Annotated in this window: 63 protein-coding genes and 1 tRNA gene (1 of these 64 only partly in view); 34 read left to right on the forward strand and 30 right to left on the reverse strand. The window is 67.5% G+C overall.

Annotated features, from left to right (window positions below):
- Positions 1-457: 457 nt before the first annotated feature.
- From KBY97_RS10340 to KBY97_RS10355, 4 genes are all read right to left on the reverse strand, one after another.
- Entirely contained in the window at positions 458-1039 is a 582-nt protein-coding gene (locus KBY97_RS10340; protein ID WP_255146836.1) for a gamma-glutamylcyclotransferase, read from the reverse strand.
- Positions 1036-2007, reverse strand: coding sequence for an ion channel (locus tag KBY97_RS10345; protein ID WP_255146838.1), 972 nt, complete (start codon positions 2005-2007; stop codon positions 1036-1038). Before KBY97_RS10345 ends, KBY97_RS10340 begins: the two co-directional genes overlap by 4 nt.
- Positions 2008-2075: 68 nt before the next feature.
- Positions 2076-2585: a hypothetical protein gene (locus tag KBY97_RS10350; RefSeq protein ID WP_255146839.1), complete on the reverse strand. Its 510-nt coding sequence runs from the start codon at positions 2583-2585 to the stop codon at positions 2076-2078.
- 17 nt (positions 2586-2602) lie between these two features.
- On the reverse strand, positions 2603-2995 hold the full coding sequence (locus KBY97_RS10355; RefSeq protein WP_255146840.1) for a DCC1-like thiol-disulfide oxidoreductase family protein: 393 nt from the start codon (positions 2993-2995) through the stop codon (positions 2603-2605).
- Between the two features lie 131 nt (positions 2996-3126).
- On the opposite strand from KBY97_RS10355, the gene KBY97_RS10360 reads away from it, so the two are divergent.
- From KBY97_RS10360 to KBY97_RS10375, 4 genes are all read left to right on the forward strand, one after another.
- Positions 3127-3495, forward strand: a complete 369-nt coding sequence (locus KBY97_RS10360; RefSeq protein WP_255146841.1) for an AbrB family transcriptional regulator — start codon at positions 3127-3129, stop codon at positions 3493-3495.
- 320 nt (positions 3496-3815) lie between these two features.
- On the forward strand, positions 3816-4643 hold the full coding sequence (locus KBY97_RS10365; RefSeq protein ID WP_255146843.1) for a peptidoglycan recognition family protein: 828 nt from the start codon (positions 3816-3818) through the stop codon (positions 4641-4643).
- Between the two features lie 134 nt (positions 4644-4777).
- Positions 4778-4927, forward strand: coding sequence for a chlorophyll a/b-binding protein (locus tag KBY97_RS10370; RefSeq protein WP_255146845.1), 150 nt, complete (start codon positions 4778-4780; stop codon positions 4925-4927).
- A gap of 121 nt (positions 4928-5048) precedes the next feature.
- The gene (locus KBY97_RS10375; RefSeq protein ID WP_255146847.1) at positions 5049-5807 is read left to right on the forward strand and encodes a hypothetical protein; all 759 of its coding nucleotides are present in this window, start codon (positions 5049-5051) and stop codon (positions 5805-5807) included.
- A 204-nt stretch (positions 5808-6011) separates the two neighbouring features.
- Here KBY97_RS10375 and KBY97_RS10380 read toward each other — a convergent pair whose 3' ends face one another.
- The 4 genes from KBY97_RS10380 to KBY97_RS10395 are packed head-to-tail and all read right to left on the reverse strand — an operon-like array spanning position 6012 to position 8269.
- The gene (locus KBY97_RS10380) at positions 6012-6227 is read right to left on the reverse strand and encodes a hypothetical protein (protein WP_255146850.1); all 216 of its coding nucleotides are present in this window, start codon (positions 6225-6227) and stop codon (positions 6012-6014) included.
- A 59-nt stretch (positions 6228-6286) separates the two neighbouring features.
- The gene (locus KBY97_RS10385; protein ID WP_255146852.1) at positions 6287-6916 is read right to left on the reverse strand and encodes a hypothetical protein; all 630 of its coding nucleotides are present in this window, start codon (positions 6914-6916) and stop codon (positions 6287-6289) included.
- A complete protein-coding gene (locus KBY97_RS10390; RefSeq protein ID WP_255146854.1) occupies positions 6907-7455 on the reverse strand; it encodes a hypothetical protein in 549 nt (182 codons plus the stop codon). Before KBY97_RS10390 ends, KBY97_RS10385 begins: the two co-directional genes overlap by 10 nt.
- Complete coding sequence (locus KBY97_RS10395) at positions 7433-8269, reverse strand: MotA/TolQ/ExbB proton channel family protein (protein WP_255146855.1); 837 nt, start codon at positions 8267-8269, stop codon at positions 7433-7435. The genes KBY97_RS10390 and KBY97_RS10395 overlap by 23 nt, the downstream gene beginning before the upstream one ends.
- A 173-nt stretch (positions 8270-8442) precedes the next feature.
- Here KBY97_RS10395 and KBY97_RS10400 point away from each other — a divergent pair, with 173 nt between their 5' ends.
- Positions 8443-8841 carry a thiol-disulfide oxidoreductase DCC family protein gene (locus KBY97_RS10400; protein WP_255146856.1) on the forward strand — a complete coding sequence of 133 codons (399 nt, stop codon included), beginning with the start codon at positions 8443-8445 and terminating at the stop codon, positions 8839-8841.
- Positions 8842-8911: 70 nt separating this feature from the next.
- Positions 8912-9355 (forward strand): nuclear transport factor 2 family protein, encoded by a 444-nt coding sequence (locus KBY97_RS10405; RefSeq protein WP_255146857.1) that lies wholly within the window; start codon positions 8912-8914, stop codon positions 9353-9355.
- Positions 9356-10104: 749 nt separating this feature from the next.
- On the opposite strand, the gene KBY97_RS10410 is transcribed toward KBY97_RS10405, so the two are convergent.
- A complete protein-coding gene (locus KBY97_RS10410) occupies positions 10105-10680 on the reverse strand; it encodes a DUF924 family protein (RefSeq protein WP_255146858.1) in 576 nt (191 codons plus the stop codon).
- A gap of 237 nt (positions 10681-10917) precedes the next feature.
- Between KBY97_RS10410 and KBY97_RS10415 the strand changes: the two genes are divergently transcribed.
- A complete protein-coding gene (locus KBY97_RS10415) occupies positions 10918-11724 on the forward strand; it encodes a phosphatase PAP2 family protein (RefSeq protein ID WP_255146859.1) in 807 nt (268 codons plus the stop codon).
- 30 nt (positions 11725-11754) lie between these two features.
- Here the strand turns inward: KBY97_RS10415 and KBY97_RS10420 are convergent, their stop codons facing one another.
- On the reverse strand, positions 11755-11937 hold the full coding sequence (locus KBY97_RS10420; protein ID WP_255146860.1) for a metallothionein: 183 nt from the start codon (positions 11935-11937) through the stop codon (positions 11755-11757).
- 85 nt (positions 11938-12022) lie between these two features.
- Here KBY97_RS10420 and KBY97_RS10425 point away from each other — a divergent pair, with 85 nt between their 5' ends.
- From KBY97_RS10425 to KBY97_RS10435, 3 genes are all read left to right on the forward strand, one after another.
- Complete coding sequence (locus KBY97_RS10425) at positions 12023-12625, forward strand: MarC family protein (protein ID WP_255146861.1); 603 nt, start codon at positions 12023-12025, stop codon at positions 12623-12625.
- A 533-nt stretch (positions 12626-13158) separates the two neighbouring features.
- Positions 13159-13812: a cold-shock protein gene (locus tag KBY97_RS10430; RefSeq protein ID WP_255146862.1), complete on the forward strand. Its 654-nt coding sequence runs from the start codon at positions 13159-13161 to the stop codon at positions 13810-13812.
- A 54-nt stretch (positions 13813-13866) separates the two neighbouring features.
- Positions 13867-14391 (forward strand): hypothetical protein, encoded by a 525-nt coding sequence (locus KBY97_RS10435; RefSeq protein ID WP_255146863.1) that lies wholly within the window; start codon positions 13867-13869, stop codon positions 14389-14391.
- Positions 14392-14479: 88 nt separating this feature from the next.
- Here the strand turns inward: KBY97_RS10435 and KBY97_RS10440 are convergent.
- Positions 14480-14551, reverse strand: a tRNA-Val gene (locus KBY97_RS10440).
- Between the two features lie 61 nt (positions 14552-14612).
- On the opposite strand from KBY97_RS10440, the gene KBY97_RS10445 reads away from it, so the two are divergent.
- Together KBY97_RS10445 and mazG are read left to right on the forward strand one after the other, a co-directional pair.
- A complete protein-coding gene (locus tag KBY97_RS10445) occupies positions 14613-15146 on the forward strand; it encodes a metal-binding protein (protein WP_255146864.1) in 534 nt (177 codons plus the stop codon).
- 35 nt (positions 15147-15181) lie between these two features.
- The gene (gene mazG / locus KBY97_RS10450) at positions 15182-16042 is read left to right on the forward strand and encodes a nucleoside triphosphate pyrophosphohydrolase (RefSeq protein ID WP_255146865.1); all 861 of its coding nucleotides are present in this window, start codon (positions 15182-15184) and stop codon (positions 16040-16042) included.
- A 51-nt stretch (positions 16043-16093) separates the two neighbouring features.
- Here the strand turns inward: mazG and arfB are convergent, their stop codons facing one another.
- Positions 16094-16531, reverse strand: coding sequence for an alternative ribosome rescue aminoacyl-tRNA hydrolase ArfB (gene arfB, locus KBY97_RS10455; RefSeq protein ID WP_255146866.1), 438 nt, complete (start codon positions 16529-16531; stop codon positions 16094-16096).
- Positions 16532-16631: 100 nt separating this feature from the next.
- On the opposite strand from arfB, the gene speE reads away from it, so the two are divergent.
- Positions 16632-17525 (forward strand): polyamine aminopropyltransferase, encoded by an 894-nt coding sequence (gene speE, locus KBY97_RS10460; protein WP_255146867.1) that lies wholly within the window; start codon positions 16632-16634, stop codon positions 17523-17525.
- The gene (speB, locus tag KBY97_RS10465) at positions 17522-18481 is read left to right on the forward strand and encodes an agmatinase (RefSeq protein WP_255146868.1); all 960 of its coding nucleotides are present in this window, start codon (positions 17522-17524) and stop codon (positions 18479-18481) included. Before speE ends, speB begins: the two co-directional genes overlap by 4 nt.
- Here speB and KBY97_RS10470 read toward each other — a convergent pair.
- Positions 18475-18834: a Crp/Fnr family transcriptional regulator gene (locus KBY97_RS10470; protein WP_255146869.1), complete on the reverse strand. Its 360-nt coding sequence runs from the start codon at positions 18832-18834 to the stop codon at positions 18475-18477. The two genes, speB and KBY97_RS10470, sit on opposite strands and share 7 nt — an antisense overlap.
- 174 nt (positions 18835-19008) lie before the next feature.
- Positions 19009-19260, reverse strand: a complete 252-nt coding sequence (locus tag KBY97_RS10475) for a hypothetical protein (RefSeq protein WP_255146871.1) — start codon at positions 19258-19260, stop codon at positions 19009-19011.
- Positions 19261-19402: 142 nt separating this feature from the next.
- Between KBY97_RS10475 and gcvT the strand changes: the two genes are divergently transcribed.
- Positions 19403-20557: a glycine cleavage system aminomethyltransferase GcvT gene (gene gcvT, locus KBY97_RS10480; RefSeq protein WP_255146872.1), complete on the forward strand. Its 1155-nt coding sequence runs from the start codon at positions 19403-19405 to the stop codon at positions 20555-20557.
- Between the two features lie 39 nt (positions 20558-20596).
- Positions 20597-22420, forward strand: coding sequence for an aspartate--tRNA ligase (gene aspS, locus KBY97_RS10485; RefSeq protein ID WP_255146874.1), 1824 nt, complete (start codon positions 20597-20599; stop codon positions 22418-22420).
- A gap of 22 nt (positions 22421-22442) precedes the next feature.
- Here the strand turns inward: aspS and KBY97_RS10490 are convergent, their stop codons facing one another.
- From KBY97_RS10490 to KBY97_RS10520, 7 genes are all read right to left on the reverse strand, one after another.
- Complete coding sequence (locus KBY97_RS10490) at positions 22443-23111, reverse strand: glycosyltransferase family A protein (RefSeq protein ID WP_255146876.1); 669 nt, start codon at positions 23109-23111, stop codon at positions 22443-22445.
- A gap of 44 nt (positions 23112-23155) precedes the next feature.
- Positions 23156-24259: a hypothetical protein gene (locus tag KBY97_RS10495; RefSeq protein ID WP_255146878.1), complete on the reverse strand. Its 1104-nt coding sequence runs from the start codon at positions 24257-24259 to the stop codon at positions 23156-23158.
- The gene (locus KBY97_RS10500; protein ID WP_255146880.1) at positions 24256-25650 is read right to left on the reverse strand and encodes a glycosyltransferase; all 1395 of its coding nucleotides are present in this window, start codon (positions 25648-25650) and stop codon (positions 24256-24258) included. The genes KBY97_RS10495 and KBY97_RS10500 overlap by 4 nt, the downstream gene beginning before the upstream one ends.
- Positions 25647-26687: a hypothetical protein gene (locus KBY97_RS10505; protein ID WP_255146881.1), complete on the reverse strand. Its 1041-nt coding sequence runs from the start codon at positions 26685-26687 to the stop codon at positions 25647-25649. The genes KBY97_RS10500 and KBY97_RS10505 overlap by 4 nt, the downstream gene beginning before the upstream one ends.
- 31 nt (positions 26688-26718) lie before the next feature.
- Entirely contained in the window at positions 26719-27714 is a 996-nt protein-coding gene (locus KBY97_RS10510; protein ID WP_255146882.1) for a hypothetical protein, read from the reverse strand.
- A complete protein-coding gene (locus tag KBY97_RS10515) occupies positions 27707-28141 on the reverse strand; it encodes a PqqD family protein (RefSeq protein WP_255146883.1) in 435 nt (144 codons plus the stop codon). Before KBY97_RS10515 ends, KBY97_RS10510 begins: the two co-directional genes overlap by 8 nt.
- A 112-nt stretch (positions 28142-28253) precedes the next feature.
- Positions 28254-29255 (reverse strand): nucleotidyltransferase family protein, encoded by a 1002-nt coding sequence (locus KBY97_RS10520; protein WP_255146884.1) that lies wholly within the window; start codon positions 29253-29255, stop codon positions 28254-28256.
- A 52-nt stretch (positions 29256-29307) separates the two neighbouring features.
- Between KBY97_RS10520 and KBY97_RS10525 the strand changes: the two genes are divergently transcribed.
- The 9 genes from KBY97_RS10525 (at position 29308) to KBY97_RS10565 (ending at position 39664) form a co-directional block, all read left to right on the forward strand.
- A complete protein-coding gene (locus KBY97_RS10525; RefSeq protein WP_255146885.1) occupies positions 29308-30507 on the forward strand; it encodes a nucleotidyltransferase family protein in 1200 nt (399 codons plus the stop codon).
- 90 nt (positions 30508-30597) lie between these two features.
- The gene (locus tag KBY97_RS10530) at positions 30598-31083 is read left to right on the forward strand and encodes a Dps family protein (protein ID WP_255146886.1); all 486 of its coding nucleotides are present in this window, start codon (positions 30598-30600) and stop codon (positions 31081-31083) included.
- A gap of 237 nt (positions 31084-31320) precedes the next feature.
- The gene (locus KBY97_RS10535; protein WP_255146887.1) at positions 31321-33024 is read left to right on the forward strand and encodes a CTP synthase; all 1704 of its coding nucleotides are present in this window, start codon (positions 31321-31323) and stop codon (positions 33022-33024) included.
- Between the two features lie 42 nt (positions 33025-33066).
- The gene (locus KBY97_RS10540; protein WP_255146991.1) at positions 33067-33723 is read left to right on the forward strand and encodes a 7-carboxy-7-deazaguanine synthase QueE; all 657 of its coding nucleotides are present in this window, start codon (positions 33067-33069) and stop codon (positions 33721-33723) included.
- Positions 33724-33763: 40 nt separating this feature from the next.
- Entirely contained in the window at positions 33764-35029 is a 1266-nt protein-coding gene (gene hisS / locus KBY97_RS10545; protein WP_255146992.1) for a histidine--tRNA ligase, read from the forward strand.
- A gap of 194 nt (positions 35030-35223) precedes the next feature.
- Positions 35224-36627: a nucleotide sugar dehydrogenase gene (locus KBY97_RS10550; RefSeq protein ID WP_399217681.1), complete on the forward strand. Its 1404-nt coding sequence runs from the start codon at positions 35224-35226 to the stop codon at positions 36625-36627.
- Between the two features lie 12 nt (positions 36628-36639).
- Positions 36640-37584, forward strand: coding sequence for a UDP-glucuronic acid decarboxylase family protein (locus tag KBY97_RS10555; protein WP_255146888.1), 945 nt, complete (start codon positions 36640-36642; stop codon positions 37582-37584).
- Positions 37581-38624 (forward strand): UDP-glucose 4-epimerase GalE, encoded by a 1044-nt coding sequence (galE, locus tag KBY97_RS10560; RefSeq protein WP_255146889.1) that lies wholly within the window; start codon positions 37581-37583, stop codon positions 38622-38624. Before KBY97_RS10555 ends, galE begins: the two co-directional genes overlap by 4 nt.
- A gap of 2 nt (positions 38625-38626) precedes the next feature.
- Positions 38627-39664, forward strand: a complete 1038-nt coding sequence (locus KBY97_RS10565; RefSeq protein WP_255146890.1) for an NAD-dependent epimerase — start codon at positions 38627-38629, stop codon at positions 39662-39664.
- Positions 39665-39758: 94 nt separating this feature from the next.
- On the opposite strand, the gene KBY97_RS10570 is transcribed toward KBY97_RS10565, so the two are convergent.
- From KBY97_RS10570 to KBY97_RS10595, 6 genes are all read right to left on the reverse strand, one after another.
- The gene (locus KBY97_RS10570; RefSeq protein ID WP_094514462.1) at positions 39759-39959 is read right to left on the reverse strand and encodes a photosystem II reaction center protein J; all 201 of its coding nucleotides are present in this window, start codon (positions 39957-39959) and stop codon (positions 39759-39761) included.
- 15 nt (positions 39960-39974) lie between these two features.
- Positions 39975-40094: a photosystem II reaction center protein L gene (locus tag KBY97_RS10575; protein WP_006173008.1), complete on the reverse strand. Its 120-nt coding sequence runs from the start codon at positions 40092-40094 to the stop codon at positions 39975-39977.
- An 8-nt stretch (positions 40095-40102) separates the two neighbouring features.
- The gene (gene psbF, locus KBY97_RS10580) at positions 40103-40240 is read right to left on the reverse strand and encodes a cytochrome b559 subunit beta (RefSeq protein ID WP_094514464.1); all 138 of its coding nucleotides are present in this window, start codon (positions 40238-40240) and stop codon (positions 40103-40105) included.
- Between the two features lie 4 nt (positions 40241-40244).
- On the reverse strand, positions 40245-40493 hold the full coding sequence (psbE, locus tag KBY97_RS10585) for a cytochrome b559 subunit alpha (protein ID WP_094514466.1): 249 nt from the start codon (positions 40491-40493) through the stop codon (positions 40245-40247).
- Between the two features lie 122 nt (positions 40494-40615).
- Entirely contained in the window at positions 40616-41611 is a 996-nt protein-coding gene (locus KBY97_RS10590) for a photosynthesis system II assembly factor Ycf48 (protein ID WP_255146995.1), read from the reverse strand.
- Positions 41612-41616: 5 nt separating this feature from the next.
- Positions 41617-42138: a rubredoxin gene (locus tag KBY97_RS10595; RefSeq protein ID WP_255146891.1), complete on the reverse strand. Its 522-nt coding sequence runs from the start codon at positions 42136-42138 to the stop codon at positions 41617-41619.
- Between the two features lie 134 nt (positions 42139-42272).
- Between KBY97_RS10595 and KBY97_RS10600 the strand changes: the two genes are divergently transcribed.
- The 3 genes from KBY97_RS10600 to KBY97_RS10610 are packed head-to-tail and all read left to right on the forward strand — an operon-like array spanning position 42273 to position 43988.
- Positions 42273-42635: an NAD(P)H-quinone oxidoreductase subunit 3 gene (locus KBY97_RS10600; RefSeq protein ID WP_255146892.1), complete on the forward strand. Its 363-nt coding sequence runs from the start codon at positions 42273-42275 to the stop codon at positions 42633-42635.
- A 14-nt stretch (positions 42636-42649) separates the two neighbouring features.
- Positions 42650-43423, forward strand: a complete 774-nt coding sequence (nuoB, locus tag KBY97_RS10605; protein WP_255146894.1) for an NADH-quinone oxidoreductase subunit NuoB — start codon at positions 42650-42652, stop codon at positions 43421-43423.
- Positions 43416-43988 carry an NAD(P)H-quinone oxidoreductase subunit J gene (locus KBY97_RS10610; RefSeq protein ID WP_255146896.1) on the forward strand — a complete coding sequence of 191 codons (573 nt, stop codon included), beginning with the start codon at positions 43416-43418 and terminating at the stop codon, positions 43986-43988. The genes nuoB and KBY97_RS10610 overlap by 8 nt, the downstream gene beginning before the upstream one ends.
- 143 nt (positions 43989-44131) lie before the next feature.
- On the opposite strand, the gene yvcK is transcribed toward KBY97_RS10610, so the two are convergent.
- Positions 44132-45469, reverse strand: coding sequence for a gluconeogenesis factor YvcK family protein (gene yvcK / locus KBY97_RS10615; RefSeq protein WP_255146898.1), 1338 nt, complete (start codon positions 45467-45469; stop codon positions 44132-44134).
- Between the two features lie 297 nt (positions 45470-45766).
- Between yvcK and KBY97_RS10620 the strand changes: the two genes are divergently transcribed.
- Positions 45767-46510: an ABC transporter ATP-binding protein gene (locus KBY97_RS10620; protein WP_255146996.1), complete on the forward strand. Its 744-nt coding sequence runs from the start codon at positions 45767-45769 to the stop codon at positions 46508-46510.
- Positions 46511-46516: 6 nt separating this feature from the next.
- A complete protein-coding gene (locus KBY97_RS10625) occupies positions 46517-47578 on the forward strand; it encodes an MlaD family protein (RefSeq protein ID WP_255146899.1) in 1062 nt (353 codons plus the stop codon).
- A gap of 62 nt (positions 47579-47640) precedes the next feature.
- Here the strand turns inward: KBY97_RS10625 and bchD are convergent, their stop codons facing one another.
- Entirely contained in the window at positions 47641-49758 is a 2118-nt protein-coding gene (gene bchD / locus KBY97_RS10630; protein ID WP_255146900.1) for a magnesium chelatase ATPase subunit D, read from the reverse strand.
- A gap of 178 nt (positions 49759-49936) precedes the next feature.
- Here bchD and KBY97_RS10635 point away from each other — a divergent pair, with 178 nt between their 5' ends.
- Genes KBY97_RS10635 through KBY97_RS10650 form a run of 4 tightly spaced genes read left to right on the forward strand, consistent with a single transcriptional unit; the run spans position 49937 to position 53167 of the window.
- Positions 49937-50374 carry a hypothetical protein gene (locus KBY97_RS10635; protein WP_255146901.1) on the forward strand — a complete coding sequence of 146 codons (438 nt, stop codon included), beginning with the start codon at positions 49937-49939 and terminating at the stop codon, positions 50372-50374.
- 8 nt (positions 50375-50382) lie between these two features.
- Positions 50383-51009: a 2-amino-4-hydroxy-6-hydroxymethyldihydropteridine diphosphokinase gene (gene folK, locus KBY97_RS10640; RefSeq protein ID WP_255146902.1), complete on the forward strand. Its 627-nt coding sequence runs from the start codon at positions 50383-50385 to the stop codon at positions 51007-51009.
- A 55-nt stretch (positions 51010-51064) separates the two neighbouring features.
- Positions 51065-51625, forward strand: a complete 561-nt coding sequence (locus tag KBY97_RS10645; protein WP_255146903.1) for an NUDIX domain-containing protein — start codon at positions 51065-51067, stop codon at positions 51623-51625.
- Between the two features lie 21 nt (positions 51626-51646).
- Complete coding sequence (locus KBY97_RS10650) at positions 51647-53167, forward strand: FAD-binding domain-containing protein (protein WP_255146904.1); 1521 nt, start codon at positions 51647-51649, stop codon at positions 53165-53167.
- Positions 53168-53186: 19 nt separating this feature from the next.
- On the opposite strand, the gene KBY97_RS10655 is transcribed toward KBY97_RS10650, so the two are convergent.
- Positions 53187-53301, reverse strand: the end of a protein-coding gene (locus KBY97_RS10655) for a DegT/DnrJ/EryC1/StrS aminotransferase family protein (RefSeq protein WP_255146905.1). It continues 1130 nt past the right edge of the window; the window shows 115 of its 1245 coding nt (coding positions 1131-1245); the start codon falls outside the window, past its right edge — the gene reads right to left on this strand; it ends in the stop codon at positions 53187-53189.

Genomic DNA, 53301 nt, shown 5'->3' on the forward strand with positions numbered 1-53301 from the left:
GAGGCCCAGCCAACCGCCATGGCAAGCCGAAGTGACCTGGTCGCATCGGCGACGCAATGGCTGCCCTTGAAGAGGGACTGGGCTATAGTTGGCTGTTGGAATCTGCCGCGTAGCGGCTTAGTTCAACAGTAATTGGACGGTTCCTTTAACCACCCTGATGGCAACAGTCTTGACCGGATAAGCACCCCGACCATCTGTGCCTGTAACGCCAAAAACCCTGTCACAGCAAGAGGCTTCCGAAATGCCAGTGGGGCGCGTTACATCTTATGCGGATCCGCTAACCACGTGTTCGTTTCGCTGCTCACTGGCTATCACTCAATCTTTTCCCGCGCCCTATACGCAATGGCGATAGGCGCATTGAGATTTACTCCCAAGCCCTGCCCAGGCTACAACCGCGGGTCTCAACTCCGCCCCAGCCTGAACGCGAGAACCGCGCATAAATCTTGATTCCCCACCCTCAATCCCTCACCCCACCCACCACCGAAAACCTCTCCCCAAACACCCCCGTCACCACCACCAACTCCTCCCCAACCCCCTCCAACTCCTCCGGCCCCAGGTGCTCCACCACCCCCCACTGCCCGTCATCGCGCTGAGCGAGCACCGCCGCGGGGCTGGCGCCATCGCCTTCACGCGCAAAGAACACCGGTGTGGTGCCCCAATCGCCGAAGGGCACCGGGGGTAACTGGGCGGCCTGCTCGGGTCCGCCGGCGTACACCCACACCTGTTGGCCGTTCACCAGCGGGCGGCGCAGCCGTTGGTATTCGTTTGGCACGTCCTCTAATAGATCGAGGCGCGCCAGGCCGGAGGCGTCCACGCGGTAGAGCTCGCCGTGCAGCAGGGGCGGCAGACCGTTGCCGGCGTCGGTTGCAGGCGCGGGCAACGGCACGGCCATCGGGTAAGGGCCCACGTTGTGCATCGCCAGGCCCTGCAGGCGGGTGCGGCCCAGGGCTTCGGCGCCCACCAGCCAGTGGTGGTTGGCCTGGCCACGCTTGAGCGTGCCGTACACGAACACCAGATGGGTGGGGCCGGCGGCGCTCATGGGGCTGGAGCGGGATCGATCGGTGGTGCGGTGGGTGGCGCGGCGGGCCGGCGCTGGCGGGTGAGGTTGAAGCGGTTGAAGTCGAGAAAGCGGTCGCCGTCGCCCTGGTCGAGCACGATGTCTTCGAAGGTTTCATCGGGCCGCAGCTGCGACGCCGGATACGACATGCGTGCGAACACCGGGCTGCGCACCGTTTCGTCGATGCCGTGGAACGACACCAGGATTTCGCCGTGGCGGGCCTTCAGCTCCTCGACCTCCAGCCCCGCCAGTGGGCTGTGCTCATCGATCAGGTGCATCACCGTCCACATCAGCCGGAAGTGAAAGGCATGGTTGCGCACCAGCTTGAGCGTGTGCACGCGGCGCAGGCGCTGCCCCTCCGTGCTGAGCTCGTCCATGCCCAGGAACACGTTCAGGTGCCCCTCCACCAGGCTGTTGTGGTGCACGTTCGCCATGCGGAAGGTGAGGCACGGCACCCCGTTCCACGGCTGCACCGTGGCGATCTCGCTGAACAGGATCTCCGCCTTGCTGCGTGAAAAGCGGGCGAACACCAGCCCGGTGGTCACCGCCGTGAAGATCAGGCTCACCAGCGCCTGCAAGGTCACCAGCAGATTCACCGTGAGCGATCGGGGGTGCAGCACCCCATAACCGATCGATCCGAGCGTCTGCACGCTGAAGAAAAAGGCCTCGCTGAAGCCCGCTTCCCTGCCCTCCGCCACCCCGCCGATGCCAGCTGGATCCAGCAGATACAGGCTGGCGAACAGCAGATTGATCGCCAGATACCCCGCGGCGATCAACAGCAGGAAGCCCCACCACGGGCACGACAGCATCAGCCGGTAGGGCTCGCGCCAGAGCGAGAAGATCTGATCGATCTCGTCGGTGCGGTACACCCCCTCTTCCCGCTGCAGGTGGATCGGCTGCAGCCGGCGGGGCCTGGCGCGGGGGCGTGAGCGTGGGCGGGAGCGGGCCATGGTGCGGAGCAGTGCCGTTGTGGCAGAAAGGCGCAAGCTGTAGCCCGCCAGCGGGCAACTTGTCGGTTTCAGCTGTGGGGTTCAACTGCGGGTTCGATTCCCCAGGCTTGCCGTATCACTGGATGACTGACTTCCCAGGCGTGCTCCATCGGTTCGATCGGTGCCGTGCGGTTGCTGGGTTCCAGATCACGCGCCTGCATCACCTCGCGCAGCGCCTGGCGAAACGCGTCGGTTTCCTGCAGCAGCAGATCCACCGCTGTGCAGCCGCCCAACGCCTGGCGCATGGGTTCAAGCCCCAGCGACAGCCGCAGGCTGGAGAGATGTTCGTCGATCCAGGCCCACTCATACAGCAGCATGGCGTCGCTGCAAGCGTTCAGATGCTGGCGATAGCTGACGATGTGTTGCTCGACGGCCCCATTCAGCGCCGGCACCTTGCCGCCTGCGGAACCAGCCGCCAGGGGCTCAGCCGCTGCCGCCTGGCTGCGGCGATCGGCCTCGGCCCGTTCCTTGAGCCGCAACATGATCTCGCGCAGATAGCTCAAGAGCGTTCCGGCCACTTGCTTTGCAGCGTAAGCCATCTGCGGCTTCCGGCCCTTCAGCCTGGATCCACCGGCAGCCCCTTGGCGGCTAATGCCAGGCGGCGAGCCAGCAGCAGCACGGGATAGAGCAGACGGGTGCGATCCGGGTTGCCGAAGATCAACTGCAGCAGCTTCAACAAGCCATCACTGGGCTCCAGTTCACCGCACAGTTTTGCCACCGCGTCAGCGCCGTGCCAGATCCGCTCTCCCTCGATCAACACGGCACCGGAAGCCAGGTTGAATCCCTGTTGCTGGAGTGCATGCCGCAGGTCCGCATCGGCCCGGCCATCAATGATCCTGAGCCGGGGAACTCCTCCGCGCAGCTCACTTGTGCTGGCGAAATGGCGGCAGAAGGGGCAGCCGCCGTCATACACCAACTGCAGCGCCGGAGTGTGGGGATCGCTGCTCACTGGACGAATACCAACAGTCCAGATTTTAGGGAGCGAGGGAGAGAACCTGCCCTGAGCCCAGGCTGAAAGCAACCCACTGGCGCGCGATTGCGCCATGTGGCTATATTGAGCTCGTCTTTCACAACAACCCCATGCTCACCGGATCTGATCTCCTGGCGAAAGTCAAGGAGCTTGGTGATGTCGGTAAATCCGAGCTTGTTCGTGCCGCTGGGTACGTCAGCACCAAAAAGGACGGCAGCGAGCGTCTGAACTTCACGGCCTTCTACGAGGCCCTGCTGGAAGCCAAGGGCGTCAGCCTCGGCTCCTCCAGCAGCAATGGCGTCGGCCAAGGCGGCCGCAAGCTCAGCTACGTCACCAAGGTCCAGTTCAATGGCAACCTGCTGATCGGTAAGGCCTACACCGCCATCCTCGGTCTGCAGCCCGGCGACGAGTTCGAAATCAAGCTTGGCAAGAAGCAGATTCGCCTCGTCCCCGTCGGTGGCGAAGAAAGCGACGATTGAGCACAAAGGGGGTGGCACAACGGCCTTGATTCCGTCGCCGCCCCTCCCACGCCTTGCCGATCTGTTTCACGCACGGCTTCACGCGCCACTTCGCACACTTCTGCGCACAACGCTCACGCGTTGTTGCTGGCTCTGTGCATCGCCAGGGGTCTAGTCCTGCTGCGGTTTGCTGCTCCGCCAGCCGTCCGAACCATTCTGGCGTTATCGCCTGAAATGCTTTGGGCGGCATTTCGTGTGATCAGGAGGCGTTTCAACTTTTGCGGCTGCGGCTGCGGCGCGTCGCTGTGAGTTGAGTCCCGCGAGCTCAGAGGATGGCCGCCATGGAATATCCACGCCTTCGGTTCTGGCACACCCGCCCTGGACGGGTGCTGGTGGCGCTGGCCTCAGCGGGCCTGATCAGCGCCTGCCAGGGACAACCGCCCGAGCCGCCCCGATCCGATGGCCCCCGCCCCAGCTGGCAGGTGCAGACCCTCGCCGATCCGGGCCTGCCGCAACGCACCGAGCCCGAGCTGGCCCGCTGCGCCGCCGCCCTTGGCCTGGCGCCGGAGCGCAACGCGCTCGCCGATCCCACCAACTTCGGCGAACGCCAGAGCGCCGACGTCTTCGGCCGCGCCGTGCCCGCCTGGCCGGCCCTGATCGTGTTGCACGAAACCGTGATCGACGAAGCGCAGACCCTGGCCCTGTTCCGCACCCCGCACCCCAACGACAACGACCAGGTCAGCTACCACCTGGTGATCAACCCCGCCGGCGACCGGCTGCGCATCGTTCCTGATGCCAACCGCGCCTATGGCGCCGGCATGTCGGCCTTCGGCGATTTCACGGTGCGGATCCGGCCCGCCTCGGTGGGCTCGGTGAACAACGTGGCGCTGCATCTCGGCCTGGTGTCGCCCGCCGACGGTCGTGGCGATACCCCCGGCCACTCCGGCTACACCGACGCCCAGTACCGCGCCGCCGCCGCCCAGGTGCTGCTGTGGCAGGCGCGCTTCGGCATCCCGCTCAGCCGCCTCACCACCCACGCTGCCGTCGATCGCAGCCACTCCCGCTACGACCCGCGCAGCTTCCGCTGGGACCAGTTCATGGCCCACTACCGCCTGGCCGCCAAGGCCTGCGGCTTCACCGCCTACGACACCGAGCGGGCCACCTATTGATGGGGCCGCAGCGCCGGCGGCAGGCAGCCCTGGCTTCGCCGGCCTCGGGACATCCGCCCACCAACCTTGCTGGGCTTCGTAACGAAGTCCAAAGATTTCTGTTACGCTTTGCGAAGCACCTTGCTACCCACCCCATGACCAACGCCACCACCCCTTCCCGTTTCGGTTTCGTTGCCTTCGCTGAAACCTGGAACGGCCGTCTGGCGATGCTCGGCTTCGTGATCGGCCTCGGCACCGAGCTGCTCACCGGCCAAGGCATCCTCTCCCAGATCGGCCTCGGCTGAACCCAGCCCCATCCACTGCCCACGGCAGGTCGATCGCCTCGGGCGGTCCACCTGCCGTGGGCTTTGCTATTGGGAGCTGAGCCCTGCCCGATCCGGTCGCCCACGCCCCCCTCCCTCCGCCATGGCCCACGCCCTCTGCTTCGTTCTTCACTGCAACCCCAACGATCTCTCGAAGGGGCCGCCCCAGTGGTCGGATCTGCTGGCCCAGCAGCACGAGGCGATCAGCGCGGCCCAGGCCCTCAAGATTTTTCGCTGCCCCCCTGGCTGGGATGGTTCCCTCGATGAGCTGGTGAGTGCCGGCCAGGCCAACGCCGCCGGTGACGACCCCTTCCAGGATCTCCCGGATGGTCAGGTCGAGGCGTTGCCCGACGCCCCTGCGGATGGCTCCCGGGCCTGGCGGTTGCTCTGCAACGCCACCATTCCCCGCTTCGCGGCCGATCGTCTCTGGCTGAGCGTCTACGACCTGGAAAGCGACGAGGCTTCGCCGCAGGCGGAGCCCCGCCGGTTGCGGCTGCTCGACAGCCTTCCGCTCGCCGCTGCCGCCAACGAAACCTGCTGGTTCTTCCCCACCGACGACGGCAGCTACCTCTCCTGCGCCACCAACGAACAGGTGCGTTGCCTGCCCGGATTCACCCCCGAGCAACGCTTCAGCGACACCCCCTTCGCCTACGACCGCGCCGGCATCAAGGTGCTGTGGTCGCTGATGGCCGATGAGGAGAGCCTGCGCTGCGTTGGCCTCACCTACCAACGGCACCGGGTGGATTTCCCCCTGATCGAACGCCATCGCTCCGTGGCCACCACCTGGATCGCCTTTCAGGTGGAGAGCGAAGCCGCCGAACCCCTGCAGGTGACCTCCACGATCACCACCTATCAGGGTTGAACATCAGCCGGCTTGACCATCTGCAGAGTTGAGCGCACGCAAGCATTGCTTTGGACTGCCGGGCTGAGCTGGGCGCTGTTGGGGTCTGCTGCCCAGGGGCTTTCTGCGCTTCACGGCAAGGCGTGGTCAGCCGCCATAAAAAAACCGGCCGTGGCCGGTTGATGGTTTCAGTTTCAATGGTCTCGATGGCGCCGTTCGGCTTGCTCAGCCGGCTTGGTTGTAGAGGCTTTCGAGCCGTTCGCGGCTGAGGTCCACATACATCACCGAATCGCCCGGTGCCGGCGCTTCCGGATGGGGGCGAGGCGCAGAGGGGGCGGCGCGCCAATCGGTCTGGCGAAGGTTTTGGCGCATCAGGGCAAAGGCGCCGCCGGCGATGGCAGCGAAGCAGGCGAAATAGAAGAAGGCGAACAGCGCGTCCATGGTTACTTGCTTTTTCCCACTGTAGTGTGACGTTCTGTTAAGCGTGGCTCCTGCTGGCCTCATTGCACGTTTCGCCCGTCGCGGCCGCCCTCGCCCACCCGCAGCGGCCCCCCCTGGTGCTCCAGCCAGCCGGAGCGGAATCCCGCCGCCAGCGCCGCCTCCCGCACCTCCCGGTAGCGCGCGGCCCCATCCGCGCTCACCACCGACACGATGTGATGGCGGTCGGTGCTGTAGGTGCGGATCCAATCGCGGAACGCACCGGCGCTCATCACCGACGCGGGCCGTGGTTCCAGCACCAGCTGGCCCTGGAGCGCCGTCACGGAGAAGTAGCGCTGCAGCAGGCCCTCATCACCCAACCCCAGGGGGCGCAGCCCATCGGCGCTCACGAACACGAACAGGGGCTCGGTGCCCACCTCCCGCACCTGCGGCAGCCGCAGCTGCACCGGCGAGCGGCGGGGCGCTTGGCTCACCGGCGGTTGTGGTTGTGGTTGTGGTTGTGGCGTGGGCGGCGGCGGTGCGGCCTGGGCCGGCTCCCGTGTCTCCGGCGCCGGCGATGGCCCGCCCCGCACCGACAACGCCATCACCACGGCCGTGAGCATCAGCACCCCCACCACATTCATGAACACGTCGATCAGGCTGTCGAACGACAGCTCGGTGTGCCCCTGACGGCCGCTGCGCCTCACCGCCATGGCGTCCGTGCCCCCTCGCCGATCGGCTCGTAGCCCAGCTGCGCTCCGGTGCTGCGCAACGCGGCCACCAGCGGCTGCACCGCTGTGAAACAGCTGCCGGCGACCGCCAGATAGATGGTGTCGCTGCGCACCGCCTCAGCGATCAGCTCTGGTGGCACCAGGTTCAGATCCCAGCGGGCGGTGATGGCGCCGCTGATCGGATCGTGGCGTTCCACCTGGCCGCTGCGGCACAGCAGAAAGGTGGTGGAGCCGGTGACCGGCACCCCATCGGCCCTGTTGAGTGCCACCAGGGGGGTGGCTGCCGAGCTGGGCTGCTGCATCCAGGGATCCGCGATCGGTTTTGCCGGCCCTGGCGCCGGCGCCGGTTTGGGGGCGGGCTTGGTGCGGGCTTCGACCCGGGCCGTGCGGCCGCGGTCCACCCCGAGCGAGAGCGCCAGCACGGAGATCACCAGCAGCACGATCACCATCACGGCGCTGAGGATGTCGAGGAAGCCGATCAGATCGATCGACGTGCGCTTACGGCGCCGGGACGGTCTCATCGCGGCACAGGCGGGGGAAGAAGCCGTCGTTGAGGGCTGTTTCGATTTCGCCAGCCAACTGGTATTCACACCGTTCGCTGATGCTCATCAGCACCATGCACAGCACGGCCGTGATGATCCCCAGCAAGGTGGTGTCAAAAGCGGTGGACAGCCCGCCGGTCACCTCCGTGAGGCTCGCTTTCACCTTGTCGAGATCCTCCACATTGGCCAGCAGACCGGAAAAACCGCCGATCGAGATCGAGATGCCCAGCACCGTGCCGAGAAAGCCCAGCATGGGCAGCACCCAGATCATCGTGCGGGTCACGCCATAGCCGTCTTCGATGTCGGCCTGGGTCAGGGCGATGTCGTCTTGATGCAGCTCGCGGGTGGCTCCGCGGGAGCGCGAATCCTGGAAGCAGCGCAGCAGCCGGCAGAGGCGGTTGGCCATCAAGGTGCGGCGCTGACCCAGCAGGATCAACATGGTGCGCACATCGGAATCGGTCGGGCGCAGATCCACCAACCCACGGGGAATCCAGTCACGGCCCACCTGGCGCCGCTCCTTGCGGCACCCGATCAGGCGCCGCAGGCAGTAATCCACCACCGTGATCGCGATCGCCAGCGTGATCGGCTGGGTCACCCCCCGCTCCAGCAGAAAGGCCCCCACCGCGCTGCTGCGGTAGGGCGTGGCGGCGAACACCAGCGCCAGGGTGAGGATCACCCCCACCACGATCGAGAGCAGGGCGGGGCTGCGGATCCAGCGCCGCGGCGGCAGATCCAGCAGGGCGGGCGCCAGGTCTTCTAATTCCCTGGGGGCCGGCCGGGATGGGTCGATCATCGGCAGGCCATGGGATTCCGAGGCGGCGGCAAACGGCTGTAGGCGCTGGCGTTGACGTTAGGGGCGGACCTCCCTCATGGCTGACAGACGTGGGCTCCTGCGCTCTGGCCCATGCCCCCCGGCACAAGCGCCTCAGGCCTCGCCACCCGGCCCGGTGTTCTTAGCCTCGGCCCATGACAGCTGCCGCTCTCACCCTTTTGTACGACGGAGCCTGCCCGCTCTGCCTGCGCGAAGTGGCGCTGCTGCGTCGCCGCGATGCCGGCCGGGGCCGGCTGGCGTTCGTGGATATCGATGCTCCCGGCTACGACCCCGCTGCCTATGCCGGCATCAGCTACCGCGACGCGATGGGGCGCATCCACGGCCTCAGCGCCGACGGCACGGTGCTGCGCGATGTGGCGGTGTTCCGCGAGGCCTACCGGCAGGTGGGTCTGGGCTGGATCTATGCCCCCACCACCTGGCCACTGCTGGGCTCAGCCGCCGATGCCGCCTATGGGCTCTGGGCCGGTTGGCGGCTGCGCCTCACGGGCCGCCCCGACCTCGACACCCTCTGCGCGCGCCGGGCCGCCCGCTGACCCCGCTCCCTCACCCAGCCCACTGACCCCTTCACCTGTTTCTGACACCTCTTGTCCCATGTCTGAGCCCATGTCTGAGCCCGCCGCTCCGCTGCTCACCCCCGCCTCGTTGCAGGCCCTGTTCACCAAGCCCTATGGGCAGCCGGCCCCTTCGCAGGAGCAGTGGCGGGCCGTTTATGCCGAGAACGTGCATTTCAGTGATCCCACCCAGGAGGCCAGCGGCATCGACGCCTACCTCGCCGCCCAGGAAGGGCTGATGAAACGCTGCGACGACGTGATGCTGCGCTCCGAAGCGGTGGCGATCAGCGACCGCACCGCCTTCGTGGAGTGGGTGATGGGCCTGCGGATCAAGGGCGTGGAATTCGTCTATCCCGGCACCACCCGCCTGCTGCTGGATGAAGCGGGCAAGATCATTGACCACCGCGACTACTTCGACTTCGTGGGCCCAACCTTCGCCCCAGTGCCCGTGATCGGCCCCTTCGTGCGCTGGATGTACCGCCGCTTCGTGAGCTGAACCTGCAGCTCCGGTTGAGGCCCCAGCTGGCGGCCATGGCGCGAGCTGGGCAAGTGATGAGTCGAGAGTGAACGTTGCAGTCGTAAAAATACGGGGACAAGTAGCCGCCTGATCGGCAAGGTGAGAATGAAGCGGAGGTCATGAGCGAAAAATTAGAAGCCACTGAGAATGGTGTGATTATTTCTGGGCTTGACGCTTGCCCTTCGCCGGTTGATACTCACGTTCAGGCAATGGGGCTGTGATTTCAGCGTCGTTCGCCCCCTGCAGGGCCGTAAATTGGCTCCTGTTCCATTCACTTTTTCACCCTCTTCTTTTCTCCTCCCTTGTTTTGGCCATCGCCGCTCCCAGTGCTGGGCCTGTTGCGCAGGCCGTTCTTGGCCGCTGTCCCTGCCGGCCCCATTGCCGCGCCTGAAGTGACGACCTTCCCTGCGATGGAACCCGACCCCGCCCCCTCCTCCGGCAAGGACCAAAGAGCAAGTGGGGCTGAACCTGAAGCACAGCTGCCTTACGTTCCAGCCCATCGCGACCCGGGTTACGAGGCACTTGTTTATCGCTGCAAGCTCGAACTCCTGGCCGAGCGTAAGCAGGCTGATCAAGTTAATCCGCCCGCAGGCCCACCGGCCAGCCCACCAGTAAGTCCGCCAGCGGGCGATATCAACCCTGCCTGAATCGATCGGTCTGGTGAATTTATTGCCTTGTTGATTCGCCTGCAGCGAGGCTGCTGAAAGCGGACACCTCGTGCCGGTGGTTCAGAAGCTTGAACCGGGGGTGTTCAGGAAGGCCAGTTCCTCGCTGCTCGAAAGCCGTGCGAGCGCGTCGTTGCGGTGTGGAAAGCGGCCGAAGCGGGCGATCACCTCCAGGTGGCGGCGGGCGAAGGCGGCGGTGCGCGCATCAGTGAACTGCTCAAACAAGGGGCCGGCCGCCTGTTGAACGGCGAGGTCTTCGGCGTGCATCAGCGGCATCAGCCAGAACTGCCGGCGGGCCTGGTCGCTTTCGGCCGCCACCCAGCCGCTCGCGACCGCGCTCTGGCTGAGAGCGAGGGCCGCCCCATCGCCGCTGAACGCCATCGCGGAGCCCCGCCAGATCTGGCGGGGGAACTGATCGAGCAGCAGCACCAGCGCCAGGCCGGTGTCCGGCTGCTGGCCCCAGGCCGCCAGTTCTCCTGCCACCGCCTGGCGGGTCAGGCCGATGAACCGCTCCCGCAGCTGGTGGTCGAAGGCCGGATCCTTGATGAACCATTGGCTGGGCGTTGACGCTTCAAACCAGAAATTCAGCACCTCGCTCCCCAGCTCCTCCGCCCCCAGCTCCACGGCAGCAGCAGCCATTGGCCCCACGCAGTTGTCTGCATCCTGATGGGCCGAAGGCTGGTCGAACAGGCGCGACAACAACGTGCAACGGCCCCCAAACCAACCACCGGAGCGTCCGTCGACAGCGCCTCAGTGGACGCCGAATCCCCGCAGACATCCAGGTTGGCGTGGCACTCCTGCCGCTTTCGGAGCTAATCCGTGCCTGGATGTTGTTCCCCACTCCCTAATCTCTGCGCTTGTGCAGGGCTGAAGATCATGCGGCTTGGACTCTGTCTTTATGGCCTGGTGATCCCCTCCTGCCTGGTGCTGCATGGCGGGCAGGCCTTGGCACAGCCTGCTTTACAACCCGCTTTACAGCCCACAGCCCTCCCGAGTGCCCTCCTGCCTGCTGCTGCTCCGCCCTACGACGACCCGGCAGCGGGTCTGCAGCTCGATCCAGACTCCTTTCGCGCCGTGATCGGCAAGCCACCGGCGCCCGCCAGCCCGGAGGAGCGCGACGATCTGGCGATCCTGCGCTGGAACCAGCGCACCCGCACGCCCGATGGGGTGCTGCACAGCTGGCGCTTCCTGAACCGCAACCTCAGCCTGTTTGATGCCGCCCTCGGCGCCAACCTGCGGGACACCGCACCGGCGCTGTACAGGGGGTTGCCAGCCTTTCTCAGCCGTGCCGACACCCTCAAGAATCAGCTCAAGAAGGCCATTGCCCGGCCGCGTCCCTTTCTGAGCCATCGCGACCTGCAGCCTTGCCTGCCGCTGGAAAGCGGTTGGTCGTATCCCAGCGGCCATGCCACCTGGTTCGCCACAGCGTCCCTGCTGCTGGCCGATCTGGTGCCAGAGCGGCGGGAACGGCTGCTGCTGGTGGGCCGTCAAGGGGGCTACGTCCGCGCTTACTGCGGCGTGCACTATCCCAGTGATGTGCTGGCCAGCCAGCGCCTGGCCGAAGCCATCAGTAAGGAGGTGATTGCCTCTCCCCAGTGGCAGACGTTCAAGCAGCAGGTTGCGGCGGATCGCCAGCGGCTGCTGGTGGCCCCGGCCGCTGGCCTTTCCCTGCTCACCAACTGATCCCAGGCCGCTTCAGTCGAACGTGCGGCTTCAGCCGTGGCATTCGCAGCCACAGCCTGCGTGGCAGGGCTCACCGTTGGGGTGGCCGCTGGCGCAGGCGTCGCTGCAGAACAGCAAGGCGCCATTGCGGAACGGTGTGTCGGTCTTCACGGTGCAATTGCAGCCTGTGCAGGCGCACTGGGTGGTGGTGGGTTTCTCCAGGGTGGCGTTCATGGCCTCTCCGTGGTGATGGGTGTGCGTCCACTCTGCTGCCGCTGGCGCCGAGCTGCTTCATCCTGAAACCGGATCGAGCAGTGCCATGACCCTGATCAACACCGCCGTCGGGCTGCTGGCGATCAGTTCGCCGATCGGCGTGCTGCCGGTGGTGGCCAGGGCCGCCGGCGGCGATCCCAGCCGGGTGCGGCAGATCAGCCGCCTGGCGGTGCTCACGTTTCTGTTCACCCTGCTGGCCGCCTGCTGGTGGGGGCAGGGGCTGCTGGATCTGTTCGCCATCACCCTCGATACCTTCCGGGTGGCTGGTGGCCTGATCCTGCTGCCGATCGGCCTGCGCCTGATTGAGGGGATGGAGGTGAGCCACCCCGACGTCGAGACCGATGCCGGCAGCCTCGGGGTGGTGCCGATCGGGCTGCCCTTGCTGGCCGGACCGGCGGCGATCTCCCTGGTGGTGGCGGATGCACCGGCCAGCTGGCAGGGCCGCCTGGCCCTCAGCGGTGTGATCACCCTGCTGGCGCTGGCGATTTACCTGATCCTGCGTGTGTCGATGCCCCTTCGCCGCGCCCTGGGGGAGCTGCAGGAAAAGGTGATCAGCCGGCTGATGGGCCTGCTGCTCAGTGCCATCGGCGTGCAGATGCTGGTGGTGGGCCTGAAGGGCTGCTTTCCGGTGTTGGCTGCGGCAGGGTGAAGCATCAGGCAACACAACTTCATGGACGAGTGTGTCTGTGCGTCTCCGCACCTGCCATCCCCTCGCTCGATACAGGACGTCAGCATGACTAGACCGAAGCACCAGGATGTTCAGGCCGTGCTGCATACCATTCCGCTCCTGGCCGCTACCTGTCTGGCGGGTTTCGCGATGTTGCAACTGTTGTTCAGCGCCGGTACCTGGTAGTGGGTGCGTGTGAACCAGTGTGTTGCTGGTGGCTCCTGATCGCTGGCTGTGGCCCGTTCGCAACTGCATCAAGGCGTACACCAGCCGGGATGGGTTTCGGCTGACGTCTTGTGTTCGCTGCTGGCTTTCTGACTATGAGAATCAGTTGGGCAAGATGGGTAGCCAATGCTTCAGGTCGGCGTCCCTCTTCAAGGCTTTGGGTGATCGCTTCGACTGTTGTTCGTGCTTGCGCCGAGTGACAGCTATTGGGTTAAATTGTGAACCTCATGCGTATGGATCATCCCTGCTGGCGATGGGGATCGGCTGCTGGTGGCTTGCGAAGTGTGATCATGCAGGTGTCCAATCTGGCTGGCCTGGATGTTGCTAAGCTGCTTCTTGGCAGGGCGCCATCGTTCATGCAGCAGGTTTGGAACACCGGAAAGCTTGTGAAATGGAATGACGAACGCGGGTTCGGTTTCGTTCTTCCTGAAGGTGCTGATTCAGGCAGCGAAGTGTTTGTTCCTATCCGTGCCGTTCCCCCCTGCGGCAGGCGCCCCAGAATTGGCGACCAGCTTCGGTTCACCACCAACGAGGCCACCGATGGGCGTGTTCGCGTGGGGCAGGCTCAGCTTGTTAGTGTGAGCATGGGTGTGGGTAAGGTGGCGCGGCCACATGCTCATCACGCCTCCAGGCACCCGCGCCGATCGGCAAGGTCCGCCTCTGCCTCGTGGCGGCAGCGGGTTGGATTGGTTGTGCTCGCCGGCGCACTGCTGGCTCTTGGCACGCGCTTCTGCTCGAGCACGCGCCCAGGAATTGTTGAATCCATCACACAGCCGGATTGTCTGGTGAAGGGAAATGTCTCGATGAACTCAGGCATGAAGCTCTATCACGTGCCTGGCATGGAGGATTATGTCAACACCAGGATTGATCCCGAAAAAGGGGAGCGGTGGTTCTGCACCGAGCAGGAGGCCCTCTCCGCTGGATGGGTCAGAGCGCCCCGCTGAGCGCCTCACTGTGAGCGCCCCTCTGAGATCTCTGCTGAGATTTCCACTGAATGAATGCAACCGATTCTCCTCAACCCATGCACCCCGATGAAAGTGATCCTGCTGGGAAATTCAGGCGCGGGCAAAACCACCCTCGCAAAACGGCTCACTGCGCATCACCCTGCTGCCCTGCTCTCGTTGGATGCGGTGGCGTTTGACGGCACCGCCCAGCGGCGGCCCCTGGAGGCGAGTCTGGAAGATGTCCAGGGATTCGTCTCCAGCCACCCCAGCTGGATCATCGAAGGCTGCTACGCCGACCTCATCGGGCCGATCCTGCCCCTGTGCGAGGAACTGATCTTCCTCAACCCCGGTGTGGAAACCTGCCTGGCCCATTGCCGTGCGCGGCCCTGGGAACCAGAGAAGTTCAGCTCCCGGCAGCAGCAGGACGCCCATCTGCACAACCTGCTCGAGTGGGTGCGGTCTTACCCGCACCGAACCGATGCCTATGGGTATGCCCAACACCGGCAACTCTTTGATTCCTTTCCTGGTCCAAAGCGCGAACTCACGCACATCGAAAAAGAGACACCTGCCAGGCTTTGATGTGGCCTGCCGCGCGGAACGCGACTGCCTGCCTCCGGGCGAAACAGGTTGCCTGCCTCACCCGTGCAGGCGGCCAGGGTTGTGGCAATGGGCGATGCCGGTTTCGAACCAGCGACATCCTGCTTGTAAGGCAGGCGCTCTACCGCTGAGCTAATCGCCCCACGCCCCCATTCTGGCCGTGTCACCCCCCATGCTGGCAACCATCCGGCGCCCGTACCTCGATGGCCAGTGGCCGCAGCCACGACCGCGCCATCTGTTGGCTGTGTGTGCCCTTCGGGCTGCTGTGGTGGCCGTGGCTGGGATTGGCTGGGGTGGTGAGCGGCTGCGGCGGCTTTCTGGTGGGGGGCTTGTGGCTGTCCCCCGACCTCGACACCGTCTCGCGGCCGCTGCGCCGCTGGGGGCCGCTGGCGGTGATCTGGCAGCCCTATCGCCGCTGCATGCGGCACCGCTCGATCGCCTCCCACGGTCCGCTGCTGGGCACCGGCCTGCGCCTGGCCTACCTGGCGGTGTGGCTGCTGACGTTCAGCCTGCTGCTGCAGCCCTTCGGTGTGCCATCGCCCCGGGCGCTCGCCGTAGGCCTGCAGACGCTGTGGAGCGCCAACAGCGGGCTGCTGCTGGCAGCTCTGGCCGGGCTGGAAGCCAGCAGCTGGCTGCATCTGCTGCAGGATGGCGACCCCGATGCGCGCCTGCCGCGCCGCTGGCGCCGTTGCCGCCGCCGCTCCAGCGGCGACCGCGCCCGGTCCGTGAGACGGTGAGGAGCAAGGGCGCTGCGCCCCCCTCATGCCTCGCCATGCCAGCTGCATCCGATCCCAGCGCATCGCGTGAAGTCGCGGCTCTGATCGCCGTGGTGGAGCGCCTGCGCGATCCCGTGCATGGCTGTCCCTGGGACCTGGAGCAGACCCACAGCTCCTTGATCCCCTACGTGCTGGAGGAGGCCCACGAGGTGGCCGACGCCATCCGCCACGGCGACGACGCCCACCTGCAGGAGGAACTGGGCGACCTGTTGCTGCAGGTGCTGCTGCATGCGCAGATCGCCAGCGAGGCCGGGCGCTTCGATCTGGCCGCGGTCGCCCGCGGCCTGCGCCACAAACTGGTGCGCCGCCACCCCCATGTGTTCGCCGCCGCCGCTGAGGCCAACCGGGGCCTGGCCGGCGACAGTGCCGCCGTGCGCCGCAGCTGGGAGGCGATCAAGGCCGAGGAGCAGGAGCTGGAGCGCCACCGGCAACAGGAGCCCAGCCCGGCGCCGCTCAGTGCCCGCCTGGCCCGCAAGCTGCGTGGTCAGCCGGCCATGGCCGGCGCCATGAACCTCTCGCGCAAGGCCGCCGCCGCCGGCTTCGAGTGGGAAAACATGGCGGGCGTGTGGGCGAAGGTGGAAGAAGAGCTGGCCGAACTGCGCGAGGCGGTGGCCAGCGGCGATCGTGCCCACGCCGAGTCGGAGCTGGGCGATGTGATCTTCACGCTGGTGAATGTGGCCCGCTGGTGCGGGCTGGATCCCGATGAGGGCCTGGCGGGCACCAACCGCCGCTTCCTCGATCGCTTCTCCCGCGTGGAAGCGGCCCTGGGCGGTGACCTCAGCGGCCAGAGCATCGAACGGCTCGAAGGGCTGTGGCAGCAGGCCAAGGCACAGATCCGTGCCGCAAAGGAAAGCTGAAGCCGCCGCTGGCCCCACCGCCGCCTGCGGTCCCAAGCCGCCGCTGTTGTCTCAGTCGTCGCTGAGCCCCTGGCGGGATCGGCGCTGGCCTTTGATGGCGCTGCGCAGCCGCTTGGCCGTGAGCCGCCGCTCCACGGCCCCGCGGCCCGGCCGGGTGGGGCGACGGGGCGGTGGTGGTGGGGCGATCGCCTCCGCCAGCAGCTTCACGAGCCGGCGTTCTGCGGCCTGGCGATTCAGCCACTGCGATCGGTGTTCGGAGGCGGCGATCACCAGCACCCCATCCACCAGGCGACCCTCCAGCCGGCGCAGGGCCCGCTGGCGCAGCACGGGCGTCAGCGCGCTCGACGCGGCCAGGGCGAACACCAGCTCCACGCGGGAATCGGTGGTGTTGACGCTCTGCCCCCCCGGGCCGCCCGAGCGCGAGAAGCGCCAGCTCAGTTCGGCGGCCGGAATCCGCACCGAGGGCGTCACGGTCAGATCAGAAGCCATGGCCCCAGGCTGCCAGACCCCGGCGGGGGGCGCCTGGCGGGCAGGTGCGCCGCGACACCGCCACGGAACGCTTAGCTGGGAAGCAATGCTCCGCAGTGCGATGCCCGATCCCGTCGTCTTCGATCCCGCGCCCGGCTCCGCCGCGGCCGCCGGCGCCGGCTGGGTGGATGAGATCCACCAAGGCGTTCGCTACGGCCTGGAGGCCGAGGTGCTGGTGGAGCGCACCAGCGCCTTGCAGCGCATCACCGTGATCGACAGCCGCACCTACGGCAAGGCCCTGCTGCTCGACGGCTGCTGGATGACGGCTGAGCGGCAGGAACGGCACTACCACGAGCCGCTTGTCCACCCTGCGCTCTGCGCCGCCGAGCGGATCGAGCGGGTGCTGGTGATCGGTGGCGGTGATGGCGGCACGGCCCGCGAATGCCTGCGCCATCCGGGCGTGGTGCAGCTCGACATGGTCGAGATCGACGGGGAGGTGGTGGAGCTTTGCCGGCAGCATCTGCCCTCGCTGGGGGGCGCCGCCTGGAGCGACCCCCGCTTCCGGCTCACCATCGGCGACGGCATCGCCTGGGTGGCCGCCGCCGCCGCTGCCAGCTACGACGTGGTGATCGTGGATGGTTCCGACCCGGCCGGCCCCGCCGAAGGCCTGTTCAACCGCGCCTTCTTCGAGCACTGCCGCCGCCTGCTGCGGCCCGGTGGTGTGTTCGCCACCCAGAGCGAATCCCCCGAGGCCTTCCGCGCCGTGCACGTGGCCACGGTGCGGCTGTTGCGGGAGGTGTTCGGCTATGCCGATCCCCTCTATGGCTGGGTGCCCATGTACCCCAGCGGCTGGTGGAGCTGGACCTTCGCTGCCACCGATGGGCCCCGCTACCGCCGGGCCCTGCCGGAGCGCGCCGCGGCCGTGGCCGACGGCTGCGCGATCTGGAGCCCCCGCTGGCAGGCCGGTGCCTTCGAGGCGGTGCCGGCCGCGATCGAACGGGAGCTGCAGGCATGAGCAACGCTTCCCCCACCGAGCTGTCCGGCGCCGATCCTTCCCCCACCGAGCTCTTCGTCACCGAGGGGGCGATCTTCATGGCGGCCCGGCGGGATCCGGCCGGCTGCGGCGTTGGGCTGTTCGGTGTGCCCTACGACGGCACCACCTCCTTCCGCCCCGGCACCCGCTTCGGGCCGGCGGCGATCCGGGAGGTGAGCAGCGGGCTGGAAACCTACGACCCGCAGCTGGATCTGGATCTGGAGGATCTGGCCTTCGCCGATCTCGGCGCCGTGGACATTCCTTTCGGGGCGCCCGAGCCGGTGGTGGCGGCCGTGCGGCAGGCCACTGAGGCGGTGCTGGCGAGCGGGTTGCGGCCCCTGATGCTGGGCGGTGAGCATTCGATCAGCAGCGGTGCGGTGGCGGCGGTGGCCAGCCGCCATCCGGAGTTGGTGATGGTGCAGCTCGATGCCCACGCCGATCTGCGCGACAGCTGGCTGGGCACGCGCCACAGCCATGCCTGCGCCATGCGCCGTTGCCTGGAGGTGCTCCCCAGCGGTGTGCTGCGCCAGATCGCCATCCGCAGCGGCACACGCGAGGAGTTCAGCGAGCTGCGCCGCACTGGCCGCCTGGTGGGCCACGCCGGTGGTGGTGGCGGCCTGACGCCGGAGCTGCTGCAAGCTGATCTGGCCGCGGCGCTGCAACCGCTGCTCGGCCTGCCGCTCTATCTCACCGTCGATCTCGATTGGTTCGATCCGGCGGTGATGGCCGGCACCGGCACGCCCGAGCCGGGCGGTTTTCTCTGGGGCCACTTCGCCGCCCTGGTGGAAGAGCTGCGCCACCACAATCTGGTGGCCGCCGATGTGGTGGAACTGGCGCCCATGCTCGACCCCAGCGGCTGCAGTTCCGTGCTGGCCGCCAAGGTGACCCGCAGCCTGCTGCTGCTGCTGGGGCGCGAAGGCCCCTGTGGGCGTCAGTAGCAGTAGGAGCCGCTGGTGCGTTGCTCGCGTAATCGCTCGTGCTGCTGCCCGATCAGCACCACCGCCAGCGTGGGGTGGTTGTGCAGCAGGTTCAGGAAGTGCAGGCGACCCAACCGCACCAGTTCCACCGGGGTGCGGGCCAGGGCCTCGTTGCGGAAGCAGCCACCCCGCCAGACGATGTCCTGGTAACTGAACAGTTCGCCGGGGCGGTAGCAGAGCCGTTCACCGCTGGGATCGATCAACTCAACGATCCCTTTGCGGACGGCATAAATGGCATTGGCGGTTTCACCGCGCTTGAAAATCGAAGATCCGGTGGGGAGCGTGAGAATGTCTCCGTCCACCTGTCGGGCCATCAGGTCAACCGGGGTCGTGCTGGCAAGAGTGAGCAATCATCTACCTCCTGAAATCAAGGGAATTGGGCCACCTGCCTCAGCAGCGGTGTAGGCCGTTGATGGCAGTGGTGGCAGCCCAAGAGCGTAACGCCAACTCAGGCCCAATCAAGGGTGAAACTGTAGGAATGTGCTCAGTTACACCGTTGTCGGTAGTAGGTCGGTGAGGGCCAGTTGGCGGATCACCGGTGCACCCCCCATGTGGGGGTGGCTGTAGGAAAGAATTTCGGATGCCGGCAACCTCGGACTGCGGGCCGTCCAGTGGTGGCACCAGAGATCGGAGGCCAGCTCCTGATGAATGTCCAGGCGGCGCAGATGGCACCAGCCCATGGACTCACCGCTGGGGGGGCTGCAGTGCCGGCAACTGCGGCAGGAGGAACGCTGGCCCATCGCTGGCCGATTTTTGGTTCCTCAACGTAATGACCGAGGCAGCCCTTAGCAGAGAAAGAACCGAACCAGCGGGAAGTCTTCGGATTTGCAGACGCGTCTCCATAGGATCGCGCCACTTCTTCCCCTGGCGAGGCGACAGCCCATGGCCGATCCCTCCGCGCCTGCCGTTCCCCTCAGGCACACGCCCCTGGCCGCCGCGTGCCGCGGAGCCGGTGGGCGCATGGTGCCATTCGCCGGCTGGGAGATGGCGGTGCAGTTCAGCGGGCTGGTGGCGGAACACCAGGCCGTGCGCCAGCGCTGCGGTGTGTTCGACATCTCCCACATGGGGGTGCTCACCCTGCGGGGCGATGGGGTGAAGGACGCGTTGCAGGCCCTGGTGCCCAGCGATCTGCACCGCACCGGCCCCGGCGAGGCCTGCTACACGGTGCTGCTCAACGCGGCGGGCGGCATCCGCGACGACCTGATCGTCTACGACTGTGGGCGCCAGACCGGGCCGGAGGGCGACGCTTACGCGCTGGTGCTGGTGATCAACGCCGCCTGCGCCGAAGCCGACACCGCCTGGCTGCGTGCCCAGCTGGAACCGCACGGGATCGTCGTGGCCGACCGCAAGGGGGATGGGGTGCTGCTGGCCCTGCAGGGCCCGGAAGCCGAAGCCCGGTTGGCTGCCCTCTGCGGCGCCGATCTCGCCGGCCTGCCCCGCTTCGGCCACCGCTCATTGCCACTGGCGGGCAGCGCGGCAGGGGAAGCACGCGGCGCCATGGCGTTCGTGGGCCGCACCGGCTACACCGGCGAAGACGGTTTCGAGCTGCTGCTGGCGGCCGGCCCCGGCCAGGCCCTGTGGCAGCAGCTGGTGGCCGAAGGGGTGACCCCCTGCGGGCTCGGTGCCCGCGACACCCTGCGCCTGGAGGCGGCCATGCACCTCTACGGCAACGACATGGACGCCACCACTTCCCCCCTGGAGGCTTCACTGGGCTGGCTGGTGCACCTGGAGATGCCGGCGGCGTTCATCGGCCGTGATGTGCTCGAACGCCAGACGGCTGAAGGGGTGAGCCGCCGCCTGGTGGGCCTGAAGCTGCAGGGGCGGGCGATCGCCCGCCATGGCTACCCGGTGCTGCGCGACGGCCAGGTGGTAGGCGAGGTCACCAGCGGCACCTGGTCGCCCACGCTCGCCGAGGCGATCGCCCTGGCCTACGTGCCCGCTGATGCGGCGAAGCCCGGCACCGAGCTGGCTGTGGAGATCCGCGGCCGCCAGGAGCCGGCGGTGGTGGTGCGGCGCCCGTTCTACCGGCGCCCCTGAGGCCCTGTGGGAAACTCGCCCTTCCCCTCGATTTCCCCCATGCGCAGCCACGGATGCGGCGACCTGCGCAGCGATGCCACGGGCCAGGCCGTGTCGCTGTGCGGCTGGGTGGACCGGCGGCGCGATCACGGCGGTGTGATCTTCATCGACCTGCGTGACCGCAGCGGCACCGTGCAGATCACGGTCGACCCCGATCTGTCCCCCGACGCCTTCGCCGTGGCCGAGCGGCTGCGCAATGAAACCGTGCTGAAGGTGTCGGGTGCGGTGCGTGATCGCCCCGCCGAATCCCGCAACGAGCGGCTCGCCACCGGCGCCGTCGAGGTGCTGGCCGCCGCGATCGAGGTGCTCAATGAGGTGCGGGGCAATCTGCCCTTCCCGGTGTCGGTGCACGACGACACGCCCGTGCGGGAGGAACTGCGCCTGCGCCACCGCTATCTGGATCTGCGCCGCGAGCGCATGAACGGCAACCTGCGCCTGCGCGCCCAGACCATCCAGGCGGCCCGCCGCTTCCTCGAGGCCGAGGGCTTCATCGAGGTGGAAACCCCCGTGCTGACCCGCTCCACCCCCGAAGGCGCCCGCGACTACCTGGTGCCGAGCCGGGTGTGCGGTGGGGAGTGGTTCGCCCTGCCCCAGTCGCCCCAGCTGTTCAAGCAGCTGCTGATGGTGGGTGGCATCGAGCGCTACTACCAGGTGGCCCGCTGCTTCCGCGACGAAGACCTGCGCGCCGACCGCCAGCCGGAGTTCACCCAGCTCGATCTGGAGATGAGCTTCATGGAGCAGGAGCAGATCCTGCAGCTCAACGAACGGTTGATCACCACGATCTGGCGCGCTGTGAAGGGCATCGAGCTGCCCAGCCCCTTCCCGCGCCTCACCTGGCAGGAGGCGATGGACCGCTACGGCACCGACCGGCCCGACACCCGCTACGGCCTGGAGCTCACCGACGTGAGCGACATCGTGGCCACCAGCGGCTTCAAGGTGTTCTCCGGCGCCGTGGCCGCCGGCGGCGCGGTGAAGTGCATCGCGATCCCCGGCGGCAACGAGGCGATCAGCAACGTGCGCATCAAGCCCGGCGGCGATGTGTTCGGCGAAGCCACCACCGCCGGCGCCGGGGGCCTGGCCTTCATCCGCGTGCGGGAGGGTGGCGAGATCGACAGCATCGGCGCCATCAAGGACAACCTCAGCGTCGAGGGCAAGGCCGAGTTGCTGCGCCGCACCGGCGCGGAGCCCGGCACCCTCCTGCTGTTCGGCGCCGGCGACACCGCCACGGTGAACAAGGCGCTCGACCGGGTGCGCCAGTTCCTGGCCCGCGAGCTGGGTCTGGTGCCCTCTGCCGGTGCCGGCGGCGCCTGGAACTTCCTCTGGGTGGTGGATTTCCCGATGTTCGAGTTCAACGCCGAGGAGAACCGCCTGGAGGCCTTGCACCATCCGTTCTGTGCGCCGAACGCCGCCGATCTCGGCGCCGATTCGGCCGGCTGGCCCACGGCCCTGCCCACCGCCCGCGCCCAGGCCTATGACCTGGTGCTCAACGGCCTGGAACTGGGGGGTGGTTCGCTGCGCATCCACGATGCCGCCCTGCAGAAGCAGGTGCTGCAGACGATCGGCCTACCGCTGGAAGAAGCGGAGCGGCAGTTCGGCTTCCTGATCGAAGCGCTCGACATGGGCGCCCCGCCCCACGGCGGCATCGCCTTCGGCCTCGATCGAATGGTGATGCTGCTGGCGGGCGAGGAGTCGATCCGTGACACGATCGCCTTTCCCAAGACGCAGCAGGCCCGCTGCCTGCTGACCCAGGCACCGGCCGATGTGTCGCCCCGGCAGCTGGACGAGCTGCATGTGGCCAGCACCTGGGTGGCCGAGGAAGGCTGAGCGCGCTGTGCCTGGATGCCGTTCAGCCAGCGTTGCGGCGTCTTTGGATGTGGCGCCGAGCCACCTGGAGCAGGTCACGCCGATACGTGTCCACCTGAGTGGAGAGACTGCCGGTCCGTGCTCCCTTGATCAAGGTGATGGCTTCCAGGCAGAGGATCGGTCCGGCGAGATCGTGCAGCCGGGCCAGCCAGTCGCTGTCCGAGCCGATGCTCAGTCCCTCGTCGAAGCTGCCGAGCCGTTCCACCAGATCGGTGTGCACGAGCAGGGCACCGGGGGTGAATCCAGGCCTCGCCTGGCCGAGCCGCTCCTCCTGCAGCCTGGTGGGCTCCACGCCTGGTAAGGCCTCCAGCACGACCTGCCCCACCACAGCGCTCGGCAGCGGAGGACTGCCGAGCGCATCCAGGCGCAGCTTCAGGGCTCCGGGGCTCCAGGCGTCGTCAGCGTCACAGAAGGCAAGCCAGGGCTGGCTGGCCATTGCCATCCCTTCGTTCCGTGCCCCAGCTAGCCCCACACCTCTCTGGCGCAGAATGCTCAGCTGAGGCCAGCGCAGTGCCCAGGCCTCTACCAGGGCATCACTGCCATCGGTGGAGTTCCCATCGATCACCAGCACCTGCGCTGGGGGGCGCGGCTGTTGCTCCAGCACACTGGAGAGGGCGCGGTGCAGATGCGTCAAGCCATTCCTCACGGGCATCACCACGGACACCGGCGCGCAAGAAGTGGTGGCTCCGGAAGTTGTCATGCCGGCGCGGGCCCTGAGCGGATGGTGGCCACCGGCGTCAGTGCCTCCAGCAGCGCCTCCAGGTGGGGGGAGACCACCCCGCAGGCACGCAGATGCTCCAGCAGGGCCAGTGATTGAGCAGGCCGCCGGAACGGCTCCAGATGCTGCTGAAACCTTGATGCCGGTGCGTTGCCGACACCTGGCAGCGTGAACCGGGCCAGCTTCAGTGCTGCCTGCGGATCCACACAGCGGGAGAGCAACTGGGCCAGCAGGGCCAGGTGATCGAACTGGGCATCCAGTTCTTCAGGCCCGTCCGCCGCGCTGTCCTCAGTGGCGAACTGGGGTGGGGCGGCTCCCACGGGAAGAGCGGCATTGAAATCCGCGGTGTGGGTCATGCGGCTGGCCTCCGCGCCGATACCTGTGTTTCGCACGAGGTTGGTGGGGGCAACAAGGGCGTGCCGGCCACTGAGCAAGTGGCGAAGGATGTGGGTGACGTCCCAGGCGCATGGCGTGCCGGCGCGGATGGCGGCAAGCACCGGGGCGTAGAAGCTCACCAGCAGGGGGTCGGGAACGGCCGCCGCAAGGTCGGCTGGCGCGGCGTCGGGGTCGCCAGCCAGGTCCACCTTCCTGGTGGCGTGCCAGGCGGATGACCGCGCCGCCCACCCCCAGAGATTGCCGCGTCGGCAGCGCAGGTGGCTGGCGCCCGGCCTTCCCCAGCGCACCAGTGCATTGCGCCCGCAGATCATGCCAACGCCGGGATCGTTACCCCAGCGACGAAGCATGGCTTCGGCCCAGGGGAACAGGGAAGGATCGGGGTGGGTGTCGTCCTCCAGGACGATCGCTTCTTCCACCAGCCCAAACGCCCAGTCCAGGCCGCTGGTCAGGCGCAGGTCACAGCCGAGGTTGCGGGCAGACACGTTTTCCGTGATCGCGCAGGGCCAGTCGATGCGCAACAGGCTGTCAAGGCTCAACTGGCAACGGGCACAATCCTCGGGATGATCCTGCCTTGGTCCATCGGCAATCACCAGAATCCGCGGTGGACGATGAACCCGCAGGCCTTCGATCAATCCCGCCGCTTGTTGCGGCCGGTTGAACAGGCAAAGAATCAACGGGGTCGTCATCGGTGGCTGGGGGCTGGCCGTGTTCCACCGCCTGCCGGGGAGGTGGGCCCATGCTCAGCATCGTCCTCGTCCTGTGGGGTGAAGGAGCACCATTGGGCCCAGCGCTGAAGCTGGCCGTCCCGTGGATAGGTCTTGGCGTAGTGGTGGAGGCCCCCCTCTCCATGGGCCAGCACCGCCGTGGCGGTGGTGATGAAGGCCCTGGCTTCAGACAGCCGGTGGGGACCGTGTCTCGCTGCCCCCTCCAGGCAGATGCGAAACTCCGTCGCCTGATCCCCGAGGCTGCGGATGAAGCGCTGCGCGGCGGGGTCTTCAAGCCCCGGCAACGGGATGTGCTGGCGTCGAGGCAGCGCCGCCACCGCCTGAAACAGGGCGTGATGGCGCGCCCCATTGCGGTCGGGATCGAAGCGGTGGCGGGCTTCTGTGGCGGCGGCCCGGCCAAGCCGCAGACGCAGCGCCGGATCCGCTGCCAGGGCAGTGATCGCGGCGGCGTAGTCGTGTTCCTCGGCGCAGACCACGCCGGTGTGCCCGTCCTGCACCCATTCCGCTGCTGCGGTTCCTGCCAGCACCACCGGCGGCAGGCCTGCCCACATCGCCTCCTGCAAGGGTTTTTCACTGGTGGCATAGGCATTTGGTGCCAGGGGGTAGCCGAAAATGTCGATCTCGGCGAAGGCTGCGCGTAGATCCTCAACATGGCCGTGGAGGCTGAACCGCCCACTGCCGCCCAGGGCCTCAAAGCGTTGGCTCAACCAACTGCCGCCGTCCCCATCGCCATAAATCTCGAAATGGAGGGAATCCCCCTGGGCGGCGCAGCAATGCTCCGCAAAACGCGGGTGCAGCTTCACAGGGCTCACCATCCCGAGATATCCCACCCGGGTCCCGGTGTGGGGGCGGGGTTGAAATCCTTCAAGCCGGGTCATGTCCGCCAGGGACGGAAGGCAGTGCAGGGGTTTGCCCAGGGTCGCCAGCCGGCGCGCCGCCGGGGTCCGGGTGCTGCTGGGCAAGGTGAGCAGCAGCGCGTCGGCCAGTTCTCCCAGTTCAGCGAACAAAACCTGCGGGGCCTTGAATCCTGCGACCTTCGCCCAGATCAGCAGCCGGCAGGCAGGCAGAGGGCGCTGCAGGCACTCCAGCAACAGGGGATGATTCCAGAAATGCACCACCACCAGATCCGCCTGCGCGATCGCCGCGTCGAGAACATCCCTGGTGGGTTTGGCCGTCATCTTCAAGCCGAGGCGCCGGGCGCGCAGCAGCAGGGGGAGAGAGAGAGGGCCATCGAGCACGGCCACCTCCTGCTCGGCCTTCAGCGCAAGCCGGCTCCAGCTCTCGGTCATGGCCAGCAGGGCCCGTTCCGGTCCACCGCCGAGGAAGCGAGGAATGAGATGGAGAATTCTCACGGGATGTTGGATGCGGCAGCAAAGGCGCTCAGCTCCAGGCGGAGGTGAGCGATCGGTTCGCTGAAATCCGCCCAGGGTCTCAGAACCTCCAGGGCGGCCATGGTTTCGCTGTGAAGCTGGAAGGGGAGCAGATGGTGGCAGAGCAGCGGATCGCGCAGCAGCGCTGGGCGCAGGGCCAGGCGTCTGGCCATGGCGGGGTCCAGGTGGGTGCTGAGCAGATCCAGCAACAGTGACCAGCGATCCAGCCGTGCATTGAGCGGAGGGTGCCGGGAGGCCTGGAGTGGCGGAGCCTGGCCTGTGGACACTGTCGCCCGGAGATCCATTGGATTGCGGTTGTGGGTGGCTAGGGCATCAAACCCCCTGTCCTGAATCAGGTTTCTCGGTGGAATAGCCACCAGCCCTCTGAGGTAAGTGCGCTGCAGTTGCCAGAGCGTGTCCCAGCCGATGCTCCCTCCGCCGAGGTGGTGGTGGAGCAACGTGAGATGCCGGACCACCAGGGGATCCGCCGGGCCCCAATCGGCAGCGGCGGGGAAGGATGCGGGCGGAACGGCGGACCGGGCGCGCTGCCAGGCGTCCCGCCAGGTGGCGGCTCCCAGGTGGCTGCCCAGCAGCACCAGGTGGTGGTCATCGCCCTCGCAGGGCCAGCTCCCCAATGGGTTGCGGCCACTGATCTGCAGCACCTGTCCGTCACCCCGGTACCGCTGCAGCATCGCCTCGCACCAACGGAAGAAGGAGGGATCAGGCACCAGATCGTCCTCCAGCATGATGGCTTCGCTCACCTGCTCAAAGACCCAGTCGATCGCTTCGTCCAGACGTGCCGAGCCTCGATGGATGTCTGCGCAGTGATGCACCACCTCGCAGGACCAACCGGGCGCCGCCAGCAGTCGGTGCACCTGTTCGCAGCGGTGTCGCTGCTGGGCTGACGCCTGAGGGGCCGGAGCATCGCGGACCGCCAGCAGCAGGGGCGGGCGCACGAGCTTCAAGACGCTCAACAGCCGTTTGAGGTGGTCCGGCCGATCGAAGGCGAACACCGCCACGGGTGTCCGGCAGTGGTTCTGCTTCAGCCCTTCAGCGCCCATCAAGAATCGACCGCAGGCGATCGGCCACAGCAGGCAGATCCCAGCTCAACTCCAGGGAAAACACCGGCACCTCCCTCAGCAGAGCGGCCATCGTTCGTAACCATTGGCTGGGCGTGACCGACCCATTGGCCACGGGCAGGGCGGTGGAGGCCAGTCCGGACAGGGCTTCCATCGCTGACAGCGGCAGGACTGGGGCCTGCTGAGCGCGCCCGCTGGGGGCACCGGGCCTCACCAGCACGATGGCGGCCAGTGCCGCGGAAGGCGCAACGCTGAGGTGGTCCGGCAGGGTCACAGCCCACTTGCCGCGAGGGGTGACGCCGAGCCGTGGCCAGTTCTCCGCTGAAAGGCGCTCCTGGCTGTCGGCGCAGAGCTTGGCCGTGCCATAGATCGCATGCACCCGGGCAGGTTCACCCATGGCTGGGTCGGCTGGTTCGACGACGCAGAGATCGTCGCCGAGAAAGCCAAAACCAGCCTGGGCGCAGGCCAGCGCGGTGGTGCTTTTCCCCGATCCACCCCTGCCTACCAGCAGCAGGGCGCGCCCATCCACCTCCACGGCGCCTGCATGCACCATGAGCGCCCCGCGTTGCGCCAACCAGGCCGCCAGGGCGTGGTGGGCGGGTTGTGCCCGGTGTTCGCCACTGTTCAGTGCCGCTTCGCTGAGCTGGAATTCCATGGCTGCATCGGCCGCAGGCTGGTGCAGCTCCACGGCAAAGGGATCGTGGTGCACCACCGCCAGGAAGCCCTGGCCACAGCGGTGGGAGCCCCTGGGCCAGTTCCGCCAACGCTCGTCCCCCTCCGGGCGCAGCGCCACCTGCAGGTGTCCATGCAAGGGCATCGAACCGGCTGCCCGCTCCAACCGCGGCAGACGGGCGAAGGCCGGCGTGACGGCTGCCAAGGCCCTGTTGTCGCCATGGATGATCAGCGGGTGGTGTCCAATCGTGACGGCAACGCCCTGCCCCTGATGGTTGCTGAGGGGATCAGCCAAGGGCCATGGGCCAGCCGGCTGAGGGCTTCACATCATGGATTGGATCCATGGCGATGATGTTGGCGATGTCGTCGTAGATGTCTAGGACAGGCGCTGCAAAGGTCTCAGGCCAGGGGATCGGTGCCGTGGCCTGCTCTCCATCGCCGGTTGGGTCATCTTTCAGCATCCCGCGCTGATCCAGCAGCTCCAGGAAGCGGAGGGTTGATGCAGCCGCCTCCGGCCCGTAGCGCTTGCCGGCCTCCGTTGCCAGATCTGTCGGCACGGCGCCATTCAGCAGGTGTTCCCAAAACACGCCGCCCAGGCCACTCAACAGATACAGAACCCCATCGCGGGCGTCGACCACAACGGTTTCGCCTTCCACGGTCTCGTGAGCGAAGCGCACAGCATCGGCAAAGCGGAGTGGATTGTTTGTGGGAGAGGCAGTCATGCGTAGAACGTACGAGGGAATGCAGTTGGGCCTGGAGCAGACGGTTGGGTCTTGGTAAAAACTGAAGGCATAGCAATCACAGCAAACCAGACTCCCAGGCCATCTCGCCAGGTCATCCCTGCAACATGGAAACTCTGGCGGAGAGGAAGCGTCCCATCGACGGCCACTTGGAGCGGGTGATCAGGCGCTTGAGGTTGATGGCGAGGCGGGACAGACGCCGCCACGTCTCTGGGGATCTTGTCAGCCTTGGCGCGTCCCCTGCCCAGGGGTGGCGGCACCAGTGGAGCAGTGCTCGGGCCGCGACCGGGTCTGTGTCGTTGTCGATGGCCCATTCCAGGCGCGGGGGATCAAAGTTGACAACGGCCGGATCAGCCAGAGCAGCAACCAGATCGGCCAGATAGGGGAACAGACCGGTGCCGGCACCGGGGGGGTCAAGGCAGCAGGCGCAGGCCAGAGAGATCCGGTCTTCCACCCGGGGCACCTTGAGAGCGGGGGTCTGTGGAACCGGGATGGCTTCTGCCAGCAACCGTTCAACCCGGTCGGGGTGGGAGGGGAGAAGAGGGGCGGGGCGTCGGTGCAGATGAAGCCGCACCCCTGCCGCGCGGGGAAGTCGGAAGGGGATCCAGCCCAACCCCGGGTCATGGGGATCGATGGTGTCGGACTGGAGGGGGATCAGGGGTCCAGCGCCTTCCGCCACCAACAGTTCAACGGCCTGGCGGAACCGGGAGGGAGCCACCAGCAGCTCCAGCTGGCTGGCGGCCCGATGGGGGCGTTGCGGCTGCAACAGCCATTCCGCGAGGCCCCCCAGCACAACGCAATCGACGCCGGCACCCCGCAGGGTCTCTTGAAGTTCGATCAGGCTGGTCTTCTGCAGCAGGCGGCGAGTGCGCTGGTGGCGCACCATGCCCTTGAGATGAGGCGTCAGCGTGGTGGTGCAGCCGCTCAACCCGGCAGCGATGATAGGCAGCAATGCCACGGCGTCGGCCGGTAGGGCATCAGGATCGGCTGCACCCAGGGCTGCCAGCTCCACGCAGGCCTTGCTCGAAGCTTTCGTCGTTGGTGGAAAGATCACCTCCAGCAACGCCGCCTGCTGAGCGGCTCTCTCGCGCTCCATCGTGAGCCACTCCAGGTGTTGCTGGCGCAAAGGAGCGCTAGTAAAGCATCCAGTGTCTGCTGTTGATGCCTTGGCCCGACTGACTTCGTGGCAACCCAGCACTGCTCAGACCTTGCTCCTGCAGGCCTGCCTGTCGCCTGAGCCCCTGGCAGCAGCAGCGCTCGCCCGTTGGAGGACGCTCGATCCGGCTCTCCGGGCGGATGGCGCTTCGCAGCGGTTGCTGCCCCTGCTGTACGGGCGCTGGGGCCAGGAAGGCGCTGGTGCGCACCGCAGAAGTTGGGCGCATCACAAGCTGTTGCAGGCCTGTAGCTACGACCTCTTCGCCAGCCTGAGCCAGGCCGCGGTGCCGTTGCTCGTCATCAAAGGTTTTCCCCTGGCCCACACGGTTTACCCCGAGCCAGCCCAGCGGCCTTTGGCAGACATCGATTTCGTCGTGCCATGGAGCAGGAGTGACGAAGCAGTTTCACACCTCAGGCGCCATGGCTGGGAGCCGCTGCCGACACCCTTGAAGGGAGACAGCGGCGATTCGGCTCCGGCGTGGCAGCGCCAACCGAGAAGTTCGTTAGACGCGGCCTACCGGCGGGTGCGCCACTCCCATGGCTTTCGGCATCCACGCCATGGGTTGTCCCTCGATCTGCATTGGGCGGTTTTTCAGGGGCATTGCGAGCCGGGGCGGGACGATGCGCTTTGGCAACGATCACGCCCTCTGCCGCAGGCTTCCCACCGCTCCATGCTCCAGCTCCCGTCGGGTCTACGGGTTCTTGATCCAGCGGATCACCTTCTGTTGGTGCTCGCGCACGGAGCCCGCTGGCAGGGGCCGGCTCCGATCCGTTGGGTGGCGGATGCGGTGAATCTGATCCGTGGGGAGCCTGCTGTGGATTGGGACCGATTCTTTGCAGTGGCCTGTTCCAGGGAGCTTTCCCTGGTGGCAGCGCGGCTGCTGGCTTGGCTGCAAGCCAGCCAGTTGTTGGAGCTGCCCGCGCAGGTGCTGGCCAAGCTTGAAGCCCAACCCATCGCCTGGCGTGAACGGCTGCTGTATGCAATCGAGACGGAACCGCCCGGCTGGCGATCGGGCTTCTCGGAGTTGCTTTACATCGGGGGATGCCGGCGGGCCTTGAAGCGAGAGAACCCAGCCTGTGAGGCTCCTGCCTCCTACTCGGCGTTTCTCTGCCATGTGCTTGGGGCGCCGAGCCAACGCGCGCTGGCGGCTCATCTGGGCAGGGAGCTGTGGCGCCGCCGCCGATCGACGTGAAGCGGGATGAAAGCGGACCTGGCGCCGATCCACAGCGCTTGGATGTGAACTAGACATAAAGAGTCAGCCTGAAGTCAGAACGGACACGCCATGGCCGTCACCGCTCCCCCGATCGACATCGGCATTCCCGAAAGCCAGCGGCAGCAGATCGCCGCCGGGCTCGGCAGTGTGCTGGCCGATTCCTACGTGCTGTATGCCAAGACCCACGGCTTCCACTGGAACGTCACCGGGCCGATGTTCAACACGCTCCATCTGATGTTCATGGACCAGTACACCGAGCTGTGGACGGCCCTTGACCTGATCGCCGAGCGGATCCGCGCCCTCGGGTTCCCCGCCCCCTATGGCGGCGCCACCTACGCGGGCCTCTCCTCGATCCCCGAAACCGAAGGCGTGCCCGCCGCCCTCGCCATGGTCCGCGAGCTGGTGGAAGGCCACGAAGCGGTGGCCCGCACAATTCGCACGGTGTTCACCCTGGCCGATGAGGCCAACGACCAACCCACCGCCGATCTGCTCACCCAGCGTCTGCAGATCCACGAAAAAACCGCCTGGATGCTGCGCAGTCTGTTGGAGGCCTGAGTGTCGTGGTGGTGACTTCGGCCGTTGCGCCCGCTGTGCGGGCAACACGGCCTGCGTCATCACCGCGACATTCAGGCGTGTGGGGGCAAACTCCCCCGTAGGGCCCCCGTAGAAGGGCGAGGCTCTGGTGGCGCCGTTGACGGCGCCGGTGGCTCAGCGGACCTGGTGGCAGGGGCTTCAGTGCGGGCGGTGGGCGCTCGATAGATTGATGTGTCCGCCAGTGCCTGCTCCACCCCCATGGCGAAGTTCGTGTTCGTGACCGGCGGGGTGGTGTCGAGCATCGGCAAGGGAATCGTGGCGGCCAGCCTCGGGCGGCTGCTCAAATCCCGCGGCTACAGCGTTTCGATCCTCAAGCTCGACCCCTACCTGAACGTGGACCCGGGCACGATGAGCCCGTACCAGCACGGCGAAGTGTTCGTCACCCAGGACGGCGCTGAGACCGACCTCGACCTGGGCCACTACGAGCGCTTCACCGACACCGCCATGTCGCGCCTCAACAGCGTGACCACCGGCTCCATCTACCAGGCGGTGATCAACAAGGAGCGCCGTGGCGACTACCAAGGCGGCACTGTCCAGGTGATTCCCCACATCACCCGGGAGATCCGCGAACGCATCCACCGCTTGGCCGCCGACAGCGGCGTGGATGTGGTGATCACCGAGATCGGCGGCACGGTGGGCGACATCGAATCGCTGCCGTTCCTGGAGGCCATCCGTGAATTCCGCGGCGACGTTGGCCGCCACGATCTGGCCTATGTGCACGTCACCCTGTTGCCGTACATCGGCACCTCCGGCGAGATCAAGACCAAGCCCACCCAGCACTCGGTGAAAGAGCTGCGTTCGATCGGCATCCAGCCCGATCTGCTGGTGTGCCGCAGCGACCGGCCGATCACCGAGGAGCTCAAGGCCAAGATCGGCGGCTTCTGCGGTGTGTCCACCCACGCGGTGATCGAAGCCCTCGATGCCGACAGCATCTACGCGGTGCCGCTGGCGATGGAGCGTGAAGGGCTCTGCCGTGAAGTGCTCCATGTGCTCGGCCTCGACGACCACAGCAGCGACATGACCCGCTGGGAGGAGCTGGTGCGCAAGCTGCGCAACCCCGGCCCGCCGGTGAAGGTGGCTCTGGTGGGCAAGTATGTGCAGCTCAACGATGCCTACCTCTCGGTGGTGGAGGCGTTGCGCCACGCCTGCCTGGAGCAGGACGCCTCGCTCGATCTGCATTGGGTGAGCGCCGAGCAGATCGAAACCGAAGGGGCCGATGCCTTGCTGCTGGGCATGGATGCGGTGGTGGTGCCGGGTGGCTTCGGCAATCGCGGCGTCGACGGCAAGGTGGCGGCGATCCGCTGGGCGCGGGAGCAGCGGGTGCCGTTCCTGGGGCTTTGCCTGGGCATGCAGTGCGCCGTGATCGAGTGGGCGCGGCACCTGGCGGGCCTGGAAGGGGCCACCAGCGCCGAGATCGATGCCGATGCCGCCCATCTCGTCATCCACCTGCTGCCCGAACAGCAGGACGTGGTTGACCTGGGCGGCACCATGCGCCTCGGGGTTTACCCCTGCCGCCTGCAGCCCGGCACCATGGCCGATCAGCTCTACGGCGAAGCGGTGGTGTACGAGCGGCACCGCCACCGCTACGAGTTCAACAACGCCTACCGCAACCAGTTCCTGGAATCCGGTTTCCGCATCAGCGGCACCTCGCCCGATGGCCGCCTGGTGGAGCTGATCGAGCTGGAGGGCCACCCGTTCTTCACCGCCTGCCAGTTCCACCCTGAGTTCCTCTCCCGGCCCGGCCGCCCCCACCCGCTCTTCCGCGGCCTGGTCGAGGCGGCCCAGCTGCGCCATGCCGCCGGCAGCGCCAGCGAGAGCGAGGCGGCGGTGAGCAAGGCGGCCCTTGCCGGCCTGGAGCAGCCCCAGCCAGGCCCAGTCGCCGGCCTGCCCGTTTCCTCTTGAGCGCGTCCCCTTGAGCCTGTTCCCTTGAACGTTGCCGTGCCCATGGCCGCTGCCCCGCTGGGGGCGGGGGCTGCTGCCCTGCCGGTGGTGGAAACCTTCCACTCGATTCAGGGGGAAGGAAGCCACGCCGGCCGCAGCGCCTTCTTTCTGCGGCTGGCGGGCTGCACGGTGGGCTGTCCCTGGTGCGACACCAAGGGCTCCTGGCCCCAGCAGGCCCATCCGCTGCGCCCCCTGGAGGCACTGGCGGCGGACCTGGTGGCGGCGGCGGCAGCCGGGGCGGCCTTCGTGGTGATCACAGGCGGAGAACCGCTGCACCACAACCTCACCACCCTGTGCGCCCAGCTGCGTGGCGCCCTGGATCCGCCCCTGCCCCTGCACCTGGAAACCAGCGGCGTCGATCGCCTCAGCGGCCGCTTCGACTGGATCACCCTCTCGCCCAAACGCCACCGGCCGCCGCGGCAGGAGCTGCTCAGCTGCTGCGATGAGCTCAAGGTGGTGGTGCACGAGCCCGCCGATCTCGCCTTCGCCACCGCCATGGCTGCGGCGGCGCGGCAGGAGCGCCCTACGGCCCCTCCCCAGCTGCTGCTTCAACCGGGTTGGCAGAGCAGCGAGGGGCGGCAGTTGGCCGTGGAGTTCGTGCGCGCCCGCCCCGACTGGCGGCTCAGCCTGCAGAGCCACAAGTGGCTGGGGGTGCGCTGAGCGGCGATCCCGCAAACTGTCCCCAGACCTGGACATGGGCGTGGAGAAACTGCAGAGCCTGCGCGGCATGGTGGATCTGCTGCCGGCGCAGCTGCCGGTCTGGCAGCACGTGGAAGCTGTGTCCCGCGATCACTTCGGCCGCGCTGGGCTGAGCGAGATCCGCACGCCGCTGCTGGAGGTCACTGAGCTGTTCGCCCGGGGCATCGGCGAGGCCACCGATGTGGTCGGCAAGGAGATGTACAGCTTCGAAGACCGGGGCCAGCGCCGCTGCACGTTGCGGCCGGAAGGCACCGCCTCGGTGGTGCGGGCGGTGCTGGAGCACGGCCTGCTCAGCCAGGGCCCGCAGCGGCTCTGGTACGGCGGCCCGATGTTCCGCTACGAACGGCCCCAGGCGGGGCGGCAGCGCCAGTTCCACCAGATCGGCCTGGAGTTTCTCGGCGCCGCCGATCCCCGCAGCGATGCCGAAGCGATCGCGATCGCCTGGGATCTGCTCAACGCTCTGGGCGTCAGGGGGCTGGCGCTGGAGCTCAATTCCCTGGGCGATGCCAGCGACCGGGCGGCGTACCGGCAGGCGCTGGTGGGCTGGCTGGAGCAGCGCCGCGAGCAGCTCGATCCGGAGGCCTGCGAGCGCATTGCCACCAACCCGCTGCGCATCCTCGACAGCAAGAACCCCACCACCCAGGCCGTGCTGGCAGAGGCGCCGCTATTGATCGACCACCTCAGCGCGGCGAGCCGCCAGCGCTTCGAGCAGGTGCGCGAGCTGCTCGATCGCCTTGCGATTCCTTACCAGCTCAATCCCCGCCTGGTGCGCGGGCTCGACTACTACGCGCACACCGCGTTCGAGATCACCAGCGATCAGCTGGGCGCCCAGGCCACCGTCTGCGGGGGCGGCCGCTACGACGGGCTGGTGGAGCAGCTGGGCGGGCCGCCCACAGCGGCGATCGGCTGGGCGATCGGCATGGAGCGGCTGATCGTGCTGCTGGAGCGTGCCGGTGCGGCCGGCGCAGCGGCGGCGGTGCCGGCGGTGTACGTGGTGAGCCGCGGGCCCCTGGCGGAAGCGATGGCGCTGGAGCTCGCCATGCAGTTGCGGCGCCGGGGCCAGGCGGCGGAGCTGGATCTCTCCGGCGCCGCCTTCGCGCGCCAGCTCAAGCGCGCCGACCGCTCCGGCGCCCCCTGGGCGGTGGTGATCGGCGAGAGCGAAGCGGAGCAGGGCGTGGTGCTGCTCAAGGACCTGCTGGGCGGTGGCGCCGAGCAACGGCTCAGCCCAACGGCCGCCCTCGCCCAGCTCGCCGGATCCGCAGGCTGATCCGATCGGCTGGTTCGATTGAACTGTCCGTGGCCCGGATCACGACGTTCTCGGCGCGTGGAGGGCGGGCGCCCGGGAGTGGATAATTTCCGGGTCAGGAACAATGGATTCAGGGTGAGCCGTTGGCCGTAGTGCATCCGCCCGAGATTCGCTCGATCTGCTGCATCGGCGCCGGCTATGTCGGCGGGCCGACGATGGCGGTGATCGCCGATCGCTGCCCGCACATCCAGGTGACCCTGGTGGATCTCAACGCCGCCAGGATCGCCGCCTGGAACGATCCGGATCTCGCCAACCTGCCCGTCTACGAGCCGGGCCTGGCGGAGGTGGTGGGCCGCTGCCGCGGCCGCAACCTGCACTTCACCACCGAGGTGGATGGCGCCATTGCCAGCGCCGACATGGTGTTCCTCTCGGTGAACACCCCTACGAAGACCCGCGGCCTGGGTGCCGGCCAAGCCTCCGACCTGCGCTGGATCGAAGCCTCGGCGCGCCAGGTGGCGGCGCAGGCCACGGGCCACACGATCGTGGTGGAGAAAAGCACCTTGCCGGTGCGCACGGCCGAGACGATCAAGCAGATCCTGATGGGATCCCAGAACCTGGCCGGCGGGGCCAATGGTGTCGGCGAAACCAATGGCCCCCCCGAAGGCGAGCCCGGCGCGCCGCCAGCAAAAACCTTTTCGGTGCTCTCCAACCCTGAATTCCTGGCGGAGGGCACCGCCATCCGCGATCTTGAGCACCCTGATCGGGTGCTGATCGGCGGCGAAGATCCCGAGGCGATCGCGGCGCTCTCCGCCATCTACGGCCACTGGGTGGATCCGGAGCGCATCCTGCACACCAATCTCTGGAGCAGCGAGCTCTCCAAGCTCACCGCCAACGCGTTTCTGGCCCAGCGCATCTCCTCGATCAACGCCGTGGGTGCCTTGTGCGAGGCCACCGGCGCAGACATCACCGAAGTGGCACGGGCGATCGGCACCGATTCGCGCATCGGGCCGAAGTTTCTCGCGGCGGGTCCCGGCTTCGGCGGCAGTTGCTTCCAGAAGGACATTCTCAACCTCGTCTACCTCTGCCGCCATTACGGCCTCGACGCCGCCGCCACCTACTGGGAGCAGGTGGTGGCCTTCAACAGCTGGCAGCAGCAGCGCATCGCCCGCTTGGTGGTGAGCCGGTTGTTCGGCACCGTGAGCGGCAAGCGCCTGGCGGTGCTCGGTTTCGCCTTCAAGGCCGACACCAACGACACCCGTGAGTCCCCGGCGATCGCGATCTGCCGTGATCTGCTCGAGGAGGGCGCCCATCTGGTGATACACGACCCCAAGGTGGCCACAAGGCAGATCACTGCAGACGTGGGCCGCCCCCCCGATGGCAGCGATCGCGGCTTCGCCGAAGACGGCAGCTGGCAGCAGGTGGACACCCCGCTCGAGGCGGTGACGGGCGCCGATGCGGTGATCGTGCTCACCGAATGGGGCGCTTACCGCACGCTCGACTGGTCGGCGATCGCCTCAGCGATGCGGCGGCCGGCCTGGTTGTTCGACGTGCGTGACATCACTGACACGGCGGCAGCACGACAAGCTGGCCTGCAGGTGTGGTCTGTGGGGAAAGGCTGAGTGACGGCACCTATGGCTTCAAGACGCAATCTGGTCACCGGCGGTGCCGGCTTTCTCGGCTCCACCCTGGTGGACCGGCTGATGGAGGCCGGTGAGGAGGTGATCTGCCTTGACAACTATTACACCGGCACCAAAGCCAATGTTGCCCGCTGGATCGGCCACCCCAGCTTTGAGCTGATCCGCCACGACGTGACCGAGCCGATCCTGCTGGAGGTCGACCGGATCTGGCACCTGGCCTGCCCCGCCTCACCACGCTTCTACCAGGCCAACCCGATCAAAACCGCCAAGACGAGTTTTCTCGGCACCTACAACATGCTTGGCCTGGCTCGGCGTGTGGGCGCCCGCTTGCTGATGGCCAGCACCAGCGAGGTGTACGGCGATCCAGAAGTGCATCCTCAGCCGGAGAGTTATCGCGGTTGTGTGAACACCACCGGCATCCGCTCCTGCTATGACGAAGGCAAGCGCATTGCCGAGGCGCTCTGCTTCGATTACAACCGCATGCATGGTACGGAGATTCGCGTGGTGCGCATCTTCAACACCTATGGCCCGCGCATGTTTCCTGATGACGGCCGGGTGGTGAGCAACTTCGTTGTGCAGGCCTTGCGCGGTGAACCCCTCACCCTCTATGGCGATGGCAGCCAGACCCGCAGCTTCTGCTATGTCGATGATCTAGTGGAAGGATTGATTCGCTTGATGAATGGCAGCCACACCGGCCCGATCAACATCGGCAATCCCGGGGAATTCACCATCCGCCAGCTGGCTGAGTTGGTGCGCGCGCGCATCAACCCAGCGCTGCCCCTGGTGTATCTGCCGCTGCCTCAGGATGACCCGCTCCAGCGTCAACCGGTGATCGATCTGGCCCGCCGCGAGCTGGGCTGGGAACCCAAGGTGTCTCTGGAAGAGGGGTTGGGCCCCACGATCGCCTACTTTCGCCGCATCCTGGGGATCGATTCATGACCCTGCTCGTCACCGGTGGTGCTGGCTACATCGGCAGCCACACCGTGCGCGCCTTGCAGCAGGCGGGCCACCACCCTGTGGTGCTCGACAACCTCGTGTATGGGCACCGTTCGATCGTGGAAGAGGTGCTGCGGGTGCCCTTGGTGCAGGGCCAGGTGGGTGATCGCGCTCTGATTGAGGCCTTGCTCAGCGGCCGCCATCCCGCCTGCGGCGGTGTGCCAGTGCAGGCCGTGCTTCATTTCGCCGCCTATGCCTATGTGGGCGAATCGGTGCTGGATCCGGCCAAGTATTACCGCAACAATCTCGGTGACACCCTCACCCTGCTGGAGGCCCTTGTAGAGCCGGTGCGCACGGGCCGGGGCCCGGCCATCCCGATCGTGTTTTCTTCCACCTGCGCCACCTACGGCAGCCCGGAGACGGTGCCGATCACCGAGGACACGCCCCAGCGGCCGATCAATTCCTACGGCCGCAGCAAGTGGATGGTGGAGCAGATGCTGGCCGATTTCGCGACCGCTTACAAGCTGCCGAGCGTGATCTTTCGCTATTTCAATGCGGCTGGTGCCGATCCAGCCGGTGACCTTGGCGAAGATCACAACCCCGAAACCCACTTGATCCCGCTGGTGCTGGATGCGATTGCCGGCCGGCGGGAAACGATCAAGATCTTCGGCACCGATTACCCCACCCCCGATGGCACCTGCCTGCGGGATTACATCCACGTGAGTGATCTGGCCGATGCCCACGTGTTGGGCCTCGAGCACCTGCTGGCTGGAGCATCGCCCCAGCCGATGGAGCCGTTGATCTTCAATCTCGGCACGGGCACGGCCTATTCAGTCCAGGAGGTGCTCACGGTGGCCCAGGACGTCACGCAACTGCCGCTCACTGCGGTGGTAGCGCCGCGGCGGCCCGGCGATCCGCCCACCCTGGTGGCCAGCGCGCAGAAGGCCCGCGAAGTGCTGGGTTGGGAGCCCCGTTACCCGGATCTGGGCGAAATCATCGCCCACGCCTGGGCGTGGCACCAGCGCAGCTCAGCCACCCCCTGACCATGGCGCTGCTTCCCTCCCCGCCGCCCGCTGAAACCACCCTCGTGACCGGTGCCGCCGGGTTCATCGGGGCGGCGCTGTGCGAACGCCTGCTGGCCCGCGGCGAGCGGGTGATCGGCCTGGATAACCTCAACAGCTACTACGACCCGGCCCTCAAGCAGGCGCGGCTGGCCCGGTTTGAGCGCAACGACGGCTTCCGCTTTCACCACCTGAATCTGGAGGATGGGGAGGCCATGGCGGCGCTGTTCGCGGCCGAGCGCCCCTCACGGGTGGTGCATCTGGCGGCCCAGGCGGGGGTGCGCTATTCGCTGGAGAACCCTGCCGCCTACATCCAGAGCAACCTGGTGGGCTTCGGCCACATCCTGGAGGGCTGCCGCCATCACGGTGCCGGCCACCTCGTGTATGCCTCCAGCAGCTCGGTCTATGGCGGTAACCGCCGCATGCCCTTCTGCGAGCAGGATGCGGTGAACCATCCGGTGAGCCTTTACGCGGCCACCAAGAAGGCCAACGAACTGATGGCGCACACCTACAGCCACCTCTACGGGCTGCCTGCCACCGGCCTGCGCTTTTTCACCGTCTATGGCCCCTGGGGCCGGCCCGACATGGCCCCGATGCTGTTCGCCCGCGCGATCCTGGCCGGCGAGCCGATTCGGGTGTTCAACCACGGCCGCATGCAGCGGGATTTCACCTACATCGACGACATCGTTGAGGGGGTGGTGCGCTGCCTCGACAAACCGGCCACCGCCGATCCGCTCTTCGATCCGCTCGCCCCCAACCCCGCCACTGCGGCGGTGCCCCATCGGGTGTTCAACATCGGCAACAGCCAGCCCACGCCCTTGCTGGAGTTCATCGGGGTGCTGGAAGAGGCGCTGGGCACTGCGGCGATCCAGAGCCTGGAGCCGATGCAACCTGGGGATGTGGAAGCCACCGCCGCTGAGACCTCCGCCCTGGAGGCCTGGGTGGGCTTTGCGCCCCACACCCCGATCGCCGAGGGCGTGGCCCGCTTCGCTCACTGGTACCGCAGCTACTACCAGGCCTGAGCTGTTTCGCTGACGAGGTCAGAGCCATTTCCCTGGCGCAACCAAAAAAAAGCGGGCCCTTGGGCCCGCGGTGCATGAAGCAAAGCAGGGGGGATCAGGCCGAACCCACACCCACATAGGAGCCGTAGAAGAACAGACCGACCACGAAAATCACGGCGATGCCGCCGGCGGTGGCCACCAACCAGAGGGGGAGCACCCCTTCGGTCCAGCGGCTTTTCCAGGCCACGGCCGGGCGGCCGTCAGGCAGGCGATCGGGAATGCGACCGTCAGGTAGTGCGGATTTCTTGCCGCTCATGGCTGAATCTCCCGATCAGTTGAAGAAGTAGCTGGTGAACAGAACGCCGATGACGAACACAAACAACAGGCCCAGGTAAAGGCTGGTGCGGTTGAGTTCGACCGGCAGATTGTTCGGGTTGGGATTGCGCTGCATGGCGGAAATCAGCGACGAACGAATTGCATGGCCGCCAAGGCTCCCAGGAAGAAAACCGTGGGGATGCCCAGCGCATGAACCGACAACCACCGCACCGTGAAGATGGGGTAGTTGCGTGGCGTGGTGGAGACAGAAGACTGGGTCATGGCGTTACTTGAGGCGCAGGTCAAGCTGGCTCTTGCCCTCGTAACGCTGGCTCACCACCGGTGCCTTGGCTTCCTGGGGTTGGAAGTAGGCATCGGGGCGAGGCGTTCCGAAGGCGTCGTACGCCAAGCCAGTGGAGACGAAGAGGAATCCGGCCAGGAAAATCGCCGGCAAGGTGACGGCGTGGATGACCCAGTAGCGGATGCTCGTAATGATCTCGAAGAACGGGCGTTCCCCGGTGGAGCCGGCAGCCATAGCAGCGGGCAAATCAGCTACGGAATCTTAAGGGTCGGGCTGGGAGTGCCGAGAGCCGGAGAGGAGGTTGGTTACACAGGGATGCAGTTGGACCCGGCGGCGGCTCCGCCACCCGCCCGCGCCTAACCCACCCAGCGCAGCAGGTTGCCGCGTTCGCCCAGCACGAAGCCCTTGCCGTCGCTGCTGAAGCTGATGCGGTTGAAGTTCGTGGGCTGGAGGGCGCCCACCGGATCGCGCTCCCAGTGGCTGCCGCCGTCGTGGCTCACCAGCAGGGTGCCGCTGCCGCCGCCCGTCCAGATGTCACCATCGGGGCCCCAGGCCATGTCGAGGTAGCCGAAGCCATTGGTGATCGGGATCACCGGCTTGCTCCAGGCCTCAGGATCGGCCGCATCGGCGTTGAAGCGCAGCTGGGCGCCCCGGGTGACCATCCAGAGGTTGCCGTCCGGTTGGAAGCCCATGCTTTGCAGGCGCTGGCTGCTGACCCGCTGGTGGGGCTGCCAGACCGCCTGGCCCGGCTCCCAGGTGGCGAAGAAGTTGCCCAGGCTCGACACGCTCACGTAGCGGCCGTCCGAGGAGCGGCGCAGGTCGCGCACGGCGCCGGCCGCATCGCTCACTTCCGCTTGCCAGGTGATGCCCGCATCGCTGGTGCGGTAGATGGCGCCCACGGTGGTGGCCAGTTCAGCGCTACTGCGGCCTGTGGCGGTGACGGCATAGGGATCACCAGGCAGCTTGGTGTCGAGCAGCAGGCGCTCCCAGCTCTGGCCGGCATCAGCGGTGTGCAGCAACAGGCCCGGCTGGCCCACGATCCACCCATCAGCACCGCTGAAATCGATGCTGATCAGGCGGAAGTTCTCCCCCTCGGGCAGATCCAGGGTGCGTTCCTCCCAGCTGGCCCCGCCGTCGTCGGTTTCGAGGATCAGCCGGTTGCTGCCCACCAGGAAGCCGTGGTTGGCGTCGCTGAAGGCCACATCGAGCGGGTTTGAAGTGGTGGACAGCGCCACGGGCTGCCAGGGGCTGGTGGCGGCCACGGGCAGGCCGGTGGTGACGCAGCCACCGAGGCCGAAGCTGAGGCCGAGGGTGATCAGCACGGCCAGCAGAGGGGAGAACAGGCGCTTCACGGGGGTCAACGCAGGGAGTAAAGGGAAAGGAAGAAGGCGAAGGCCAGAGCGAAGCCGCCGAAGATCAGCACGTTTTTCTGGCCAGGGGTGAGGGTGTTCACCCCGAAGCCATAACTGAGGTTATCTTCGAAGCCGCTCGGCTTGTTGCGGGGGCCGATGTCCTTGAAGGCGCCGACGCGGCTGCGGCAGACCGGGCAGTGGAAGCCCACCGGATCGAGGCTGCTGAAGGGCGTGCCGGCGGGGATCGCCAGCTTGCGCACCCCCTCACCCGGGTCGTAGACGAAGCCGCAACTGCGGCACTCGAACCGGTGCGTGTCGGGATCGGTGCCGCCGCTTTCGTCGGCCGGATCGCCTGGCGGCTGGTCGCCGGCGGGCCCTGCGTCTGGGGTTTGAGTGTCTGCGGGGGGAGCGCCTGCGGGTTGGGCGTTCTGCTGGGCCTGTTCCCCAACGTCCTGCTCAGCCGCTGGCCCAACCTGCTGCCCGACCTCTTGGCCAACGTCCTGATCAGTGTCCTGGCCATTGACCATGGCGTTGGGCCCCGTTGCCGTGAAAACAAACTCTATCGAGGCCCTTGTCGCGGCAAGCTCTATGGCGCGCGGCGGACGGCAGCGGGCGTTTTCCGGGCGCGGATGCCAGACTCTGCGCCGGGTTCAGCCTTGCGATGTTCGTCTTACCTGGTTACGACGCCTTCCTGGGCTTTCTGCTGATCTCGGCAGCAGTTCCGGTGCTGGCCCTGGTCACCAACAAACTGGTGTCGCCGAAATCGCGGGACGGCGAACGCCGGCTCACCTATGAATCCGGCATGGAGCCGATCGGTGGCGCCTGGATTCAGTTCAATATCCGCTACTACATGTTCGCGTTGGTCTTCGTGATCTTCGACGTGGAAACGGTGTTTCTGTATCCCTGGGCCGTGGCCTTCAGCCGGCTCGGTCTGCTGGCCTTCATTGAGGCCCTGATCTTCATCACCATTCTGGTGATCGCCCTTGCCTATGCCTGGCGCAAGGGCGCCCTCGAGTGGAGCTGACGCGCCTACCCCCCATGACCCTCACTCCCACCTCCGCTTCCAGCACCCCTTCGATCGACGCCTTGCGCGATCTGCGGGCCTCCAGTTGCAATCCGGTCGGTGCTCCGGCGGTCACCTCGGATCTTTCCGAGAACGTGATCCTCACCAGCCTCGACGACCTGCACAACTGGGCCCGGCTCAGCAGCCTCTGGCCCCTGCTCTACGGCACGGCCTGCTGCTTCATTGAGTTCGCGGCGCTGCTCGGCTCCCGCTTCGATTTCGACCGTTTCGGCCTGGTGCCCCGCTCCAGCCCCCGCCAGGCCGACCTGCTGATCACCGCCGGCACCGTGACCATGAAGATGGCCCCGGCCCTGGTGCGGCTTTATGAGCAGATGCCCGAGCCCAAATACGTGATCGCCATGGGCGCCTGCACGATCACCGGCGGCATGTTCAGCGCCGATTCCACCACGGCGGTGCGGGGGGTCGACAAGCTGATCCCAGTGGACCTCTACATCCCCGGTTGCCCGCCCCGCCCCGAAGCGATCTTTGATGCGGTGATCAAGCTCCGCAAGAAAGTGGGCAACGAAGCGCTGGCCGAGCGGGGCAACAACCTCCCCACCCACCGCTACCTCACGATCAGCCACGGCATGAAAGCGGTGGCTCCGATCGTCACCGGCGCCTACCTCAAGGCCGAAACCCAGGTGGCTGCCCTCGCCGATCCCACCGCTCTCCCGCTCGACACCTCCGCACCGACCGGGGTTGTTGTGGCCGCACCGATCACCACCGCAACCACCTCCAGCGATGCCTGATCCCACCCCCGCTCCCCAGGGCGCCACCTCCGGTGCCACTGACAGCGACACCCTCGCCGCACCGGTCATCGGCGCCGTGAGCCAGTGGCTCTCTCAGCAGGGTTTCGACCACCAGCCGCTGGAACCCGATCACTGCGGCATTGAAATGCTGGCGGTGGAACCCCTCTTCCTGCCGGCGGTGGCGGCGGCGCTCAAGGCCTACGGCTTTGATTACCTCCAGTGCCAGGGCGGCTATGACGAAGGCCCGGGCGCCCGGCTGGTGAGCTTCTATCACCTGGTGAAACTCGCCGCTGGCGCCGATCCCTGCCCCACTCCTGACAGCAAGCCGCAGGAAGTGCGGGTCAAGGTGTTCCTCGCCCGCGATGGCGACCTCACCATTCCCAGCCTCTACCGCCTGTTCCGCGGCGCCGACTGGCAGGAACGCGAGACCTACGACATGTACGGCATCGTGTTCGAGGGCCATCCCCATCCCAAGCGGTTGCTGATGCCCGAAGACTGGAAGGGCTTTCCGCTGCGCAAGGACTACGTGCAGCCGGATTTCTACGAGATGCAGGACGCCTACTGACCTACTGAGTTCAACGAACTTCAAGGCGCGTTCTGGTTTCTTCTGGATCCAGGGCGCTTCCCGTTCTGTCTTTGCCACGTGCCGGCCGAATTCCGTCCCAGCAACGCGGGGCCGCACGCTTGGGTTGCTCGTAGCCCTGCCCGTCAGACCGGTTCCAGCACCGGCCGGCCCCCTTTGTGCCGCCGGTAGAAGCGCATCACCGCCAAGGCCAGGCTGCGGGGGTCATGGCGCAGGGTGCCGGTGGGGCGGGCTCCCTGCAGGCCCGTGACCATCACCTCGTATCCCTTGGCGCGCAGGCTGCGGACATCGCACTGCACGGGCTCGGCGCCGCGGGCCCGGTAGTGATCCACCAGGGCTCGGTCGCGGATCGGTTCCTGGGCCAGCACCGCGGTGAACAGGCGACGGGTCACCCCCAGGCTGGCCAGCTGGGCCTCGATCGCCCGCACATGGCCTTCCACATCCAGGTTGTCGGTTTCGCCGGGCTGGGTCATCAGGTTGCAGATGTAGAGGCGCGGCGCCTTGCTGCGGCTGATTGCCTGCACCAACTCCGGCACCAGCAGATTCGGCAGCAGAGAGGTGTAGAGGCTGCCGGGCCCGAGCACGATCAGCTCGGCATTGGCGATCGCCTCAAGGGCGCGCGGCAAGGCGGGAGGGCGCTCGGGGGTGCAGCCCAGCCGCACGATCGGGCTGGCAGCGCGGCCGATGCAGGATTCCCCCTCGATGCGGTCGCCGTTCTCGAGCTCGGCCCACAGGCGCACATCGGCATTGGTGGCTGGCACCACCTGCCCCTGCACCGCCAACACGCGGCTGCTGGCGGTGATCGCCGACTCCAGGCTGCCGGTGATCGCCGTGAGCGCCGTGAGAAAAAGGTTGCCGAAGCTGTGTCCCTCCAGCCCACTCCCCGACTTGAAGCGGTACTGAAACAGGCGGGTGAGCAGCGGTTCCTCGCGGGCCAGGGCCGCCAGGCAGTTGCGGATGTCGCCGGGGGGCTGCACGCCGAACTCCCGCCGCAAGACCCCGCTGCTGCCGCCGTCATCGGCGACGGTGACGATCGCGGTGATATTGCTGCTGTAGCGCTTCAGGCCGCTCAGCAGGGTGGCCAGGCCTGTGCCGCCGCCGATCGCCACCACGTTGGGGCCGCGGTTGAGCCGGCGCTGGGCCAGCAGCGCCTCCACCAGCAGGGTGTCTTTTTCGGGCGCGAGGGCCTGCTGGATCGAGCCGAAGCTGCGGCTCTGGCCCCACACCACCAGTGCGGCGCCCCCCAGCAGCACCAGTGGGCCGGTCACGCCGCGCGGGAGCACCCGCGTCATGTTTGAGAGCAGCCAGTTGAGCGACTCCAGCGACCAGTAGATCGGCTTGAGGTCGGCGAGGATCGCGGCTCCCAGCAGGGCCAGCAGCAGGCCAAGGCCGGAGGTGAGCATCCAGCGCTTCACCACCAACCCCGGCTGCAGCCACTGCACCGCCCGGCGCGAGCGGCTCATCAGGTCTTGTTGGCGCAGATCCCCGCGCCCAAGCCAGCCAGGGCGACGGCTGGACCGTGTGCTGAGGCGTCGTGGCAGGAGAGGGCGCTGGGAAGTCAAGCCGATGGGGCGTTACGCCACAGCACGGTGCTGATGGAACTGTAAGGATGAAAGGAGTCGGCGAACCAGATCCCAGCGAGGCTCCCCTTCGCGCCTGCCAGGTCCTCCCCGTTGTCGTCCGTGTCGTCTTCCTTTTCGCCCTCCCCCACTGCCTTCGTGCCGTCACCCGTGCCAGTGGTGGAACTTCACGATCTTTCCATGCGCTGGGGTTCGCGCACCGTGCTGGAGGGCATCAACCTCACCTTGATGGAGGGGGAACGGCTGGCGGTGGTGGGGCCTTCCGGTACTGGCAAATCAACGGTGCTGCGCATCCTGGCGGGCCTGCTGTTGCCCACCACCGGAAACTTCCGCCTGCATGGCGTACCACAGCAGTATCTGCGGCTGGATCAGCGTCGTCCCGCCGATGTGCGCCTGGTGTTCCAGAACCCCGCGTTGTTGGCCTCGCTCACGGTGGGCGAGAACGTGGGTTTTCTGCTCTATCGCCACAGCCAATTGCCAGAGCCCGAAATCCGTCAACGGGTGCAGCGGGCGCTGGAGGCGGTGGGCCTCTATGGCATCGCAGACCAGCTGCCCGGTGAACTCAGCGGCGGCATGCAGAAGCGGGTGAGTTTTGCCCGTGCCCTGATTGATGACCCCAGCAATGCCTCCGGTCAGCACCCGTTGCTGCTGTTCGACGAGCCCACCGCCGGCCTGGACCCCGTGGCTTGCACCCGCATCGAGGATCTGATCGTGAAGGCGAATCAGGTGGCGGCCGGCTGCTCGGTGGTGGTGAGCCATGTGATGAGCACGGTGGTGCGCACGGCCCAGCGGGTGGCCATGCTCTACGACGGGCGGATTCAGTGGTGCGGCTCCACCGACGACTTCGGCCGCACCGACAATCCTTATGTGGTTCAGTTCCGTACCGGTAGCCTGAACGGCCCGATGCAGCCGGCGGAGCTTTGAAACCTCATGCGTCGTAGCGTCCGCGAGGCTTTGGTGGGTTTCACCCTGCTCGGAGCCGTGATCGGCGGCTTCAGCCTCTGGTTCTGGCTGCGGGGTGTGTCGCTGAGCCGCAACAACTGGACGCTGAAGGTGCGTTTTGCCGATGCCGCCGGCCTGGCCGACCGTTCGGCGGTGATGTTCCGCGGCGTGCAGGTGGGCAATGTGCGGCGGATCTCGCCCACTTCCTCTGCGGTGGTGGCCGAACTGGAGATCACCGATCCCAGCCTGCAACTGGCGCGGCCGGTGGTGGCCCAGGTGCAATCCGGCTCGCTGCTGGGTGGCGATGCCCAGGTGGCGCTGATCAGCACCGGGCCGCCGCTGCCCGCCTCGGCGCCTCGGCCGGGTGACAAGTCCTGCAGCAACACCCTCATGGTCTGCAACGGCTCTTCACTTGAAGGGGCCACCTCCGCCAGCTTGAGCAATGTCACCGAGTTGATGCAGAGCCTGCTGATCGAGGCCGAAAAGCAGAACCTGGTGCCCCAGATCGCCAGCACCACCAAGAGCTTCGATGCCACCTCCCTGGAGGCGACCCGCTTCCTCAAGGACGCCCAGAAGACCTCTGCTCAGCTGGATGTGCTGATCCGCCAGCTCAACGTGGTGACCGGCAAAGCCGATCCAATCCTCGCTTCGCTCACCACGGCCAGCGCCGATGCGGCGGCCGCCAGCCGCCATGTGCGCAACCTCACGGCCGCCCTCGACAATCCCCGCACCCTGGCCGAGCTCAAAACCACAGTGAGCAATGCCGAGAGGCTCACGGCACGGATCGATGCGGTGGGCGGCGATGTGAGCAAGCTCACCAGCGATCCTCGTTTCATGGATGGGGTGCGCAGTCTGGCCATCGGCCTGGGCCAGCTGTTCGATGAGCTCTACCCCGCCCAGACGGGCCTGGCGAAGGACAAAGCCACGAAGGACAAGGCCAACAAGGACAGCACGGTGAAGTCCGGCGGTGGCACCGGCGGTGGCGGCAGGCACGGTGCTGCCGCTGGTGCCCCGCTGCCGGCAGAATCTCCCCGCCGCCTCGATCCCTGAGCTTGTCGACCCTGAGCTGGCGACCGTGAGCCGTTGGGGCGAGCCGCTGCCGCGCCAGGCGCTCAGGAGGCGTTGAGCGCCTCCAGGGCGATGGCGGCAATCGCCTGATCGCTGGCCTTGGGCAGTTGCACGTAGCGGCCGCCGGCCGCTTCCGCCAGTTCCTTGCCCATGCCGCTGCCGATGAACTTGCGCTCGGTGTCGATCACCAGCAGCTTGATCCGGAGGGCGCGGTAGCGGGCCGCCACCCCCTTCACCTCCTCGCGCAGGTCGACCGGCTCCTCGCCCTCCAGCGGCGGCTGGCCCAGCGAGCGGCTCAGCGGCACGTTGCCGCGGCCGTCGGTGATCGCCACCACCACCACCTGGCCCAGATCGCCCTTGGCCAATGCATTGGCGCCCACCCGTGCCGCCTGGGACAGGCCATGGGCGAGCGGGGAGCCGCCGCCGCAGGGCATCTGCTCCAGCCGACGGCGTGCCGCGGTGATCGAGCGGGTGGGGGGCAGCAGCACCTCCGCCTGCTCGCCGCGGAAAGGGATCAAGGCCACTTCATCGCGGTTTTCGTAGGCCTCGGTGAGCAGCCGGATCACGGCGCCTTTGGCGCTCTGCATGCGGTTGAGCGCCATCGAGCCGCTGGCGTCCACCAGAAAAATCACCAGGGCGCCCGCCTTGCGCTGCAGTTGCTTGGCGCGCAGGTCGCCGTCTTCAACGATCACGCGGCGGTGCGGTTCCCGCTCACGCCGGCTTTTCTGGTGCGGTGCCGCTGCCCGCAGGGTGGCATCGACGGCAATGCGGCGCACGGGTCCGCGCGGCAGCATCGGCTTCACGTAGCGGCCGCGCGACTCGCTCTGCACCAGGGAGCGCTTGCCGCTGCCGCCCCCGCGCGAACGGGCGGCGGCGAACAGCAGCAGATCGGGGTCGATGGCGGTGGCCTCTGGATCGAGCAGGAATTCCTCCGGAATCGATGGTGGTGCCTGGTCGTCGGGGCTGTCGTCGTCCTCGTCCTCGGGCGGGTCCTCTTCCGGGGCGTCGTCGTCGCTGGTCTCAGGGGGTTCCGGCGGTTCCTGCTCCTGGGGCTGCTGCTCCGCCTGGGGTGGTGGTGGCGGCTCCAGCGGCTGGTCGGGATCGGGCGGCGGCAGCTGCAGGGCCCGCGGGGCGATCACCATGCGCACGGCCACCTGCAGGTCATCGGCGTCCACCCGGTCGCGGCCGCTCAGTGCCGCATGGGCCCGGGCGACCCGCACCGCATAGAGCTCGGCCCGGTGCCCCTCCACTCCGCCGCGGATCGCTTCGGTGACCAGATAGCGGACCTGCTCGCGATCGATCGCCACATCCTTCAACCATTGCCGCGCCAGCAGCAGCTGGGTGGCCAGGGCATCGGTCTCCTCCTGCCAGCGGGAGCGGAAAGCATCGCTGGATTCGCCGTGATCGAGGGCCGAGCGGGTGATCGCCACCCGCTCCTCCGTGCTCACCAGCTGGTTGGCCGACAGGGCGATGGCGAAGCGGTCGAGCAGGTGATCCCGCACCGCCCCTTCTTCCGGGTTGTAGGTGGCGATCAGCAGGGTGCGGCAGGGGTGCACCAGGCTCAGCCCCTCGCGCTCGATCCGGTTGATGCCGGAGCCCACCGCCGCCAGCAGCAGGTTGGTGATGCCGTCATCGAGCAGGTTCAGTTCGTCGATGTAAAGCACGCCCCGGTGGGCCTCCGCCAGCAGCCCCGGCTGGAACACCGGCGTGCCACTGCTCAAGGAGGCGGCCACATCCACCGCCCCCAGCAGCCGGTCTTCGGTGACACCGAGGGGCACCTGCACGAAGGGGGCCGGAATCACCCGGGTGGGCAGCAAGGTGGTGGGATCGGCGCCGCTGGGATCGCCCCCACGCGCCGTGATGCGTTGGTGGATGGCGGCATCCCAGTCGTCGGGCCGCTGCGGATCCACGTTGCGGCTGCTTACCCCCTCGCCCAGATCGAGCACGTCGATCGGTGGCAGCAGCGCGTGCAGCCCGCGGGCCAGCACCGATTTGCCAGTGCCGCGGCCCCCGGCGATCACCACTCCACCCAGCCCCGGATCCACCGCCGCCAGCAGCAGGGCCAGCTTCAAGGTGCCGTGCCCGGTGATCGCGGCGAGCGGAAACGCGCGTGCGGCGGCGCCGGCGGCGGCCGGGGTGGCAGCGGACCCGCTGACGACCATGGGGCAGAGGCTGGATAAGGGAGGTTCAGTCTCGCTGACGGTGCTGCGCCGCCCGCTGATGCGGCGGTGGGTGCTGGGGCCAACAGCCGGGCGGCTGGCAGAACTTACACTTTTGCGACGAGGCAGGGCGGCATTCCCGCACGCCTGGCATTTCTTTCTGCTATTGCTGCGGCCCGCCATGGTGTTGTTGTCCCGGGTCGATCGTCCTGGCCGCACCAGCGAGTCGCGCCAGAACGGTGAGGAGGCGCGCGCCAGTACGGCGCGGGGCTTCGGTGGCCGCGCCGCTGCTGGCGCCAGCGCCAAGGGGGCCCGCGGCAGCAACAAGCGGCGCAAGGGGCTCAGCCGCGCCGACTGGGGCCCGCTGGGCAAACACCCGGATGTGGACGCGATCGTGGCCCGCCAGCGCCAGCGCCTGCACCTGCCCCTGTCCGGCCGGCTCAGCGTGGACCAGGTGAACCGGGCCTGGAAGCAGGCTGCGGCCGAGCACCACCCCGACCGCGGCGGCGCCCACGACACCATGCAGCTGGTGAACGGCGCCCGCGATCTGCTGCTCGGCCGTGACGGCGACATCCCGCTGGAGCGGCCGGAGGAGCGCCGCCGCTCCGACCTCTACTGAGGCCCCGCTTGCCGTTCGGCCTGTTGGAGCGCACGCTCGCGATCGCGCTCGGGGCCAATCTCGACGACCCTGCGATCACCCTCAAGGCGGTGCGGCCCCTGCTGGCCGGCGAGCTGCTGGCCTGGGCCGTCACGCCGCCGCTGGCGGTGCGGGAGGCCGAGCTGCAGCTGCGCTGGTCGCCCCTCTTTCGCACCGCGCCGGTGGGAGGGCCGCCCGGTCAGCCGCCCTATCTCAATGCTGTGCTGCTGGTTCACCACAGCGCCCCGCCCACCCCAGGCTCTGCCGCCCGCCCGATCTGGCCTGATGCCGAGGGGCTGCTGCGGCGGTTGCAGGGCCTGGAAGCCGCCTTCGGCCGTGGGCGCACGGTTCAGTGGGGGCCGCGCACCCTCGACCTCGACCTGCTCTGGTGTGGCGACCAGGCCTGCAGCACGCCTGCGCTCACCTTGCCCCACCCGCGCCTGCGCGAGCGGGCCTTCGTGCTGGCCCCGCTGGCGGCCCTCGATCCGCAGCTGGTGCCGCCCGGCACGGCGGCCACGGCGGTGGAGCTGCTGGCGGCTGTCATACGCCGTGGCGTTGAGCCCCCGCCGCAGGCGCTGGCGGGGGGACCGGGCTGGGCCGAAGGCCCCCCGCGCTGAGAGCCGCGTCGGCGCTGGCAGGCGGGTCACACTGGGAGGCCCCAGCGCCCCGGTCATGGCCCCCTTGCCGCCCCCTGAGCCCTCCACCCATCTGGCCACGGTGGGCGCTCTCGATGCCCGCAAGATCCGTTTTGAGCTCAACCGGGTGGTGCTGCCCAAAGGGGTGGAAGGCACCTACGGGATCATTCGCCACCCCGGCGCGTCCCTGGCGGTGCCCGTGCTCGACGACGGCCGGGTGGTGATCCTGCGCCAATACCGCTTCGCGGTGGAACGGCGCATCCTCGAGTTCCCGGCCGGCACCCTGGAGGACGGCGAGGACCCGTTGGGTTCGATGCAGCGGGAACTGGCGGAGGAAGCGGGCTACAGCGCCCGCCGCTGGGATTCGCTTGGCCTGATGCTGCCTTGCCCCGGCTATTCCGATGAGGTGATTCACCTGTTTCTGGCCCGCGCCCTCACGCCCCTGGAGCAGCAGCCGGCTGGCGACGACGACGAGGACATGGAGGTGCTGTTGATGGAGCCGCAGGCCCTCGATGCGGCCCTGGCCAGCGGCGAAGAGGCCCTTGATGGCAAGAGTGTGACCGCCTGGTTCCGGGCCCGGCAGTTGCTGGGCTGCTGAAGCGATGCAGGAGCTGTTGCGATGACCCCGCCCCGCTGGCTGTTCTGGCACCGCCGTGACCTGCGGCTGGCCGACAATTTCGGCCTGGCTGCCGCCGCCCGCGCCACTCCCGCCGTGACCGGCGTGTTCGTACTGGATCCGGCCTTGCTGGAGGCCAGTGATCTGGCCCCGGCGCGGTTGTGGTTTCTGCTGGAAAGCCTGCGGGAGCTGGAGCAGCGCTGGCGTGAGGCCGGCAGCCGGCTGCTGCTGCTTGTGGGGGATCCAGCCGAGCGGCTGCCGCAGCTGGCCACGGCGATCGGCGCCGAGGTGGTGGCCTGGAACCGTGATGTGGAACCCTTCGGCCGCGAGCGCGACCGCCGCGTTGCCACCGCGCTGCAGGCGGAGGGGCTGAAGGTGCTGGCGGGCTGGGATCAGCTGCTGGTCCCCCCCGACAGCCTGTTCACCGGCGGTGGTGCGCCCTACCGGGTCTACGGGCCGTTTTTCCGCGCCTGGCGGCGACGGCTGGAGCCGGCCGGTCCGGCGACGTCCGGTGCCGTCGGAGCGGAGCTGACGGCCAACGGGCCGGAGCTGGCGCCTGTGGCGGCTCCCAGGGGCTTGCTGGACTTCGATCCTGTCGCCCTGACTGCCAGCGGCCAGGCCCTCTGGGGGCGCCTACCACTGCTGGATGCCGTGCCTGCGGCCGGCGACAGCGCAGGTGGCCTTGCCGCGGCTGCCTTCGAAGGCGCTGATCTGTGTCCCTGCCGCCCGGGAGAAGCGGCTGCCGCCGATCAGCTGGCTCGCTTCGTCGATGGTGCCCTGCTGCGTTACGAACCTGGCCGCAACCTGCCGGGGGAGGCGGGCACCTCCTGCCTCAGTGCGGCGCTCAAGTTCGGCACGCTCAGCCCGCGCCAGGCCTGGGCGGCGGCCCAGCAGCAGCGGCCCCGTGCCCGCAGCGATGAGGATCTGCGGTCGATCACGGTGTGGGAGCAGGAGCTGGCCTGGCGCGAGTTCTACCAACAGGCGCTGTTTCACTTTCCCGAGCTGGCGGAGGGGCCCTACCGCCCCCAATGGCGCCGTTTTCCCTGGGAGAACGATGCCAGCCGTTTTGCGGCCTGGTGCGAGGGCCTCACCGGCGTGCCGATCGTGGATGCGGCGATGCGGCAACTGAACGCCAGCGGCTGGATGCACAACCGCTGCCGCATGATCGTGGCCTCCTTTCTGGTGAAGGATCTGATCTGCGATTGGCGCTGGGGCGAGCGGCAGTTCATGGGCCTGCTGGTGGATGGCGATCTGGCCGCCAACAACGGGGGCTGGCAATGGAGCGCCAGCAGCGGCATGGATCCCAAACCCCTGCGCATCTTCAATCCCTTCACCCAGGCGGCCCGCTTTGATCCAGAGGGGGAATACATCCGCCGCTGGCTGCCGGAACTGGCGCACGTGGCCACAGCCGAGCTGATCAGCGGGGCGATCGCGCCCCTGGAGCGTCGCGGTTACCCGGCACCGATCGTGGACCACAAGCAGCAGCAGGCGCGCTTCAAGGCGCTCTATGCCGCGCTGGGATGAACCGGCCGGCAGCCGTTGCTCAGACCCGTGCCTGGGTGCGGGTCTCGGCAGGGGCAGGGGTGGGCGCTGGGGCCGCCTGGCTGCCGACCAGCCGGTACAGGGCCGTGATCACTGCCTGTTGCTGCTCAGCGGTG

The sequence above is a fragment of the Synechococcus sp. ATX 2A4 genome, assembly GCF_024346375.1.
GTDB lineage: Bacteria > Cyanobacteriota > Cyanobacteriia > PCC-6307 > Cyanobiaceae > MW101C3.

Bases quoted from the DNA above. Each gene is read 5' to 3' on its own strand.
- KBY97_RS10340 (WP_255146836.1), bottom strand. From the start codon at position 1,039: ATGAGCGCCGCCGGCCCCACCCATCTGGTGTTCGTGTACGGCACGCTC.
- KBY97_RS10345 (WP_255146838.1), bottom strand. From the start codon at position 2,007: ATGGCCCGCTCCCGCCCACGCTCACGCCCCCGCGCCAGGCCCCGCCGG.
- KBY97_RS10350 (WP_255146839.1), bottom strand. From the start codon at position 2,585: ATGGCTTACGCTGCAAAGCAAGTGGCCGGAACGCTCTTGAGCTATCTG.
- KBY97_RS10360 (WP_255146841.1), top strand. From the start codon at position 3,127: ATGCTCACCGGATCTGATCTCCTGGCGAAAGTCAAGGAGCTTGGTGAT.
- KBY97_RS10365 (WP_255146843.1), top strand. From the start codon at position 3,816: ATGGAATATCCACGCCTTCGGTTCTGGCACACCCGCCCTGGACGGGTG.
- KBY97_RS10370 (WP_255146845.1), top strand. From the start codon at position 4,778: ATGACCAACGCCACCACCCCTTCCCGTTTCGGTTTCGTTGCCTTCGCT.
- KBY97_RS10375 (WP_255146847.1), top strand. From the start codon at position 5,049: ATGGCCCACGCCCTCTGCTTCGTTCTTCACTGCAACCCCAACGATCTC.
- KBY97_RS10380 (WP_255146850.1), bottom strand. From the start codon at position 6,227: ATGGACGCGCTGTTCGCCTTCTTCTATTTCGCCTGCTTCGCTGCCATC.
- KBY97_RS10385 (WP_255146852.1), bottom strand. From the start codon at position 6,916: ATGGCGGTGAGGCGCAGCGGCCGTCAGGGGCACACCGAGCTGTCGTTC.
- KBY97_RS10390 (WP_255146854.1), bottom strand. From the start codon at position 7,455: ATGAGACCGTCCCGGCGCCGTAAGCGCACGTCGATCGATCTGATCGGC.
- KBY97_RS10395 (WP_255146855.1), bottom strand. From the start codon at position 8,269: ATGATCGACCCATCCCGGCCGGCCCCCAGGGAATTAGAAGACCTGGCG.
- KBY97_RS10400 (WP_255146856.1), top strand. From the start codon at position 8,443: ATGACAGCTGCCGCTCTCACCCTTTTGTACGACGGAGCCTGCCCGCTC.
- KBY97_RS10405 (WP_255146857.1), top strand. From the start codon at position 8,912: ATGTCTGAGCCCGCCGCTCCGCTGCTCACCCCCGCCTCGTTGCAGGCC.
- KBY97_RS10410 (WP_255146858.1), bottom strand. From the start codon at position 10,680: ATGGCTGCTGCTGCCGTGGAGCTGGGGGCGGAGGAGCTGGGGAGCGAG.
- KBY97_RS10415 (WP_255146859.1), top strand. From the start codon at position 10,918: ATGCGGCTTGGACTCTGTCTTTATGGCCTGGTGATCCCCTCCTGCCTG.
- KBY97_RS10420 (WP_255146860.1), bottom strand. From the start codon at position 11,937: ATGAACGCCACCCTGGAGAAACCCACCACCACCCAGTGCGCCTGCACA.
- KBY97_RS10425 (WP_255146861.1), top strand. From the start codon at position 12,023: ATGACCCTGATCAACACCGCCGTCGGGCTGCTGGCGATCAGTTCGCCG.
- KBY97_RS10430 (WP_255146862.1), top strand. From the start codon at position 13,159: ATGCAGGTGTCCAATCTGGCTGGCCTGGATGTTGCTAAGCTGCTTCTT.
- KBY97_RS10435 (WP_255146863.1), top strand. From the start codon at position 13,867: ATGCAACCGATTCTCCTCAACCCATGCACCCCGATGAAAGTGATCCTG.
- KBY97_RS10445 (WP_255146864.1), top strand. From the start codon at position 14,613: ATGGCCAGTGGCCGCAGCCACGACCGCGCCATCTGTTGGCTGTGTGTG.
- mazG (WP_255146865.1), top strand. From the start codon at position 15,182: ATGCCAGCTGCATCCGATCCCAGCGCATCGCGTGAAGTCGCGGCTCTG.
- arfB (WP_255146866.1), bottom strand. From the start codon at position 16,531: ATGGCTTCTGATCTGACCGTGACGCCCTCGGTGCGGATTCCGGCCGCC.
- speE (WP_255146867.1), top strand. From the start codon at position 16,632: ATGCCCGATCCCGTCGTCTTCGATCCCGCGCCCGGCTCCGCCGCGGCC.
- speB (WP_255146868.1), top strand. From the start codon at position 17,522: ATGAGCAACGCTTCCCCCACCGAGCTGTCCGGCGCCGATCCTTCCCCC.
- KBY97_RS10470 (WP_255146869.1), bottom strand. From the start codon at position 18,834: ATGGCCCGACAGGTGGACGGAGACATTCTCACGCTCCCCACCGGATCT.
- KBY97_RS10475 (WP_255146871.1), bottom strand. From the start codon at position 19,260: ATGGGCCAGCGTTCCTCCTGCCGCAGTTGCCGGCACTGCAGCCCCCCC.
- gcvT (WP_255146872.1), top strand. From the start codon at position 19,403: ATGGCCGATCCCTCCGCGCCTGCCGTTCCCCTCAGGCACACGCCCCTG.
- aspS (WP_255146874.1), top strand. From the start codon at position 20,597: ATGCGCAGCCACGGATGCGGCGACCTGCGCAGCGATGCCACGGGCCAG.
- KBY97_RS10490 (WP_255146876.1), bottom strand. From the start codon at position 23,111: ATGCCCGTGAGGAATGGCTTGACGCATCTGCACCGCGCCCTCTCCAGT.
- KBY97_RS10495 (WP_255146878.1), bottom strand. From the start codon at position 24,259: ATGACGACCCCGTTGATTCTTTGCCTGTTCAACCGGCCGCAACAAGCG.
- KBY97_RS10515 (WP_255146883.1), bottom strand. From the start codon at position 28,141: ATGACTGCCTCTCCCACAAACAATCCACTCCGCTTTGCCGATGCTGTG.
- KBY97_RS10520 (WP_255146884.1), bottom strand. From the start codon at position 29,255: ATGGAGCGCGAGAGAGCCGCTCAGCAGGCGGCGTTGCTGGAGGTGATC.
- KBY97_RS10530 (WP_255146886.1), top strand. From the start codon at position 30,598: ATGGCCGTCACCGCTCCCCCGATCGACATCGGCATTCCCGAAAGCCAG.
- KBY97_RS10535 (WP_255146887.1), top strand. From the start codon at position 31,321: ATGGCGAAGTTCGTGTTCGTGACCGGCGGGGTGGTGTCGAGCATCGGC.
- KBY97_RS10540 (WP_255146991.1), top strand. From the start codon at position 33,067: ATGGCCGCTGCCCCGCTGGGGGCGGGGGCTGCTGCCCTGCCGGTGGTG.
- KBY97_RS10550 (WP_399217681.1), top strand. From the start codon at position 35,224: ATGGCGGTGATCGCCGATCGCTGCCCGCACATCCAGGTGACCCTGGTG.
- KBY97_RS10555 (WP_255146888.1), top strand. From the start codon at position 36,640: ATGGCTTCAAGACGCAATCTGGTCACCGGCGGTGCCGGCTTTCTCGGC.
- galE (WP_255146889.1), top strand. From the start codon at position 37,581: ATGACCCTGCTCGTCACCGGTGGTGCTGGCTACATCGGCAGCCACACC.
- KBY97_RS10565 (WP_255146890.1), top strand. From the start codon at position 38,627: ATGGCGCTGCTTCCCTCCCCGCCGCCCGCTGAAACCACCCTCGTGACC.
- KBY97_RS10570 (WP_094514462.1), bottom strand. From the start codon at position 39,959: ATGAGCGGCAAGAAATCCGCACTACCTGACGGTCGCATTCCCGATCGC.
- KBY97_RS10575 (WP_006173008.1), bottom strand. From the start codon at position 40,094: ATGCAGCGCAATCCCAACCCGAACAATCTGCCGGTCGAACTCAACCGC.
- psbF (WP_094514464.1), bottom strand. From the start codon at position 40,240: ATGACCCAGTCTTCTGTCTCCACCACGCCACGCAACTACCCCATCTTC.
- psbE (WP_094514466.1), bottom strand. From the start codon at position 40,493: ATGGCTGCCGGCTCCACCGGGGAACGCCCGTTCTTCGAGATCATTACG.
- KBY97_RS10595 (WP_255146891.1), bottom strand. From the start codon at position 42,138: ATGGTCAATGGCCAGGACACTGATCAGGACGTTGGCCAAGAGGTCGGG.
- KBY97_RS10600 (WP_255146892.1), top strand. From the start codon at position 42,273: ATGTTCGTCTTACCTGGTTACGACGCCTTCCTGGGCTTTCTGCTGATC.
- nuoB (WP_255146894.1), top strand. From the start codon at position 42,650: ATGACCCTCACTCCCACCTCCGCTTCCAGCACCCCTTCGATCGACGCC.
- KBY97_RS10610 (WP_255146896.1), top strand. From the start codon at position 43,416: ATGCCTGATCCCACCCCCGCTCCCCAGGGCGCCACCTCCGGTGCCACT.
- yvcK (WP_255146898.1), bottom strand. From the start codon at position 45,469: ATGAGCCGCTCGCGCCGGGCGGTGCAGTGGCTGCAGCCGGGGTTGGTG.
- KBY97_RS10620 (WP_255146996.1), top strand. From the start codon at position 45,767: ATGCGCTGGGGTTCGCGCACCGTGCTGGAGGGCATCAACCTCACCTTG.
- KBY97_RS10625 (WP_255146899.1), top strand. From the start codon at position 46,517: ATGCGTCGTAGCGTCCGCGAGGCTTTGGTGGGTTTCACCCTGCTCGGA.
- bchD (WP_255146900.1), bottom strand. From the start codon at position 49,758: ATGGTCGTCAGCGGGTCCGCTGCCACCCCGGCCGCCGCCGGCGCCGCC.
- KBY97_RS10635 (WP_255146901.1), top strand. From the start codon at position 49,937: ATGGTGTTGTTGTCCCGGGTCGATCGTCCTGGCCGCACCAGCGAGTCG.
- KBY97_RS10645 (WP_255146903.1), top strand. From the start codon at position 51,065: ATGGCCCCCTTGCCGCCCCCTGAGCCCTCCACCCATCTGGCCACGGTG.
- KBY97_RS10650 (WP_255146904.1), top strand. From the start codon at position 51,647: ATGACCCCGCCCCGCTGGCTGTTCTGGCACCGCCGTGACCTGCGGCTG.